Raw genomic sequence first — 57147 nt, 5'->3', positions numbered from 1 at the left:
GACGCCCGCCCCGATCATGCAGAAGCTCGGACTGTCGGCCGCGCAGGAGGGCCGCAGGGTTCCGCTCGCGCGCGAAATCCCGGCGCCCGCCTCTGCTCCCCCTCCTGCCCCCTTGCCGGTTCGCACGCCAAGCGACGCCGAGCTGCGCATGGCCTCGAACATGGCAATGCAGCCAACGGACGCGGCCGATATCCACGACATGTTCTTCCGCGCCGGCGCCCCCGAGCGCGCGCTGATCCTGCACAATCTGGCGCAGACCCCGCTGAAGGCGGCGCCGCGGATTCCGACCGTGCGCGCCAAGCGCGCGATCCAGATCCTCGAGATGGCGGCGATCGCGGGCGACGTCGAGAATTTCACCTCCGAGCTCGGCGACAGCCTGATCCTGCCCTCGCGCGTCGCAGCCCAGATCGTCGACGATGCAAGCGGCGAAGCGCTCGCAGTCGCCGCGCGCGCGCTCGACATGCCGAGCCCGGTGTTCCAGCGTATCCTGCTGTTCTTCAAGCCGGAGATCGGCAACTCCGTGACCGACGTGTACCGGCTGTCGCGTCTTTACGATCGCCTCAGCGATCGCGCGGCGCTGGTGATGCTGGCCGCCTGGCGCGGCTCGACGCTCGCCGTCACCCGCGCAAAGTACCAGCCCTCGCTGCATGACAGCGAGCGCCAGCGCGCACGTGCGGGCGCAAGCCAGACGCGCCCGGGCGTGCAGCCCGGCTCCGCGCCCGCGGTGCGGACAGGGACTGACGGATCGGATCGTTAGGCCTTCGCCAGCTCGAGAAAATGCCGCCCGGCGCGGTCTTCGGTCTCGACGATCCAGATATCGGAGTCGAAGCGGATTTCCTTGGTCAGGCGCTCCTCCACCGCGGGCTCCGGCATCGGTTGCGGTGCAAGCGGCACAAAGAAGCGATCGACCGGCCGACCGTCGTCATAAGAGGTCTGCGGCGCCGGCACATAGAGCATCGCATTGCCGTCAAGCAGCGAGACCTTCACGAACACCGCACCCGCCTCCTCCGCGCCGCGACGCCGCACCGCGCCGTACACGCCCTCGGTCTGGCACCGGCGCAGATAGGCTGAGACCCAGATATTTGATTTCAAACGCATGGAGCGCACGATAGGACAGCGCTGCAATCAGCACCAGCCTTCGCAACAGTCACGACTATTCGACGGGGTGTCCGATCGCGGCACCGAGCTCGCGGAGCAGGCGGTCGGACAGCTGGCCGGTGACCTGCATCTTGTGCTCGCGCTCGAATTTCTGGATCGCGGACTGGGTCTCGGCGCCCATCGCGCCCGTGATCTTCAAATTCCCGTAGCCATATTCGGACAGCGCGCGCTGCACGCCGGCGATGCGCCGCGCGGCCGGGCTCTGCTGCACGGGGATCGGCGCCGGAGGACGCGTGACGGAGGGCGGCGCCGAAATCGTTTGCTTGACCAGATTGGTCATGGGATCGCCCGAGCGCGGCGTCGATGCGGTCGCCTCGACAGGCCTTTCAGGCGGCTTTTCCGCAGGTCTGGGTTCGGCACGAAACTCCGTCGCTCTCGGCTCGAGCGGCGAAGTATCGGCGCCGACGGGACGCGGACGCGGCAAGGGGTTCGACAGCGCCAGGGACGACGGTGCGGGAAGATTGATCACGGTGCCGAACATCGGCGCTGGATGCCGGCCGGTCTGCAGGAACAGCGCATTGGCAACGATCGCGCCGATGGCGGCAACGGCGACGAGACCGGCCAGGGTATCCTTGGGGCTATGCAGCAGCACGCGCAGCACGAGATTGCGCTCGGTCTCGACATCGATGACCGCGGCCTTGGCGCCACGGCGGCGCGGAGCGGCTTCGTCCTTGGCAGACTTTTTAGGCACTTTTCTTCACCAGAGCGGGTTGGTCCTGAACTTGGTCGTGAGGATGGTCCTGAACTTCCTGGCGTAGCACCGGCGTCAGGGTCGCGATCTTGCTCTCGCTCGCCTTGCTGTCGGACATCTTGCCATCAGAAGTCTTCATATCAGACGTCTTGGCTTGCGGCGTGTAGACGAGCGGCAGCTTGACGGTGACGGCAGTGCCCTCGCCGAGCCTGCTTTGTACCGTCAATTCGCCGAGATGCAACGCCACGAGGCTCTTCACGATCGAAAGTCCGAGGCCGGTGCCTTCGTGACGGCGCTGATAGGTCTTGCCGGCCTGGAAGAACGGCGCGCCGATGCGCTTGAGATCGTCAGGCGCGATGCCTATACCGGTGTCGCTGACGCGCAGCGCAAGCTGCGAGCCCGAGACCGCGGCCGTTACGGTGACCTGACCGCCACGCTCGGTGAACTTGACGGCGTTCGCGACGAGGTTGAGCACGATCTGCTTGAAGGCGCGCGGATCGCCGGTCATGACAGGCAGATCCTGCGGCGCATCGGTGACGAGATCGACGCCGTTCTCCCGCGCCTTCAGCGCCAGCAGATTGCAGCAATGCATCAATGATGCACGCGGCGCGAACGGTTCGGACGCCATCTCGAAATTGCCCGACTCCATCTTGGACATGTCCAGGATGCCGTTGACGACCGAGAGCAGATGCTGGCCGGAATCGTTGATGAGCTGGGCGTATTCCCTCCGCTGGGCCGCGCCCAGCATCAAGGTCTGCTCCTGCGTGATCATCTCGGAGAAGCCGATGATGGCGTTCAGCGGCGTGCGCAGCTCATGGCTCATGGTGGCGAGGAAGCGCGTCTTGGCGGCGTCCGCCGCCTCTGCAGCGCTGCGCGCCTGATCGAACGCCTGCTCCCCGAGCTTGCGGTCGGTGACATCGCGCATCACAGCGACGACATCGGCCTCGCGCGTGGCATCACGGCCCATATCCTGATCGAGCGGGCGGCAGCGCATCTCGACCCAGATGAAATCAACCTGGCCGCGCTCAGAGCCGGCACGCTCCCGGCGCAACCGGAACTCGACACTGCGCACGTCGCCGCGCGCGGCATCGGACAGCGCCGTCAGATACGCCGGCCGATCGGCGACATGGACGCGATCGAACAGGCCGTGGCCGAGCAGTTGCGCGACGGGCACGCCGAGCATGGCTTCCACCGCCGGTGAAATGAACTGCACCGCGCCGTTGCGCTGATGCCGCGAGATGACGTCGCTCATGTTCCGCGCCAGGAGGCGGTAACGCTCTTCCTCACGCAACAGCAGCGCAACGCTGGTGCGCGCGAGCGATTCCGCTCCGAAGGCCAGACCTGCGGCATAGAGCGTCGCCGAGGCGACGCCGATCGCTATCAGCACGCCGCGTTCCGCAGCGCTGGTATCGCCAATCGGCAGCCAGCCGAGCTGGCTGACGAGGATCAGGATGCCGGCGCAGGACAGCGCCAGCAGCGAGGCAAAGGCCGCGACGCGGCGCGAGGCCGACAGCGCAGCTTCGAGGGGAACGACAACCAGCCAGATTGCGGCGAATGATTCGATGCCGCCGGTCGTCACCGCAACCGCCATGATCAGGCCCGAGAGCGCCAGCGACGACAGCACATGCGCGCCTTCGTAACGGCCGGTGCGCGACAGGAACCAGGACAACAGGATCGGCGCAATCAGCCAGGCGAAGGCTGCCACCTCGATCGCGCTCGGCGCGCCGCGCATGGCGAGATAGACCGGGAATGCGGCAAAGGCGGCTAGGCTGCCGAGCAGCCGCGGGGCCATGAAGGCACGATGGCGCGCTCGCGTCAGCGCGTCGTAACGCGCGGAGGGATGCAGCAGCGCATCGAGACAATCGCGGATGATACTCAAAACTGTCACGGGTCTCGCGCTTCGGCTCATTCGTCGGGAAGACGCGCCGGAACGCCTCCTTATCGTTGAGCCACCGTGTCAGAGCGACCTTAAACGAACACTAAGGCATCGCGGCGCGCCGCCGGACACCCCGTCATCGCAGGGCTTTTTAGACGATTTGACGACGTCATCGGCGAGGATGGTGAACACAGGGTTTCACCGTGATCCGCATGGTTTCGAAATGGTGGACGGGCGTGGCGGCAGCGCTCACGGCACGGACGTCAATCGAAAATTTACGACACCATCGATAGCAAAGATTCTTGAGTCAATTTTCCGCGAATTAAGCGGAAGGCAATCACTTGCGATTTATCGAGAGTTGCTAGGTCCGACATCCGCGGAGATCGCCGCGGCGGGATCTAACATACAGGTCGCAAGATGCGCTTTCTGCTTCGCATCACATTCTGGCTCGGGCTGGTGCTGGTGCTCCTGCCGCGGGACAAGACGCCCGAATCGGACAAGCTGCCGCAGATCGGCGCTGCCGACGCGGTGCAGGCTGCGACCGCGGCCGTCTCCGACATGACCCAGTTCTGCAAGCGCCAGCCGACGGCGTGCGAGGTCGGCGGACAGGCCGCCACCATCATCGGCCAGCGGGCGCAGGACGGCGCAAAGAAGATCTACCAGATCATTAACGACAAGAAAGAACAGCTCGAGAAGCCCGACAAGAAGGCGCCCGACCACACCGGCTCGATCGCGCTGGCCGGCGAAGGCGATCTTGCTGCGAGCGAGGCGCCGCGCGACACCCTGTCCCAGGACGACCTCGCGCTGGAATGGCGCGGCCCGGCGCCCGCGACAGCGAATTAGCGCCCAAACCCTATCGATTTCGGCGCTTTGCGTCCCTATATTGGCCTGAACGGGAACTTTGGGCCAGCATGACGACGATCGATGAAATCAGGGACAATTTCGAGATTCTGGACGAGTGGGACGACCGCTATCGGTACGTCATCGAGCTCGGCCGCACCCTGGAACCGATGTCCGAAGCCGAGCATTCGGCCGAGAACAAGGTGAATGGCTGTGTCAGCCAGGTCTGGCTTCAGAAGCTGATTGATCGTCGCGATGACGGCGCGCCGATCCTGACATATCGCGGCGACAGTGACGCCCACATCGTGCGCGGGCTGGTCGCGATCGTTCTGTCGCTTTACTCCGGCCGCACGCCACAGGAGATTCTTGCGACCGACGCCATTGCCGTATTCGACGAGTTCGGCTTTCGCGACCATCTGACGCCGCAGCGTTCCAACGGCCTGCGCTCGATGGTCGAGCGGATCAAGACCGACGCGAAAGAGGCGCTCGCGGAAGCGTCGTAGAAACTCTACTTCCGCTTCCGCTGCTGCTGTCCCAGTCCCATCTGCTTCGCAAGCTGCGAGCGGGCCACCGCATAGTTCGGTGCGACCATGGGATAGTCGGCCGGCAGGCCCCATTTCTCGCGATATTGCTCCGGCGTCATGTTGTATTGGGTGCGCAGATGGCGCTTCAGCGACTTGAAGCGCTTGCCGTCTTCCAGACAAACCAGATAATCGGGCGCGATCGACTTCTTCAGCGAGACCGCCGGCTTCGCTGGCTCGAGCGGCGCCGTCTCGGTGCGGCCTGACGAAACGCGCACCAGCGCGCCATGCACCTGGCTGATCAGATTCGGAATCTCAGCCGCAGGCGTTGGATTGTTGCTGAGATAGGCCGACACGATGCCCGCCGTCAGCTCAACGAAATTCTTAGCCCCAGCATCCGACATCGGCCCCGCCTTTCTCCACCTTGCGTCTCACGCGAGAGACGACGCCAAAGTATTCCGTGTCAACAATACGTTCGGCTGAAATGGGACGACTAAGGAATCCGGGCTGATTTACTGACGAAGTGACAAGAACACCACCGCTTTACTTGTCTACCCTAGCGTTTTGCCTGCACCAGATTTGCCTGCGCCCGCTCTCAAGCGCCGCGCTGGTCGAGGTGGGAGCGCAGCTCGTCGATCGAGGCAAAGCGCATCATCCCCTCAGGCATCTGGGCTTCGATCGAGCCATCGGAATAGAGCGAATAAGCCATGCCGTCGACGATGCCGGATTTGAGCACGGTCACAGGCGTCTGCTCGGCCGCAGCCGCAGGCTCGGGTGCGGGCGGCGGAGCAGGCTCAGCGAAGGTCGACGGCGAGCGCGGTGGCGGGCGCCGCGCGGCGGCCGGCGGCTCCGGAGGCCTCATACGGTCCGGCTTCGGCCAGGCGTCGTCAAAGCTCGCAGGCGGCGTCTCCGGGGCGGCAGGCTCCGCCGACGGCTCGGCATGCGGCAGCGGCGGCAAGCCCTCGCCGGTCTTCGCTTCCGCGCGCTCACGCTCCTTGCGGGAGGTCGAGGCGAACAACAGGTTGCGCCGGCGCGGCGGTTCCGGAACCTCAGGCGGGCTCGGAGCTTCCGGCGCTGGCGGCGGCTCGACGCGCGGACGCTCGCGCGCGGCTGCTTCGTTCTGCCAAGGCAGCGGTCCTGCGGCCGGCAATGGCGGCGCCGGCTCCATCTTCTCGGCGCCCGCCGGCTCAGGCGCGGGGGCAGGCGTCCCGGCCATCCCGAGACCCGGCAGCACGGGCCTGACCCGAACGTCGGATGGTGCAATTGATCCAGCCAGCCGGCGAGCGATGCCCTTCAACTCCGCGACCACCACGTAGAGGCCGGCCAGTAACAGTCCGGAGCAGACGCCGATGGTACCGGAGATTATGAGGGTACTGCCGAGACTGAATTCCCTGACGGTGAAGCCGAACAGGATCGCAAGGAGGCCCGCCAAAACGGCGAAAATCCCCGCGATCAACAATGCCAACGCCATCGAACTCACCCCCGGCCGCGCAGCCATACGCGACACTCGTCACGCCACGATACCGTCATCCGGTGTTCCACGCCAACGTCGAATTATAGGCTGCGTTCCTAAAGGAAAGGAAATCAGGGACTTATTCACATTCCCTTCAGCTACGGCTCGCTACTTCTAGGCTGCTCTCAAGTTGGTCGGATTTGCTGCGTTGCATCAGGAATTTAGCCATAATGCCCAATTACTTGGTAATGGAACTGCGCTATAGGGATTCCGGGGAGCAGGCCCGCGCGCACCAGCAGGGCCAAGAGGGGATTCCGGGTCACCAATAGCCATGACATCCATCACGACTTCGGCGATCGACACGCCTCTGCGGCGCTCGGTTGAACGGACTTGCGACGATCTCGCCATGCTGGTGCTGGCTGCGGTCGCCGTCATTGCAGGCTTGACCTTCCGCGACTATGGGCTCGGCTGGGACGACTACACCCACGCCGAATATGCCGACCTGCTGCTGCGCATGTTCGGTTCCGGTTTCAAGGACACCGCGGCACTCTCCTTCGCCAACCTCTATATGTATGGCGGCGGCTTCGACATGGTCGCGGCCCTCCTGCACAAGGTGATTCCGCTCGAGCTGTTCGAGACGCGCCGTCTGGTCGGCGCCGTCGTCGGCGTGATCGGACTTGCCGTGACGTGGCGGCTCGGCCGCCGTATCGGCGGCCCGCTTGCGGGACTTGCCTCACTCTTGCTGCTCGCGCTCTGCCCGATCTTCTACGGCCACATGTTCATGAACCCGAAGGATGCGCCCTTCGCCGTGGCCATGATCATCCTGATGCTGGGCCTTGTGCGCCTCGCCGAGGAATATCCGCAGCCTTCGCCGCGCACGATCTTGATCGTCGGCCTTGGTGCCGGCCTCTCGCTCGGCACCCGCATCCTCGGCGGCCTTGCGCTGGTCTATGCCGTAATCGGCTTCATGCCGCTGTTCCTGGAGGAACTGCGCAGCGAGGGCCTGCGCGAGTCGGTCCGACGCTTCGCTCATGTCGTCTACGTGCTGCTGCCCGGCCTCGTGCTCGGCTATCTCGTGATGGGGCTGATCTGGCCGTGGTCGATCATGGAGCCCGGCAATCCCTTCGAGGCGCTGACCTACTTCTCGCACTTCTTCGAGAAACCCTGGAAGGAGATGTTCGACGGCGCGATCGTATCCGTGCCTGACATGCCCTGGTCCTATCTGCCGACGCTGTTCGCACTTCAGTTGCCCGAGGTGATGCTGGTGCTGACGTTCGGCGCCGTGATCGGCACCTTGGTTATGCTGCCCCGCCGCGAGGTCCCAGCCCGCCGCAAGACCATCCTGCTGATGCTCACGCTCGCCGCGACGCTGCCGCTCGCGATCGCGATGGTGAAGCGACCGGCGCTGTACAATGGCATCCGCCATTTCGTCTTCGTGATCCCGCCGATGGCGGTGCTCGGCGGCCTCGCCTTTGGCTGGGCCATGGAGCGCCTGCGCGCCAATCATCGCACCTGGCAGCCGGTCGTGCTCGCCACCTTCTGCTTTGGCCTTGCGCTCTCGCTCGCCGAGATGATCCGCCTGCATCCCTATCAATACACCCACTTCAACCACATCGCCGGCACCGTGCGCGGCGCCGACGACCGCTTCATGCTGGATTATTGGGGCCTCGCGCTGAAGCAGGCCTCCGACGAATTGCGCGAGCAGCTGGTCGAACGCCAGGAAGTGCCGCCGCGCAATCGGAAATGGAAGGTCGCCGTGTGCGGTCCGCAGCGTCCCGCCCAGGTCGCGCTCGGCCCCGACTTCACCATTGGCTGGGATTCCAATGCCGCCGATTTCGCCATGACGCTCGGTGAGTTCTACTGCAAGGGCCTCACCGCCCCCGTGCTGGTCGAGATCAAGCGCGACGACGTGGTGTTCGCCCGCGTCTACGATATCCGCGGCAGCAGCATTTCCAGCCTGCTCTCGATCCCGGCGCCGTAAAAATTCTTCTCTCTTGTAGGACCGTAGCCCGGATGAGCGCAGCGACATCCGGGGCCTATCAGGCAGCCCCGCATGTCGCTTCGCTCATGCGGGCTACGCTGGACTGCCGCGCTTTGTGTGCCTTGCTGGCAGGTCGCGGCAGGACTACGCTCCCTCCCTGCAACAACGATGTTCGGAGAGATCAGCCATGTCGCCAGCGGAAGCGCGCCTGAAGGAAGTGCCGTCGAACATGACGGAGGCCGAGTGGCAGCAACGGGTCAATCTCGCCGCCTGCTATCGCCTCGTCTCGCTCTACGGCTGGGACGACTTGGTCGACACCCACATCTCAGCGCGCGTGCCCGGCCCCGACCATCATTTCCTCATCAACCCCTACGGGCTGATGTTCGACGAGATCACGGCGTCGAGCCTCGTCAAGGTCGATCTGCACGGCAACCAGCTCTCCGAGAGCGAATACAGCGTCAACCCCGCCGGCTTCACCATCCACTCGGCGATCCACGAGGTTCGCGAGGACGCCATCTGCGTGCTGCATCTTCACACCCTCGACGGCACCGCTGTCTCGAGCAGCGCCGAAGGCCTGCTGCCGCTGAACCAGACCGCCCAGCTCGTCACCCACGACCTCGCCTATCACGACTACGAAGGTATCGCCCTCGACCACGACGAGCGGCCGCGGCTGCAGAAGGACCTAGGCGACCACAACCACATGCTCTTGCGCAACCACGGCACGTTGACGGTCGGGCGCTCGGTCGCCTCGGCCTTCGAGCGCATGTATCACCTCGAGCGAGCCTGCTCGATGCAGGTGCGTACGCGCGCGCTGGGCACGCCGGTCTACCCGGTCGACGATGTCGCGATCGACAAGAACACCGAGCTGCTCGCCAACCGCGACCGCGCCGAGCTGCGCGCCACCAACCTCGTGTGGCCACCGCTGCTACGCAAGCTGGACCGCGAGCTTCCGGGCTACCGCTCTTGAAATTTTCGGGATTTGGTGTAGGGTAACGGTCAACGAACCTCTACGCCTTTTGGAATGAAACGCCGCCCAATTCCGGGCAGCGTTTTTATTTGTAAGGTCTCGTAGGGTGGGCAAAGCGAAGCGTGCCCACCATTGCCGATCGCGATCCGGGACAGATGGTGGGCACGGCGCTTTGCGCCTTTGCCCACCCTACGCACTGCGCCCTACTTCACCTCCGCCAGCGCCGCGAGGATGCGGGCCCAGGAACGGATGCCTTTCTGGAAACTGCGGAGGTCGTACTTCTCGTTCGGCGAGTGGATATTGTCGTCGTCGAGGCCGAAACCGACGAGCAGCGAATCCAGCCCAAGCGTACGCTTGAAGTCCGCGACGATCGGGATCGAGGCGCCCGAGCCCATCAACACGGTCTCCTTGCCCCATTCCTCGGTCAGCGCGGTCTTGGCCGCGGCGAGCGGCTTCATGTTCCAGTCGAGCGCGATTGCAGGCCCGGCAGAGTGGTCGCCGAACTCGACCTTGCAGTCTCCCGGAATGCGCGCCGTCACGTACTCACGGAAAGCCTTGCGGATCTTTTGCGGATCCTGCCCTTCGACCAGTCGGAACGAGACCTTGGCCGAGGCGTGCGACGGGATCACCGTCTTCGAGCCCTCACCGATATAACCGCCCCAGATGCCGTTGACGTCGCAGGTCGGACGCGTGGAAGCTTGCTCGACCAGGAGCCTGCCCTTCTCGCCGGCCGGTATCGATAGCCCAACTGGCTTGAGGAATGTGTCCGGCGTGAAATCGAGCTTCTTCCACTGCGCGAGAATATCCGGCGGCGTGTCCTTCACCCCATCATAGAAGCCCGGAATGGTGATGCGATTGTCGTCGTCGAACAGCGCGCCGAGAATTTTGGTCAGCACCCGGATCGGGTTCATCGCGCTACCGCCGAACACGCCGGAATGCAGGTCGCGATTGGCGGCGGTGATCTTGAGCTCCTCATAGAGCAGGCCGCGCAGCGAGGTCGTGATCGCCGGCGTGTTGCGGTCCCACATGCCGGTGTCGCAGACCAGCACGTAGTCAGCCTTAAACTCGTCCTTGTTGGCTTCGATGAAGGGCACGAAGTTCTTCGAGCCGACTTCTTCCTCGCCTTCGATCAGGAACGTGACGTCGATCGGCAGCGACCCCGTCACCTTCTTCCAGGCGCGGCAGGCCTCGACGAAGGTCATGACCTGGCCCTTGTCGTCCTCGGCGCCGCGCGCCACGATGATCTTGCGACCATCGGCATGGTCGGTCACAACAGGCTCGAATGGCGGACGGTGCCAGAGCTCGAGAGGATCGACCGGCTGCACATCATAGTGGCCGTAGAACAGCACATGCGGACGGCCGCCCGCGACGCTCTTGCCGACGACCGCGGGATGGCCGGCGGTTGGCCTCACTTCAGTGGCAACGCCGAGGCTCGCGATGTCCCTGGCAAGATGCTCGGCCGCCGCCTTGCAATCGGCCGCGAAGGCCGGATCGGCGGAGATCGACTTGATCCGCAACAGCGAGAACAGGCGCTCCAGGCTGTTGTCGAACTCCTTGTCGATGTGGTCGAGCACGGATTGAAGCTGCGCATTTGCCATTGGTCGTATTCCCTGCGTTCGAATCCCGAGACGTCGGCTCAAGATGTCTTCTCAAGAACTATCGGCTTTTAGCGCTGCCGCGGCGTTGAGGCCAGCCGCAACCGGCGGATGCCGGATGTGCCATGCGAGACTAGCTGCGAGCACCGCCGTGGCGACGAGGTTGTTGCCCCAGGCCTGCAAGACATTTGGAAACCACGGCAGCGCCAGCAGCATGAGGATGCCGGCGGCGCCAAGGGCGAGCCAGGTTCCCAGGCGCACGTTCGCCCGCTCGTCGAAGGCGGCACGATGCATCAGCACCGTCATCGGGAAGAACAGCCACATGAAGTAGTATTGCCGCGCCAGAGGCGATGCCACCGTCATCAGGCAGAACAGGATGCCGAGTTCCTCGGCGTCCGAGCGCGCCGTACGCCGCGCTTGCCGTGGCATGACCGCGACGAAGCCGAGTCCGAGCAACGCCGACAGCGCCAGCACGATCCAGTTCGCCGTCCTGTAATCGACGTCGATGACATTCATCGTGCGCGCCGGCTTGCTCGGATCCTCCTGATTGTAGTTGATTGGCCGGACCAGCCGGTGCGTGACAGCAATGAGTGACTGGTTCACCCACGACCAGTTCTGCTCGTCGCGCTGGCCAAATCCTTTTTCCGAACTCGACCCGACCATGCCCTGATACCAGGTCTTGACCTCGGCGGCGTTGCGCTCGAAGCCGCGAATGGGGGCCGGCACGATATAGAGAAGTATGCCGGCGAACGCGACCGTAGCGACGGCGGCTCCCCAGTTTCGCCGCCAGACCAGATAGGGCAGCACCGCAATGGGAAACACCTTGATGGCGGCGGCGAGCGCGAACATGAAGCCTGCGAGCCAGGAGCGCTGATGCTGCAAACTCCAGAAGCCGTAGAGCATCATCGCCAGCAGGACGAGGTTCGGCTGGCCAAGATCGAACATGTCGAACACGAAGGTCACGGTGACGAGAGCGGGCAGCGCCTCCAGCCAAGGGCCAGCCGTGCGGCCCGAACCGGTCATGGCATTGGAGAGCATCCCGGTGTACCACCACGCCGCAATATTCAGGATCGACAGCACGCTGTAGAGCGCGATCTTGCCGAACCAGCTCGGGACTGCCAGCAGGATCGCCGGCAGCGGTGGGTAGATGAACTCGAAGTACTGGTGGATATCGCCGGGATAGAGCGGCCCACCCTTCAAGACCTGCTGCCCGGCCCAGTACCACAGGCCGTAGTCCTTGGTCTTGCCGTGCCCGAAGATCTCGGGACCAAGGACATCGGCAGCCAGGATGAAGCAGCAGAGCAGGAAGAGCAGGTCGAGTGGCGCACGCAACGACAGGGTTCGGAGTGCGCCGGATCGAACGAAAGATTTAGGTGAGGTCACGATGTGGTCCAGTCAGGGGCCATAGCACCTAGCAGACCAACGAACGCTTGGAGAGTCCTGATCACCCGAATTTGTACCCGCCGCGCACAAGCGGCGGGTTTGCGGAGGAGTTGCCTCAAACGAGGCTTTCTGCCTACCTGCGCAGCAAGCCGCCGAGCGCGCCGCGGACCAGCGTGCGGCCGATCGAGCCACCAAGCTGGCCGGCGACGGACTTGCCGATATTGGCCGCCATCCCCCCGATTACCTGATTGGTGACCGATCGGGTCACGTCGCGGGCGATGACCTGGCCCGTCGAGAGGCGGCCGCGCTTGACGTTCGTGCCGAAGATGGTGCCGACCATCGAGCCGATCTGGCCGAGGATGCCACCGCCTCCAATGCCGCCAGCCGCGCCGGGATCGGCAGTCGCCGCCGTGCCGGCAATGCGCTTCTGGATCATCTCGTAGGCGGACTCTGCATCAACGGCGGTGTCGTATTTGCCCTTCACCGGACTTGCATCCATGATCGCCTTGCGCTCTTCCGGCGTGATCGGTCCGATCCGGGCCGATGGCGGCCGGATCATCACCCGCTCGACCATCGCCGGCGTGCCGTTGCCTTCGAGAAAGGACACCAGCGCCTCGCCCTTGCCGAGCTCCATGATCACCTTGGCGGTGTCGAGCTTCGGGTTGGGGCGGAAGGTCTGGGCCGCAGCGGCGACCGCCTTCTGGTCGCGCGGGGTGAAGGCGCGCAGCGCGTGCTGCACCCGGTTGCCCAATTGTCCGAGCACGCGGTCGGGCACGTCGACCGGGTTTTGAGTCACGAAATAAACGCCGACGCCTTTGGAGCGGATCAGGCGCACCACCTGCTCGATCTTGTCCATCAGCGCCTTGGGCGCGTCGTTGAACAACAGATGCGCCTCGTCGAAGAAGAAGACCAGCTTCGGCTTGGGCAGGTCACCGGCCTCGGGCAGCTCCTCGAACAATTCCGACAGCATCCACAGCAGGAATGTCGCGTAAAGCCGTGGGCTCTGCAGCAGTTTGTCGGCGACGAGGATGTTGACCATGCCGCGGCCGTCGCGGTCGGTCTTCATGAAGTCCTTCAGCGTCAGCGCCGGCTCGCCGAAGAATTTGGTGGCGCCCTGGTTCTCGAGCACCAGAAGCTGGCGCTGGATGGTGCCGACCGTGGCCTTGGTGACATTACCAAAACCCTGCGCCGCCTTCTTGATCTCGGCAAGCGGACTGTCCTCGGCATCCGTCCCCTTCTTGCCCGCATCGGGCACGATGGCATCGAGCAGCGCGCGCAGATCCTTCATGTCGATCAGGGTCAGCCCGTTGTCGTCGGCGACGCGAAAGGCGACGTTGAGCACGCCTTCCTGCACGTCGTTCAGGTCCAGCATACGTGCGAGCAGCAGCGGGCCCATTTCTGTGACGGTCGCACGGACCGGGTGGCCCTGCTCGCCGAACACGTCCCAGAACACCGTCGAGAACTGGTCGGGCTCGAACGTCAGTCCCATCTCGGTGGCGCGCTTGACGATGAAATCCGCGGGCACGCCGACCTCGGAGATGCCCGAGAGGTCGCCCTTGATGTCGGCCGCGAAGACCGGAACACCGGCGCGCGCAAATCCTTCCGCCATAACCTGCAGCGAGACCGTCTTGCCGGTTCCGGTTGCACCTGTGACGAGGCCGTGGCGATTGGCGAACGCCAGCGTCAGCCAAGCCTGCTCGTTTCCTTTACCGACGAAGATTTTGTCGTCGGTATCACCGAGCTTGCTGTCCTGTGCGGTCATTATTCCCTGATCTCTCTGCCCTGTTTCGCATATCGAAATTCGAATGCACAGTTCCGTAGTTTAACGCATGTCGCGCGCTGATTGAAACCATTCAACGCGCTCCGGGCATGCGACTCGTCGGAAATATGCAGGTGGACATCCGCCGAAAGTAGGAAGGACGCATTCGCATCGCGGCATTTTTTTGCCGATTTCATCTCCGCTCTTGCATCACTGCAACACTTCTCGCGCGTTCGAGAATGAATCGGAACGTTGATGGCGTTCATCGCTTGTATTTCACACCACACCGGCTCAAGATCATTTTCGAAAGCAATACTCCGGCATGTGAACCGGCTGAGGGGCGGCCATATGGACGAGCTAATCGGGCGGCTGGCGACAAACGCCAGCATAGATAGTGCTGTCGCCGAAAAGACCGTCGGCATTATCTTGGGCTTCCTCCGCAACGAGGGTCCTTCCGACAGCGTCCAGGTCCTGATCGACGAGATTCCAGGTGCAGAAGCGGCAATCGAGGCATCCGGCACCGGCGGAGGACTGTCGCGGCTGATGGGCGGCGGCCTGATGGCGGTCGGCACGCGCCTGATGGGCCTGGGACTTGGCATGTCCGAGATTCAGAACATCGCCCGTGAACTTTTTCGCTTCGGCCGAGACAAAATCGGAGCGGATCAGATGGGCAAGATCATCGCGGGGACCCCGGGCCTCAGCCAGTTCGCCTGACGCCTGCGCATTTCACATCGAGTATCATGACATATCCGATCTCCGAGATTGAGGGCCTGTCGGCCTTTGCCGCCAACAAGTTGAAGGCGCAGGGTATCCGCACCACCGACGCGCTGCTCGAGGCGGCTTCGACCGTGAAGGGCCGCAAGGCGCTCTCCGCGAAGACCGGCATCAGCGAGCAGTTGCTGCTGGAATGGGCCAACGTCTCCGACTACATGCGCATCCCCGGCATGGGCAGGGCCAAGGTCGGTCTGGTCCGCGCCGCCGGCGTCACCACCGTGCGCGAGCTCGCCTACCGTAACCCGGCAAGGCTCGCCCAGAGCATGCGGGACGCCAACGAGAAGAAAAAGCTGCTCCGCATCCTGCCCTCGGAGAAGTCGGTCGGCGACATCATCGCCAAGGCGAAGAAGCTGCCGCCAAAGATTTCGTATTAGGACTGCTGCTCTCCGCATACGGGGTGGGCGCTACTCTCTCGGCATTGTTTTGCCCGATGAGCAACAATGCATCCCAACTCTGCCGTCATACCCCGCGAAAGCGGGGTATCCAGTACGCCGCGGCTCCTCCGTATCGCGGCACTGTCTCTGGATACTGGATTGCCCGCTTTCGCGGGCAATGACAGCGAGGGTGTGCGACGCCCTGTCCAAACGCTGGCAACCCACGCCTTCCCGTCTTGACTCCCCCTCCCCGACCGCTAAAGCGGGCCGCATGAATGCCTCGCCCTCCCCATCCGTCCCGGCGGCCGGTTCAGTCGAGCCTGACGTGCTGCGGACGCTGCTGGAGCGGCCGATCCCGGCGGTGATGGGCGTGCTCAACGTCACCCCGGATTCATTCTCCGACGGCGGCGAATTCATCGCGCCCGAGCAGGCACTCGCGCGGGCACGGGCGATGATCGAGGTGGGGGTCGACATCATCGATATCGGTGCCGAGTCCACCCGGCCCTACAAGGGCGCCCGGCCGGTCACCGCGGCAGACGAACTGGCCCGGCTCAAGCCGGTGCTATCGGACATCGTGGCGCTCGGCGTGCCGGTCTCGATCGACAGCATGAAGGCCGAGGTGGTGGCCTTTGCGCTCGATCAGGGCGCTGCGATCGCCAACGACGTCTGGGGCCTGCAACGCGACGCCGGCATGGCGCCGCTGGTGGCCGCGAGGAGCGTCCCTGTCATCGTCATGCATAACCGCGACAGGGTCGATCCCGCCATCGACATCATTGCGGACATGAAGGCGTTCTTCCAGCGCTCGCTGGATATCGCGGCACAAGCCGGCATCGCCCGCGACAAGATCGTGCTCGATCCCGGCATCGGCTTCGGCAAGACGGCAGAACAGAGCATGATTGCGCTGGCACGACTTCGCGAGCTCGACATGTTCGGCCTGCCGATCCTCGTTGGTGCCTCGCGAAAACGCTTCATCGCCTCGGTGTCGCCGTCGGAGCCGACCGAGCGGCTCGCCGGCTCGATCGCCGCACATCTGCTCGCCGCACAACGCGGCGCGAAAATCATCCGCACCCACGACGTCGCCGAGACCTTGCAGGCCCTGCGAGTGGCGCACGCAATCGAGAGCAAGCCATGACCGATACGATCTTCGTAACCGGCCTGTCGATCCATGCCCGCCACGGCGTGATGGAGCACGAGACCGAGGTCGGCCAACGCTTTGTCATCGACCTCGAGCTCTATACCGACCTGTCGGAGCCTTCCCGCAGCGACCGGCTCGCCGACACCGTGTCCTACGCCGACGTCGTGGCGACCACCACCGCGGCCTTCAAGAACACCAATTACAAGCTACTGGAGCGCGCGGCCGGCGCGGTGGCCGACGCCATCCTGTCGCACTTTCCGCGCATCCGTGCGGTCAAGATCACCGTGCACAAGCCGCATGCGCCGATCGCCGCGATCTTCGACGACGTCGGCGTCATGCTGACGCGCTCGCGGCACCCCTGACATGTCGAGCGTCCTGATTGCGCTCGGCGGCAATGTCGGCGATGTCCGCGCGACCTTCCAGAAGGCAATCGCCCATATCTGCGGCATGGCGCAGGCCGCTTTGATCGCGCGCTCGTCGGACTATGCGACGCCGCCCTGGGGCGACGAGGACCAGGCTCCCTTCATCAACGCCTGCATCGAGATCGAGACCAGCCTTGATCCGCATGCGCTCCTGTTCGTGATGCAGAAGGTCGAGCAGAAATTCGGCCGCACCCGCGATAAAGAGCGGCGCTGGGGCCCGCGCACGCTCGATCTCGACATGATCGCCTATGACGATGTGTCGATGCAGAAGCCTGACCTGACCCTGCCGCATCCGCGCCTATTCGAGCGCGCCTTTGTGCTGGTGCCGCTGGCCGAGGTCGCGCCCGACCGCGTGATCGCAGGCATTCGTGTCCATGACGGTCTCGCCAGCGTCTCGACACAAGGCATTGAGCGGCTTCCGGATACCGGTTAACCAAAAACAACCGTTTGCAGGGACGGCCGGCCGTGGCAATTTCGCCTGCGAACAACAAGATTTTCGGGAGCCCTTCGCCGCATGACCTCCGCGACTGACGACCTGCCGCTGGCGGCGGATTTTCCCAAGGCGACCGTCGACGACTGGCGCAAGCTGGTCGATGGCGTGCTGAAGGGCGCGCCGTTCGAGAAGCTGGTCGCCAAGACCTATGACGGACTCAAGATCGATCCGCTCTATCCGCGCGCCAAAGGTGTTGCGCCCGTGGTGGGCCGGCCGGCGGCGGCGCCCTGGCGGATCATGCAGCGGATCGACCATCCCGATGCAAGTGCGGCGAATGCGCAGGCACTGACCGATCTCGAAAATGGTGCGACGGGTCTGGCGCTGGTGTTCGCCGGCGGCAATGCCGCTCACGGTTTCGGGCTGGAACCGACCGCAGACGCAGTCGCAAGGATCTTGAAGGACGTCCATCTCGATGCCGGCATCGGCCTCGAGCTCGAGATCGGTCCGCAATCGCGGATGGCGGCGATCCACGTCGCGGAATATGTGAAGAGCAAGGGCATCGATCCCGGGGCCTGCGACATCCGCTTCGGGCTCGATCCGCTCGCGGCCTGCGCGGTGTGGGGCCACAGCCCCTATACCTGGGATGAGATCGTTCCGGCCATCACCGGCGGCGTCAAGGGCCTCTCCGCGCTCGGCTTCAAGGGGCCGTTTACATCGGCGGACGGACGCGTGATCCACGATGCCGGTGGCTCGGAGGCGCAGGAGCTCGCCTTCGCGCTCGCCTGCGGCGTCGCTTATTTCCGCGCGATCGAGGGCGCGGGCGTTCCTCTGGAGCAGGCGCAGGGCATGGTCTATGCGCGGCTTGCCGCAGATGCAGACCAGTTCCTCACCATGGCAAAATTCCGCGCATTGCGGCTGCTGTGGGCGCGTATCGAGACGGCGTGCGGGCTCACGCCAAAACCGCTGTACATCGCCGCCGATACCGCCTGGCGCATGCTGACGCAGCGCGATCCCTATGTGAACATGCTGCGCGCGACCATGGCGACGTTTGCGGCCGGACTCGCCGGCGCCAACGCGGTCACCGTGCTGCCGCATACGCTGGCGCTCGGCCTGCCCGATCCATTCGCGCGGCGCGTGGCGCGCAATACTCAGCTCGTGCTGCTGGAAGAGAGCAACCTCGCCAAGGTCAGCGATCCCGCGGCAGGCGCAGGCGGCATCGAGACGCTGACCGGCCAGCTCTGCGACGCGGCCTGGGCGCTCTTCCAGGAGAGCGAGAGAGCCGGCGGCGCCTTCGCTGCGCTTCAGCAGGGCCTGTTCCAGAGCAAGGTCGCGGCTGCGCGAAAAGCCCGCGACGCCAACATCGCAAAACGCCGCGACGTGCTGACCGGCGCCAGCGAGTTTCCGAACCTGCACGAGAACGAAACTGCGGTGCTGAAGGCGACGCCGATCGCGCTGGCGCCTTATGGCGAGCAAAAATACAAGTTCGACGCGCTGCCGCCGATCCGGCTGGCGGAACCGTTCGAGGCGCTGCGGGACGAATCCGATGCGGCCTTGAAGGCACACGGCGCGCGGCCGAAAGTCTTCTTGGCCAATCTCGGCACGCCCGCTGATTTCACGGCGCGCGCGACCTTTGCCAAAAGCCTGTTCGAGACCGGTGGCATCCAGGCCGTCGACAGCCAGGGCTTCGCCGATCCGGCCCAGTTAGCTGCAGCCTTCAAGGCCTCCGGTGCCGGGCTCGCCTGCCTTTGTTCCAGCGACAAGGTCTATGCGGAACACGCCGAAGCCGCGGCGCAGGCCCTGCAAACCGCCGGCGCCCGACTTATCTATCTGGCAGGCCGCCCGACCGATGCCGAGGCGGCGCTGCGTGCAGCCGGCGTCACCGGCTTCGTCTTTGCCGGCGGCGATGCGCTTGCCACGCTGCAAGACACCTATCGACGGATGGAGCAGCCATGACAGACGCAGGCAAACCCGTTCTCACCGGCGGCTGCCAATGCGGGGCAGTGCGCTTTGGAGTCACGACGGCGCCGAACAGGGTTTCGATCTGCCACTGCCGGATGTGCCAGAAGGCCAGCGGCGCGCCGTTCGCCTCTTTTGCCGACATCAACAAGACGGACTTCGCCTGGACCAAGGGGAGTCCGTCGTTCTTCCGCTCCTCCTCCATCGCCGAGCGCGGCTTTTGCGCCGCCTGCGGCACGCCGCTGAGCTTTGGCCGCATCGACGGCGACCGGATCGAGATCATGACCGGCGCCTTCGACCGTCCTGACCACGTGGTGCCGACTCGGCAGTTCGGCACCGAGTCCCGTCTCGGCTGGGTGGTCGGGATCGCCAATCTGCCGAGCCAGACCACGCAGCAGAATTACGGGCCGGAAAAGATGGCGACCATCGTCAGCCATCAGCATCCGGACCATGATTGAGGCGCCGCCATGTTTCAGCTGCTCGGACAAACGTTGCTCGGTCTGGCAGAATGGAAGATTGGGAAGCTGTTCGCGCGGCTGCTCTGGGTTGGGACCGGCCAAATTACTCAGAGCCGCTTGGACGATCCCGTCTACAAGAAAAATGTGCAAAAGCTGATTGAGCGCAATCGCAGGTTTGAGGATCCCAAGGAATGACCCGCATTCCCAATTTCGCCGACGTCGCCTTCGAGCGCGCTGCCGCCGGCGCCCCGACCGGCAGCGCCGAGCCGTGGCTGACGCCCGAGGGCATTCTGGTGAAGCCCGCTTATAGCGAGGCCGATCTGGCCGGGCTCGACTTCCTCGATACCTATCCGGGCATCGCGCCTTATCTGCGCGGCCCCTACCCGACCATGTATGTCAACCAGCCTTGGACCGTCAGGCAATATGCCGGCTTCTCCACCGCGGAGGATTCCAACGCGTTCTATCGCCGCAATCTCGCAGCCGGACAGAAGGGCCTCTCGATCGCGTTCGATCTCGCCACCCATCGCGGCTATGACAGCGACCATCCGCGCGTCGGCGGCGACGTCGGCATGGCCGGCGTTGCCATCGATTCCATCTACGACATGCGCACGCTGTTTGCGGGCATTCCGCTCGACCAGATGAGCGTGTCCATGACCATGAACGGCGCGGTGCTGCCGATCCTCGCGCTCTACGTTGCGGCCGCCGAGGAACAGGGCGTGCCGCCGGAGAAGCTCTCAGGGACCATTCAGAACGACATTCTGAAAGAGTTCATGGTGCGCAACACCTACATCTATCCGCCCGCGCCTTCGATGCGGATCATCTCGGACATTTTTGCGTATACCTCGCAAAAAATGCCGAAATACAATTCGATCTCGATCTCCGGCTATCACATGCAGGAGGCCGGCGCGACGCAGGACCTCGAGCTCGCCTATACGCTGGCCGACGGCGTCGAATATCTTCGTGCCGGCCTTGCGGCGGGCCTCGACGTCGACCGCTTCGCGCCGCGGCTGTCGTTCTTCTGGGCGACCGGGATGAACTTCTTCATGGAAGTGGCCAAGATGCGCGCCGCGCGGCTGCTCTGGGCAAAGCTATTGAAGCCGTTCAACCCCAGGGATCCGCGCTCGCTGTCACTGCGCACGCATTGCCAGACATCCGGCTGGTCGCTGACCGCGCAGGACGTCTTCAACAACGTGATGCGCACGACTGTGGAAGCGATGGCGGCGACGCAAGGCCACACCCAGTCGCTGCACACCAATGCGCTCGACGAGGCGCTCGCTTTGCCGACCGACTTTTCGGCGCGCATTGCCCGCAACACCCAGCTCTTCCTGCAGCACGAGAGCGGCACCACCCGCATCATCGATCCCTGGGGCGGCTCGTATTATGTCGAGCGTCTCACCCGCGACCTCGCCGCCAAGGCCTGGGGCCACATCCAGGAGGTCGAGGAGCTCGGGGGTATGGCCAAGGCGATCGAGGCCGGCGTACCGAAGCTGCGCATCGAGGAAGCCTCGGCCAAGACCCAGGCCCGCATCGACGCCGGCAAGCAGGCGGTGATCGGCGTCAACAAATACAAGCCGACGGACGAAGCTCCGATCGATATCCTCAAGGTCGACAATACCAATGTCCGCCGGCTCCAGATCGACAAGCTGACGCGGCTGAAGTCCGAACGCAACCAAAAGGACGTCGAGGCCGCGCTCGCCGCGCTGACGCGCTCGGCGGGCGAAGGCAACGGCAATCTGTTGGCGCTGGCCATCGACGCTGCGCGCGCGAAGGCAACCGTCGGCGAGATCTCGGACGCGATGGAGAAGGTGTTCGGCCGGCACCGCGCCGAGATCAAATCCATCACCGGCGTCTACAAGCGGGAGGCGTCCAGCATGGGTAACCGGGTCGAGAAGGTTCAGGCGCTGATCGACGCCTTCGAGGAGGCGGAAGGCCGCCGTCCGCGCATCCTGGTCGCAAAAATCGGTCAGGACGGTCACGACCGCGGCCAGAAGGTGATCGCGTCGGCCTTCGCCGATATCGGCTTCGACGTCGACATTGGGCCGCTGTTCGCGACCGCCGACGAAGCCGCGCGCCAAGCGGTCGAGAACGACGTCCACATCCTCGGCGTCTCCTCGCTTGCCGCCGCCCACCTCACCGCAGTGCCGGAGCTCAAGGCCGCGCTGAAGAAGCAGGGCCGCGACGACATCATGATCATCGTCGGCGGCGTGGTGCCGCCACAGGATTACGATGCGCTCTACGCGGCCGGCGCGGAAGCCATCTTCCCGCCGGGCACGGTGATCGCGGACGCGGCCGAGGAGCTGATCCGCAAGCTGAACGCCCGGCTCGGGCATAGCGAGGCGGCAGAGTAATTCGGCCGCCGCTCGGCAATCCGCCCATTCTTCACCGAGACCGCCGACAACGACGCCGCCATGACCGCAATGGTGAAGGGGGTGACTGCATCGCTCATGGTCGCAAAGATGAAGCGCGATGCGAGCGCGACTGCGACGACTGGTTCGCGGAATTGAAGCGGAGCCTGCTCAGATGGGCGCGGTGACGTTTGCGTCCTCAACCGAGGCGGGCAAGACTCCCGGCCTCGCCTTCCACTATTCCACGCATGAGGGCCGCGTTGCCCGCAGAGCGCTGGTAGCGCTACCTTGCAGCCGCGCTGCAAAGCCGACTAGAATGTCGCCATAGACAAGAGCGCCCGACGTCGTGGGCGCCGCTGGGAGGCATTGATGTCCAAGATTACGCGCCGCAGCTTTGCGGCTTCATCTGCCGCAGTCGCGGCATCCGCCGCATTCGGTCTCACACCCGTACGCGCGCAAGCCTATCCAGCGCGGCCCGTCACCGTGATCGTTCCCTGGGGCGCGGGCGGCGGCACTGACGCGACCGCGCGCATTGTCGCAGCGCTTCTGGAGAAGGATCTCGGCCAGCCCTTCAACGTGGTCAATCGCACCGGCGGCTCCGGCGTCGTCGGCCATACCGCGATCGCGACCGCGCAACCTGATGGCTACACCATCGGCATGCTCACCGTCGAAATCTCGATGATGCACTGGCAAGGGCTGACCGAGCTGGCGCCGAAGAGCTACACCCCGCTGGCGCTGATGAACGAAGACCCCCCGGGCATCCAGGTCTCCTCCTCCTCGCCCTACAAGACGGTGAAGGAGCTCGCGGAAGCCATCAAGGCGGCCCCTCCCGGCAAGTTCAAGGCCTCCGGCACCGGCCAGGGCGGCATCTGGCATCTGGCGCTGGTCGGCTGGATGCAGGCGATGGGCCTGCCTGCCAACCAGGTCGCCTGGGTGCCGTCCAACGGCGCCGCACCCGCGATGCAGGACCTCGCCGCCGGCGGCCTCGACCTCACCACCTGCTCGGTGCCGGAAGCCCGCGCCATCATCGAGGCCGGCAAGGCCAGGAGCCTTGCTATCATGGCGCCGGCGCGCAATCCCATCTTCAAGGACGTGCCGACGCTGAAGGAGGCGATGGGCATCGACTACGCGACCGGCGCCTGGCGCGGCATCGCCGGGCCGAAGAACCTGCCGCCGGAGATCGCAACGAAGCTCACCGCGGCGCTGCAGAAGGTCTACGACTCCGCCGAGTTCAAGGACTTCATGAGCAATCGCGGCTTCGGCACCGTGTGGGGCGATGCCGGCCAGTTCGCAAGCTTCATGGACAAGGGCGACGCCCAGATGGGCGAAGCGATGAAGGCGGCGGGTCTGAGCAAGGCGTGATCTTGTCACCTCTCCCCGCTTGCGGGGAGAGGTCGAATTTGAGCGCAGCCCAAATTCGGGTGAGGGGGAGTCTCTCCAAGTCCAGCTTTCACCGCCAACGCGGACGCAGCCCCGGACTCCACCCTCTCTCCGTAAGAACGGGGTGAGGGATAAGAAATCTCATAGGATCCTCCCATGCGCCTTCCCGACTCCGTCACGGGATCGTTTCTCGTCGTGCTCGGCACCGCAGCCGCCTATGGCGGCTGGCTGCTGCCGCCGGTACCCGGGCAGCCGGTCGGCCCCAACGTATTTCCGCTCGTGATCGGCATTGGGCTTGCGCTGTGCGGGCTCGCGATCGTGTTCGGGATCGGTCACACCTTCGAAGAGGCGGAAGAGCTGATCCCGCTCGAGGATGGCCAGGCAGCGGCTGCCCCGCCGCCTCAGGGAAAGTTGTACGGCCTGCGCGCGCTGCTGCCGCCGGCGCTGTTGCTGTTCTACGTGGTCGCGGCCGACCGGCTCGGCTTCATCATCACCGCGGCGATCATGGTCTACGTCACCTCGACCGCGTTGGGGGCAAAGTGGAAGCTGGCGCTGCCGCTCGCAGCGCTGGCGCCGTTCGCCATCCACCTCATCTTCGGCAAGCTGCTGCGCGTGCCGCTTCCCGCCGGCCTGTTGCCGACACCCTGGTGACCCCATGCTGAAAACCCTGATTGAAGCGTTCGCACTGATCTCCACCTGGGAGGTCATCATCGCGATGTTCGCAGCCTCGGTGTACGGGCTCGTGATCGGCTCGCTGCCGGGCCTGTCGGCGACGATGGCAACCGCCCTGCTCGTCCCCGTCACCTTCTATCTCTCGCCGATCGCGGCGATTGCGACCATCGTGGCGGCCTCCTCGATGGCGATCTTCTCCGGCGACATCCCCGGTGCGCTGCTGCGCATCCCCGGCACGCCCGCCTCCGCCGCCTATGCCGACGAGGCTTACGCCATGACCCGGAAGGGACAGGCCGAGTTGGCGCTCGGGGCCGGCGTGTGGTTCTCGGCCGTGGGCGGCATCGCCGGCGTGCTGTCGCTGATGATTCTGGCGCCGCCGCTAGCCGAGATCGCGCTCTCGTTCTCGACCTTCGAGTATTTCTGGCTGGCGCTGCTCGGCCTGATGTGCGCGACGCTGGTGGCGCGCTCCTCGCCGGTGAAGGCGATCGCCGGCATGTTCCTCGGTCTGCTGGTCTCCTGCGTCGGCATCGAAAATCCCGGCGGCGTGCCGCGCTTCACCTTCGGCCTCACCGATCTGTTCGGCGGCATCGAGCCGATCCCCGCGCTGGTCGGCGTGTTCGCGGTCGCCCAGGTGATGCGCGCGATGCTGACGCCCGAGCCGCCGCCGCTGCCGCGGCGCAAATTCGGAAGCATCATGGCCGGTCAGTGGAAGCTGACCAAGAAATACCATTGGCAGATGACGCGCGGGAACATCGTCGGCATCATCATCGGCGTGCTGCCCGGAGCCGGCGCCGACATGGCCGCCTGGGTGTCCTATGCGATGTCGAAGCGCTTCTCCAAGGAACCGGAGAAATTCGGTACCGGCCATGTCGAGGGCCTGGTCGAGGCCGGCGCCAGCAACAATGCCAGCATCGCCTCGGGCTGGGTGCCATCATTACTGTTCGGCATTCCCGGCGACACCATCGCTGCGATCGCGATCGGTGTGCTCTACATGAAGGGGCTCAACCCCGGACCGACGCTGTTCACCGAGAAAGCGTCGAGCATGTACGCGATCTATCTGATGTTCATCATCGCGAACATTTTGATGATCCCGCTCGGAATCGCCATGATCCGGGTTGCCGCCTACATCCTGCTGGCACCGCGCTCCGCCATCATGCCCATCATCATGCTGTGCTGCGCAGTCGGCTCGTTCGCTATCGGCAACAACATGTTCGGCGTCGTCACCGTCGCCGCCTTCGGCGTGATCGGCTATGTCATGGAAGCCAACGGTTATCCCGTCGCCGCGATGGTGCTCGGCATCGTCATGGGCACCATGGTCGAGCAGGCCTTTGTCACTTCGCTGATCAAGTCGGACGGCAGCATTTTGCCGTTTTTCGAGCGCCCCGTGGCCGCGATCCTCGCCGCCATGGCGATCGGGGCGCTGCTGTGGCCGGTGATGGTCTGGGCGTGGCGAAAGCTGAAACCGGTGCGGACCGGAGTGGCGGCGACATCCCGGTGATATCGGGCGGGCGGCCCTCGCCTGCCCCACGCGGGCGTTGTAAAGCAGGGCATGGTTGAGAAAAAGCCTTCACTGGACATCAAATCCCTCGCCCATGACCTTCGCGCCGGCAGCCGCGCGGCGCTGGCGCGGGCCATCACGCTGGTCGAGAGCCGGCGCAGCGACCATCAGGCGCTGGCGCGCGAGCTGGTGCAGATGCTCTTGCCTGACACCGGCAGAGCGCTCCGCGTCGGCATCACCGGCTCGCCCGGCGTCGGCAAATCCACCACCATCGACGCGCTCGGCATCCATCTGATCGAACAGGGTCACAAGATCGCGGTGCTCGCAGTCGATCCGTCCTCAGCCCGCAGCGGCGGCTCGATCCTCGGCGACAAGACGCGGATGGCCCGGCTCTCGGCTTCCGACGATGCCTTCATCCGACCCTCGCCGTCCTCGGGCACGCTCGGCGGCGTCGCGGCCAAGACACGCGAGGCGATGCTGCTGTGCGAGGCGGCCGGCTTCGACGTCGTGCTGGTCGAGACCGTCGGCATCGGCCAGTCCGAGACCGCGGTCTGCGACATGACCGATTTCTTCCTGGCCTTGATGCTGCCAGGCGGCGGCGACGAATTGCAGGGCATCAAGAAGGGCCTGGTCGAACTCGCCGACATGATCGCGATCAACAAGGCCGACGGCGACAATCTCAAGCGCGCCAACATCACCGCCGCCGATTATCGCGGCGCGCTGCATATCCTGACGCCACGCTCCGAGCACTGGCATCCGCCGGTCGAGACCTATTCGGCGCTGACTGGCGACGGCATTGCGAAGATCTGGCAGAAAGTCCTCGATCACCGCAAGGCGATGAATGCCTCCGGCGACTTCGCCGCACGGCGGCGCGAGCAGCAGGTGAAATGGATGTGGTCGATGCTGGAGCAACGCATGCTGGCGCGGTTGCGCAGCGAGGCGTCGGTGCGAACCAAGGTCCGGAAGATCGAGACCGAGGTGGCCGACGGCCATCTCACGCCGGCGCTCGCCGCCGAAAAGATCCTGGAGTTGCTGCAATGAGCGACAAGCTCCGCGTTCTCCTCACCGCCTTCGGCCCGTTCCCCGGCGCGCCCTACAATCCGACCCAGCCGCTGGTCGCCCGGCTGGTGCAATTGCGCCGTCCCGCACTCGACGATGCCGCGATCTCCAGCCACATCTTCCCAGTCACCTATGCCGCGGTGGACCGGCAATTGCCGGAGGTGCTCGCGAAAGAGAAGCCCGACGCGCTGCTGATGTTCGGCCTCGCCGCACGCACGCCCTATCTGCGCATCGAGAGCCGCGCGCGCAACGCCGTCACCATGCTCTGGCCCGATGCCGCCAACACCCGCTCGAGCAAGCGCGGCATCGCCGGTAATGCGGACGCGCTGATTTTCGGCCCACACACCGCAAGGCTGCTGCGCGCCGCCCGCCTCACCGGCATCGACGCGCGGCCCTCGCGCGACGCCGGCGCCTATCTCTGCAATTACCTGAGCTGGCGCGCGATCGAAAACGTCAGGGGCGGCGGGCCAAAGCTCGCCGCATTTATCCATATTCCCCTGCTCGCGCGCAGTGGCGCCGTGCGCCGCAAGGGCGCGCCGCGGATCACGCTGGAGGAACTGGTGGACGCCGGGGAAGCGATGCTGATGGAGATGGTACAGTTGGCACGGAAGGCTCGGAACACGACTGTGTAAACATTTAACCCTACCGCGAACAATCCTCACGGCCCCAGCCGCGCGGTCCCGTTTTTGCGCTACCTAACCGCTGCGGACCCCCGCGTCCGCCGGAGGACGCGTCATGGACCTCAATCGCCGCCATCTCATTGGAGCATCGACCGCAGGCCTCGCCGGCGCGCTCGCGATACCAGCCGACGCCGCGCGTGCGGCGCCGCTGACGTCGCTGCTCGGCCGCGATGCCACGCAATATGGCGTGCGGCCCGGCAGCAGCGAGGATCAGACCCGCGCGCTCCAGCGGGCGATCGACGAGGCTGCGCGGGCGCAGATGCCGCTAGCGCTGCCACCCGGCATCTACCGCAGTGGGTTGCTACGCTTGCCAAATGGCGCGCAACTGATCGGCGTGCGCGGCGCGACAAAATTCGTCTTCACCGGCGGGGCCTCGGCGATCCAGAGCGACGGCTCCGATGCAATCGGCCTTTCCGGCATCACCTTTGACGGCGGCGGCATTCCGCTGCCGACGCGGCGCGGGCTGATCCAGATCCTCGGCGGACGCGACGTCCGCATCACCGATTGCGCGATCACCGGCTCCGGCGGCAGCGGCATCTGGCTCGAGCAGGTCTCCGGCGACATCTCGGGCAACATCTTTACCAACATCGCGGTGACGGCAGTGGTGTCGTTCGACGCCAGGGGTCTCAGCGTCTCCCACAACACCATCACCGGCACCAACGACAACGGCATCGAGATCCTGCGCACGGCCATCGGCGATGACGGCACGCTGGTCACCGATAACCGCATCGAGGACATCAAGGCCGGCCCCGGCGGCTCCGGCCAGTACGGCAACGCCATCAACACGTTCCGCGCCGGCAACGTCATCGTGCGCGGCAATCGCATCAAGAACTGCGATTACTCCGCCGTGCGCGGCAACTCGGCCTCGAACATCCACATCACCGGCAACAGCGTCAGCGATGTGCGCGAGGTCGCGCTCTATTCGGAATTCGCTTTCGAGGCCGCGGTGATCGCCAACAACATTGTGGACGGCGCCGCGGTCGGCGTCTCCGTCTGCAATTTCAACGAAGGCGGCCGCATCGCCGTGGTCCAGGGCAACATCATCCGCAATCTGATCCCGAAGCGGCCGATCGGCACCGCGCCGGATGACGATGCCGGCATCGGCATCTACATCGAGGCGGATTCATCTGTCACCGGCAACGTGATCGAGAACGCGCCGTCCTACGGCATCGTCGCCGGCTGGGGCAAATATCTCCGCGACGTCGCGATCACGGGCAACGTGATCCGCAAGGCACTGGCCGGCGTCGGGGTGTCCGTCGTGCCCGGCGCCGGCACCGCGCTCGTCAACAACAACATGATCTCGGAAACCCCGCGCGGCGCCGTGGTCGGGCTCGATCATGCGCGCGCCGTGACGTCCGATCTGTCGGTGGACGGCGCCCAGCGGTTTGCGCAATTGGTGGTCGGCGGGAATGCGGTGCGGCGATAGCTGCCGCTGCTCGCCTCCTCCCGAACGCTAGAACGCGTTCCGCAGCAGTGGATACTTCGCTTCGAGCCCGTCGAGGCTGAAGGTGAACTCAACCAGGCGCTCGGGGGCTGCGACAATTTCGGCTGCCGGCGGAGAGAACTGCGGCAGAAGCGCCGCCATCGCAGCCAGCGCCTTGGGCGCTGCCGTCGCGGCCGGCACCTTGGGCCCCGTCATCGCGACGGGCGCGGTGGGCGGCGCCATGGCAGCCGGCACTTGGAGCGGTGCCATCGGGGCAGGCGCGGCGACCCGCGCGGCCGGGGCTTCGGAGATGTCGGCGAGAACGCCCGGCTTGGGATCGAGCCTGACCGGCACTGCGGTCTCCGGGACGATGTGCACGGCCTTCGGTTGCACTGTCTGCGCCTGCTGCTCGCGCGGAAACATGCGGGGCATGGTCGCCGGCGACCAGCCGAATGCGGGCGACACGCTCGCGGCCGCCGTGGCGACGTCAGCGCCGGTGGCAAGGGCGCGCCAGGTCTGGACGGCGAGCTTCGCTTCCTGGATGTTTTCGAGAAATGCGATCTCGGAGTGATAGCGGCGCCAGCGCCCGGTCTCGAACATCTCGGAGAGATGCACCAGCCGCTGCTCGGCGAGAGCGCACCAGCGTGCCGCAATGTCGCGGCCAATAGCCACGTCGCGAATAGCCTCTTGGCGATGTGTCATAAATCAGCCCGTCAGGAGAAAATACGGACGCGACGCAACGCACACGAATCAATTTAGACGCGACGTGAATATTTTGTGGAAAAGTTTTGACTTGTCCAGCAACGACGATGTTTTCGTCGCCAAACTCCGTAGTCGTGCGGAGATTCAAGCGGTTTTGGAGTCAAGCTTCGCACAAGCATAGCGCGCTTGCGGCGTGCCGGCGGAGCAGTGGCGATGAGTGAGCCACGATCTCTCAACCGGAAGCTGATCTCGCGCAGGCTTCGAGGGATTGGACGCCCAAAAAGAAAAGACCCGTCCGGGGGGACAACCGGACGGGTCGAGCCATATGGGCGCTTGGGGTGGATGGGCGCTCGCGCCTGATATGACTTATGGGGAGGGATAACCGCTCCCACATAATTTGGTCGTGGCAGCGGGCCGAACGTTCAATGCGGCGTTTGATTTTTCAACCTTCGCGCCGCGCGCAAAGTTGTCGGAGCCGCTATCGCGTCGCCGGCCTATCCGCCTGAGAAACCGTGGCTTTATCCTCGGTGCTCGACAACGAGGGTTGCTCTAATGCGCGGATGCCAGGCTCGTCGCGACGCTTCTCGATATCTTCACGTTTTGTTGTACCGGATGCGGCCGCGACCGGCGTCGCGCCGGCGGCGGGAACGGCCATGACCGCGGCAAACGCGTCGGCCTCGCCATCGCCGAACAGATCATCACGCCCGGGTGAACCGAGGTCACGCGCCGTCTTCGCCAGCGTCGTGCGCAGCGCTTCCGGCTTCAAGGCGGAGTTGCGCTCGAGCAGCAGCGCCGCGACGCCGGAGACATAGGCGGCCGAGAACGAGGTGCCCGACGTCATCTGGTATTTGCCGTCAGGCGCCGGCAGGAAGATATCGACGCCGGGGGCCGCGACCGCGATGTAGTTGCCACGGTTGGAGGCGGTGAACAGCCGGTCCTGCTGGTCGGTTGCGCTGACCGCGATCACGTTGGGATTGGCGGCCGGATAGAGCGGCGGCGACTTCGCGCCGGCATTGCCGGCGGCTGCGATCAGCACCAGGCCACGCGCGGCGGTCGCCGCGATGGCCCGCTCGATCACCGCGTCTTTGGGACCGGCAAAGCTCATGTTGACGATCTGCGCGCCGTGCTCGGCGGCATAGTTCAGAGAGCGCAGGATGATGTAGGACGAGCTCTCGGCCCCGCCGGTGGTGCCGCCGAAGGCGCGGATGGCGATGATGCGCGCCTCGGGCGCGCTGCCCATCAGCTTGGCATGCGCCACGATGGCGCCTGCAATGCCGGTGCCATGAATGTGCGGGCCTTCGGCGCTACCGAGCGCATCGAAATTGTCGGCAATGGAATTGGCAAGTTCCGGATGTCGGGCGTCGATGCCGGAGTCGATCACAGCAACCGTCACATTCGCGCCATGCGCGAGAGTATGTGCCTGCGGCAGGCGGAGCTTGGCCAGCGCATATTGCGCGGGATCTCCCTCGGTCGGCACCGACGATTTCTGGTCCTGGAGCAGGTAGCGGAAGTTCGGCTGGACCGAGCGCACGCTGCCGTCGGCCGCGAATTCACGCCGCACCGTCGCGGAGGGCCGGCCGTCGGTGATGCGGAACAGTCCGAACGTTGCCCCGATCAGCGGAAAATTCTCGGAAGTCACGCGAGTCAGGCCATGGCGACGCGCAAGCTCGTCGGCCTCGGTCGACGACAGCCCGCCATCGATCTCGGCGACGAATTCGTCGGCGAAGGTACGCAAATCCGCGGCGACGGGCGCGTTGTTGCCGCGCCGCTTTCCGGCGGTCTTCTTGCCCGATTTGCCCGAGCCATCGCCGCCTGCGTTCTGCTGCGCCAGGCATTCGCCGGCGGCGTCGCGATCGGGCGCGGTACAGGCGGGATAGAGGTTCGGGGAGTAGCGCGCATAAGGCAACACCGGCGTCGGTCCCATCCGCGCCGAAATCCTCGTCGTCACGATCGGACCGGGACTACGGCCAACAGCCACCGCAACACCGGGACCGACGCGTGCGGCGATGCCAGGAGAAATGGTTGGCATTCGGGAGGGGACGCTGATCGTCGGCGTGCGCATGATCGCCTGCGCCTGCGCAACCTCGACGCCGAGACAGGCGGCGAGCAAAAGCGCGGCTGCGACCGACGAAGCGCAGACCCCGGCTCTTACTCCACTTTCGGACTTGCGCGTCATCAGCTTGGAAGCGCCTTACGGCGCCGCGACGGCGAGGTTGACGAACTTCTCGCGCTGCATCTTGCCAAGCAGCGAGTTGAGTTCGTCACGGCTCATCGCCTTGTCGAACTGGAGGCGGAACATGCCGCCCTTGGCATCACCGATGATCGAAGCCTGGTAGCCGTCGAGCAATGCGGTGATGTCGGCGACGCGCGCCTCGGGCGTGAAGCGTACCAGCGCGCGCGCTGGCGGGACGGTCGTGCCGAGGTCGCGTGTGATCGGAGCGCTGGTCGAGAGCGAAGCAGTCTGGAAGGTCGCAGTCTGGGTCTGCGTCAACACCGCGCCGATGATTCCGGCTTGCAGCACGAGGGCCATGGCGCCAAGGCTCGCCGACCAGGCGAGAGTGCGCGGCGACAGGCTCGCAAAGAAGGTGGCGATGCGCGCCGACAGCGGCAGCGAACCGGCCGCCCGCGCGGGCTCGGCGTCGATCGCCGCGAACAGCTTCTGCATCGCGCGCGCCGACGGAGCACCCAGGCTCTCGTTCAGATGAATGGTCTCTTCATACTCGCCGCGGATCGCGGCATATTGCTTCGCGAGCTCGGGATCGCGCGCTAGCGCCTCGTCGACGCGGCGCGCATCGCGCGGGTTCAGCGTGCCGGCGGCGTGCCACGGCAGCAGCAGTTCAATTTCACCGGGCTCTTGCTCCAGCATCTTCTTGCTCAAAGCCATCATGGCCAGCCTCGCTCAATGCCGGCTGCCTTCAGCAGTTCGGCCAATTTCTTGCGCGCATAGAACAAGCGCGTCTTCACAGTGTTCTCCGGGATGCCAACGATTTCGGCCACCTCTTCCACGGATTTCTCGTGGTAGTAGACGAGATCGACGATTTCCCGATGATCCGGCGAGAGGCCCGTCAGACACTCCCGCAACGCTTCACTGGTATCCTTCTTCTGCACCGCCGTTTCCGGATTGTCGGACGTGTCCTCGATCGCGTTCGCGGCGTCGTCGTCCAACTCAAAATCCTTCCTGCGCCGAAGCGCAGACAGGGCCTTGAATCGGGTAATGGCCAGCAGCCAGGTGGAAACGGCGGATCGGCCCTCGAACTTGCCGGCTTGACGCCAGACGTCGAGAAATACCTCACTGATGAGGTCTTCCGCCGCCTGCTCGTCCCGCACGAGCCGAAGGCCGAACCGATACACCCTGACATGGTGCCGCCCGTACAGCACCTGCATGGCGAGCCGGTCGCCTTGAGCGATCCTGGCGATCAGGATCTCGTCCGAAGCCGCTTGTGTCACGCTCAAAGGCCGTCTCGCAAGATTGGTCGGGTCGATGCGGCAGACGGTTCGACGGGAGGGGTAAAATTGTTCACCCTACCGCAGTCATACGGGAGGCTGTGTGATCTACCCCACATACGCGAAATTTCCTTTTGCCACCCGCGGCTGGGCGCCGCGCTCAAGAACGGTAACATAGTAATGAAGCACTTTCCTGAGCAATGCCGTCCAGCATAGAGGGGCCGACGTGCATGGAACCTTAGCAGCCTAGCACGACATATGTCTTCCGAAGCCCTGCTTTGGCTCGACCGCGTCGCACACGACGCCTCATGGCCGGCGAATTCCTCGGCCGCTCGACGTCCCCGCTCCTGCGCTGCACAGCGTGGATTCGGTTTCGAAGGATACCAAACCTAAAGGCTTGCCACGTAGATTTTTGGGCTGACATCCACCATTGGGCGGGACCATGAGCACGGCTGCGACGTCCTTTCCCGAGAGGAATGCCGCTGAGGCCGCGGATCTCGCCCTGACGACCGCTGCAGCGGCACCCGAGGTCCTGGCGCGCCGGATCCGGCAGCGGCGCCAGATGTATGTCGGCCAGGTGGCGAGCTACTTGCTCGGCGCCTCCGTCCTGCTGCTCTACGCCTATGACGGCGTCATCTCCATGGGCGTTCCGTCACTGTTCTGGCTCGGCGGCCTTCTGACCATCGGAACCTTCACCGTGCTATCGGAAGCGGGCTTGGGCGACCGGTTCGAGGATCATTACCTCACCGTCTTCCAGATCTCGGCGCATATGTCGCTGCAGCTGCTGTTCCTGCTCGCGGTGCCGACAGTCGGAGTTGCGTTCCTTGCCGTGCTGTTTCTGATCTTCGCCTTCGGCACGCTTCGTATGACACCGAGCCAGGCGATGCTCACCTGGGGCCTCGCCACTTGCGGGCTCGCCTTGGTCTTCCTCGCCTCGGACTTGCCAATCGGACTGCCGGTTACGACCCAGCTGCAACGGGCCGCCTCGATGCTGTGCTTCGTGCTGGTGATTGGCCAGTGCGCCTTCCTCGGCCTGTTCGGCGCCACGCTGCGCAAGATCCTGTACCGGCGCAGCATCGAGCTGAAGGCCGCCTATCAGCGCATCGAGGAGCTGGCGGAGCTCGACGAGCTCACCGGCTCCTACAACCGCCGCTGCATCATGCGGCTTCTCGACGCCGAGATCGAAAAATCGCGGCAGACATCGACCCCTTGCGCGATCGCACTGATCGATCTCGACTGGTTCAAGCGCATCAACGACGCCCATGGCCATCCCGTCGGCGACGAGGTGCTGCGCACCTTCGCAATCACCATTTTCGCCAACATCCGCCCGGCCGACTGCTTCGGCCGCTACGGCGGCGAGGAATTCTTGCTGCTGCTGCCGGGGACGGACGTCGATGCGGCATCGCGCACGCTCGATCGGCTGCGCGGCATCGTCGCCGATCTGGACTGGAGCGCATTCTCCCCGGGCATGCGCGTGACCATTTCCGCGGGCGTCGTGACGCTGCGCGACAACGATACCGCCGACACGTTTCTCGTGCGCGCCGACAGCGCGCTCTATTCCGCCAAGGCACAAGGGCGCAACCGCATTGCAACCAGCTGATCAATCCATTTTCTCCCGGCGCGACCGAAGCCGCTGCCGGGCCGAACGCTCCAGGACAGGGCAATGAGATCCAAATCCGCCAAATCATCCGAGAATCTGCTCGAGGAATTGCAAACCGCGCTCTCGCACGGCACCGTCGCGCACCGGGTCGAGACGCTGCGCCGCGTCACCGATCTCTTCGTGGGCAACGCCTCGGACTATTCCGACGACCACGTTTGTGTGTTCGATGACGTGTTCCAATGCCTGATCGAGCAGATCGAGACGTCCGCCAAGGCGCTGCTCGCCGACCGCCTCGCACCGATCGCGGCTGCGCCGCCGAAGATCATCCGCACGCTCGCGCTCGACGAGGTGATTGAGGTTTCCGGCCCGGTGCTGTCGAAATCCGAACGGTTGGCAGAGGAGATCCTGATCGAGATCGCACGCACCAGGGGTCAAGCCCATCTCAAGGCGATCTCGCTGCGGCGGGTGCTGTCGGAAGCGCTGACGGACGTGCTGGTGACCCGCGGCGACGAGGACGTGGTGCAATCGACCGTCAGCAATCCGGGTGCCCAACTGTCGGAGGGAAGTCTCGCCGACCTCGTGACCCGCGCCGAGCGTGACGACGACCTCGCCAGTTGCATCGGCCTGCGGCCCGACTTGCCCCGCCATCATTATTTGAAGCTGGTCGCAAAGGCCTCCTTGGCCGTGCGCAGGAAGCTGGAGGCCGCGCACCCGGAGTTCGCGGACGACGTGTCCAGCGTGGTCCAGGAAGCGGCCCAGCGAATCCGCGCCGCCAGCATGACCAGGCAGACCGAGAGGGCGCGCGCGCTGGTGAAGTCGCTGCACGAGGACGGCCGCCTCACCGAGCTCCAGGTCGCCACCTTCGCGGAGCAAGGCAAGTTCGATGAGACCAATGCGGGGCTCGCGGCGCTTGCGGGCGTCGCAGTCGAGACCGCCGAGACCATGATGATCGAAAGCCGGGTCGAGGGCGTGATGATCCTCGCCAAGGTCGCGGCCATGCAATGGTCGAGCGTCCGCGCCATCATTGCCCTGCGCGAGAAGCTCTCAGGCGGCTCGCAGACCGACATGCTGACGCTGCGCGACGCTTACGAGGCGCTGCGCAGCTCGACGGCGCAGCAAGTGCTGCGCTTCCACCGCATGCAGCAGGGCGCGACGCCGGCGGCGTGAAGCCGGCAAGCTAGTAGCGTAGGACCTTCGCCCCCGCCAGCGCGCCAATTGCCGCCACCAACGCGGTCGCGAGCGTGTACCAGGTCGCGACGAACAGCGGCGAGTCGTCGGTACAGTGTGAAGCGTACAGCGTCGCGGCAAGGCCCGCCGACACCAGGCCAGCGAGCGCCCCGGCGAGTGCGGGATGGGACGGCGCACCGTGGCGAAGGCCGAACAGGGCCCCAGCAAGCAGCGGCAGCGACATCGCAGGGATTGCGAACAGGCATACCCTGGAATTCTTGCCCATCAGTCGCATCGTCATCGGCATGGCCGGCGCCATCATCGCCTCGCTGCCGATCGCCACCGCGAGCAGCCCGACCGGCAGCAGCAGTAGCCAGCCCCAGCCACGCAGCAAGGCCTCGGGACGCGACAGATGCAGGCTGACGATGATCGCCGGGATCGCGAGCGACAGCGTGACCGCGAACTTCATGTCGAAGAACGGGTTGTGCATCGCGCTCATCACGTCGTGACGCACACCGAGAAAGGTGGCGAAGATCAGGATCGACAGCGGCGCAGCGACCAGCAGCGCCATGGTCAGCACCGCGCCGACGCGCGGCGGACGATGGGCGTTGTCGGCCGCGAGCGAGCGAATGAGTTGATCGGTGTCCATGACTACTGGTCCCGCAGTTTGGCAGTCAGCGCGGCAAGTCCGCGATGTAGCGCGACCCGCACCGCGCCCTCGCTCATCGAATATTTCACCGCCGTGTCCTTGATCGACGTGCTGTCGACCGCGATCGACTGCAACACGTCGCGCTGGCGCTGCGGCAGCGTATTGAGCTGGCTGGCGACTTCGCCGGCCGAGACCGTCTCCTGCGGCGCCTCGCCCGGCAGGGTCTCGGCGAAATCGTCGATGTTGACGAAGATCCGCCTGCCCCGTCGCCGCAGCATGTCGATCAGCTTGTTGCGGCCGATCGCAAACAGCCACGGGGCGAAGGGGGCTTCGCTGTCCCAAGTGTGCCGCTTCAGATGCACCGCCAACAAAATCTCCTGCACGATATCCTCGGCCTGGTCGGGAGGCTGCCCGGCCCGAGCCAGGCCGCGCCTCGCGGCAGCGCGCAGCACAGGCGTGACCGCCTTCAACAGGCGATGATACGCCGCGTCATCGCCTGCCATGGCCGACCGCATCAGGCCGGTCCACTCGTCCTCACGTCCGCGCACGCGCGCCCCTCACCATGCAATTCGGCCGCTCTTTCAGTTTGTTACGCTGGCATCAGCCAGATCACGAATTCGTGATCTGGCTTGGCCACGCGACCGATGCGGCCGTCAGGATCTGCGACGGCTCATAACACCGATCGGTCCAGTCCGCACCCCGCGGCCGGCTGCGAAGGCAGCGGTTTTGCCGCGCTTTTGCCGGGTGTGGCCCGAAGATTCCCATTTTCTGCCCCGCTGTGGTCACGCCCCAGGGTCTCTGTTCAGTCCCGGGACGGGCGGAATTTGGGGAGATCGTCAACATGATGAAAGCCAGCGGGCGCGCGGCCCTGATTGTCCTGGCCGGGCTTTTCTTGCTGTTCGGGGGCGTTGCACAGGCGGCGCCGAATTCAGCCGCAAGCAGCAAGTCGGACAGCGCGGGCAAACAGGCCGACACGGTCAAGCCGACCAAGCAGCGGCATCACACGTCGCGTCACCGCGACAACACCAAGACGGCAGAAAAATCCGACGACAAGGCCGACAAGAAGGACGCCGCGGCAACGGCCGATGAGACGAAGGCCGACAATCGTGACGCGCCGACCTCGAGCCAGATGCCGCCGGAAGTCGCCAACGCCAATGCGCAACTCGCCGCCGCCGATACGCCGACCGCGGCTGCCGCTTCCGCAATGACGGGCCGGGCCAACGACAACGTCCAGGCCGCGGCCGATAATACCGCCGCCCCGAACGCCGAGGGCCAGGTCGTCGCACCCGATCAGCTCAACGACATCGACCGCGCCTTGCAACAGGACAACACGCCGGCGCAGAGGGCGGTGATCGCCGCAACCGACGCGCAGCCGCGTCCGGCGCCGGTGATGGCAAGCAGCCAGCAGAGCTCGGCCTGGGACCAGAGCTCCCTGATCGGAAAAATCTTCATCGGCGTCGGCACGCTGCTGACGCTGGCCTCAGCCGCGCGCATGTTCATGGCGTGACTTTGGCTTGATTTTGGCCTGATCGCCGGCCCGCGGGACCTGGTCCGGAACGCGCATCTGGCCGCGTGTTCCGGCCGTCCTTGCGCCGATGGCTTTGCGGCCTCTTGAAGCCCACCGCGCCAGCGGGCACATTGCCCGCTCAACCAAAAGCGTGGGTGGAGCATGAGCACGTTCGAACACATCATCGTCGAAAGCAAAGGCGCGGTCGGCATCATCAAGCTGAACCGGCCGAAGCTGCTCAACGCACTCTCCTTCGGCGTCTTCCGCGAGATCGCCGCGGCCGTCGACGATCTCGAAGCCGATAACGCCATCGGCTGCATCGTCGTGACCGGCAGCGAGAAGGCGTTTGCTGCCGGCGCCGACATCAAGGAGATGCAGCCGAAAAGCTTCATCGACATGTTCTCGGAGGATTTTGCCGCGATCGGCGGCGATCGGGTCGCGCGCTGCCGCAAGCCGACGATCGCCGCGGTCGCAGGCTATGCGCTCGGCGGCGGCTGCGAGCTCGCGATGATGTGCGACTTCATCATCGCCGCCGACACCGCCAAATTTGGTCAACCCGAAATCACGCTCGGCACCATCCCCGGCATCGGCGGCACCCAGCGCCTGACCCGTGCGATCGGCAAGTCCAAGGCGATGGACCTTTGCCTCACCGGCCGCATGATGGATGCGGCCGAAGCCGAGCGCAGCGGCCTGGTCAGCCGCATCGTTCCCGCCGACAAGCTGATGGACGAGGTGATGGCCGCGGCCGAGAAGATCGCCGCGATGTCGCGACCCGCGGTCGCGATGGCCAAGGAAGCGGTCAACCGCGCCTTCGAGACCGCGCTCGCCGAGGGCATGAGCGTCGAGCGCAACCTGTTCCACTCGACCTTCGCACTGGAGGACCGCTCCGAGGGCATGGCGGCGTTCATCGAGAAGCGGAAGCCGGTGAACAAGAACAGGTAAAGGCAGGCGAGCGGTCAGGCTGGTGTAAGGCTCTGCCGCTTTCCCGCAGAATCCCTGTGACGTGCCTGCAACAAGCACGGAATACATGGGGGTTTCCCCCGCGGCAGTTTGCCTGCGGGACCTCGGCTGGTTAAACAGCTAAGAGAGCCGCCGTCGGCGGGGGCGGACAGCCGGGATTTGCGGGATTACATGATTGGGCATGCCGCCAGAGCTGGTCGCGTGATGACGCGGCATCGATCGGGCGTGGCTCCTGTGCTCGCGACATGGACCACGCTGGCGCTGTGTTGCGCCCTGCCCTCCGCCGCACGGGCGGAAGCGCTGCCGGAGGCGCTCGCCAAGGCCTACCAGACCAATCCGCAACTCAATGCCGAGCGTGCGCGGCAGCGCGCCACCGACGAGAACGTGCCGCAGGCGCTCGCCGGCTACCGGCCACAGATCGTGGCAAGCCTCAGCGCCGGGTTGCAATCGGTGCGCAACCTGCTGCCCGACAACACCATCCAGACCGCCAATCTGAAGCCATGGATCATCGGTGTCACCGTGTCGCAGACCCTGTTCAACGGTTTCCGCACCGCCAACAACGTGCGCGCCGCCGAACTCCAGGTACAGTCGGGCCGCGAGGCGCTGCGCAACGTCGGCCAGGGCGTGCTGCTCGACGCGGTCACCGCCTACACCAACGTGCTCGCCAACCAGTCACTGGTCGAGGCGCAGCGCTCCAACGTCGCCTTCCTGCGCGAAACGCTCTCGGTCACCCAGCGGCGCCTCAACGCTGGCGACGTCACGCCGACCGACAGCGCCCAGGCCGAGGCGCGGCTCAACCGCGGGCTTTCCGATCTGAACGCCGCGGAAGTCGCGCTGGCGGTGAGCCAGGCGATCTACGCGCAAGTGATCGGCAATGCGCCATCGCAGCTTCGGGCCGCCGAAGTCGTCGACCGCTATCTGCCGAAGAGCCGCGAGGACGCGCTGACGATGGCGATCCGTCAGCACCCAGCGGTGATGGCCGCCGGCTTCGATGTCGATGTCGCCTCCACCAACATCCGCGTCGCCGAAGGCGCGCTGCTGCCGAGCGCCAGCGTCCAGGGCAGCGCCAGCAAGAGCCGCAACAACGACCCGACGCTCGGCACCTTCGCCGAAGATCAGGCCTCGATCGTCGCCAATGTCACCGTGCCGATCTACGACGGCGGCCAGGCCGCCGCACAGACCCGGCAGGCCAAGGAAATCACGGCGCAGAGCCGGCTCGTGCTCGATCAGGTGCGCAACCAGGCGCGCACGGCGGCGGTCAGCGCCTGGGTTGCCAATGAAGGCGCCAAGATCGCGGTCTCGGCCTCGGAGTCCGAAGTGAAGGCGGCGACCGTCGCGCTCCAGGGCGTGCAGCGCGAGGCCGCCGGCGGACAGCGCACGACGGTGGATGTGCTGAACTCGCAGGCCGATCTGATCCAGGCCAAGGCCCGCCTGATCGGCGCCAATCGCGACCGCGTGATCGCTTCCTACACGCTGCTCAGCGCCGTCGGCCATCTCGACGTCAAGACCTTGAGCCTGAACACGCCGGACTATCTCCCCGAGGTGCACTACCAGCAGGTCCGCGACGCCTGGCACGGCCTGCGCACGCCATCGGGGCAGTAGTTTCAATCGTCTGGCTTGGTGCCGATGAAAAGCCGCCGCATCCATCTGATGGGAGCCTCCGGCTCCGGCGTGACGACGATCGGCCGCGCGCTCGCGAGCCGGCTTGCGCTGCCGCATCACGACAGCGATGATTATTTCTGGCTGCCGACGGCGCCGCCCTACCAGACCACGCGCCCCGCTGCCGAGCGTCTGCGCCTGATGCGCGAGATGTTTCTGCCGCGGCTCGATTGGGTGCTGAGCGGAACGGTCACCGGCTGGGGCGACGAGTTCATCCCATTCTTCGATTTCGTCGTCTTTGTGACGACGCCGCGCGAGCTTCGCTTGCAGCGCCTGCGTGACCGCGAGGCTACGCATTTCGGAGCGGATGCCGTCGCACAGGGCGGCTGGCGTCATGAGGAGGCGGAGTCGTTCGTCGACTGGGCCTCGCACTACGAAGCCGGCGATCGCGAGGGTCGCAGTCTCGCAAGAGATGAGGCGTGGCTCGCGAAGCTGCCCTGCCCGGTCGTGCGCGTCGACGGCTCACGCCCGCTTGCGGACCTCGTCGAGCAGCTATGCAGCGAAGCGCAGCGGCTGCCGGGCTGATGTGATACTGTCACGATGCCACTGCCAAATAATAATACAGGGAGAGAAACCATGCTCAGCCGACGCAGCGTCCTGCTTGCCTCCCTTGCCGCCGGAGTTGCCATGTCGAACAAAGCCCACGCACGTGCCGCGCAGCCCGCCACTCCGGTCAATTTCGACCTCCCGGCCCATGCCTGCGACTGTCACACCCACATCCATGGCGATGTCGAAAAATTTCCGTTCTTCGCGGGCCGCGTCTACACGCCGGAACCGGCTTCGCCGGAGGAGATGGCCGCGCTGCACAAGGCGCTGCATATCGAGCGCGTGGTGATCGTGACGCCGAGCGTCTACGGCACCGACAACTCGTCGACGCTGTTCGGCATGAAAGCGCGTGGCGCGGCCGCGCGCGGGGTGGCCGTGATCGACGACAAAACGACCGAGGCCCAGCTTGACACGATGCAGGCAGACGGCTTTCGCGGTGTCCGCCTCAATCTCGCGACCCGCGGCGTCAACGACCCCAATGTCGGCCGGCCGCGCTTCACCGCCGCAGTCGAGCGCATGAAGGCGCGCGGTTGGCACGTGCAGCTCTACACGACGCTTCCCATGATCTCGGCGATCAAGGACCTCGTCGAGACGGCGCCACTACCCGTTGTATTCGACCATTTCGGCGGCCTTGAGGCCTCGCTTGGGCTGGAGCAGCCGGGATTTTCCGACCTGGTCGCGCTGGTGAAATCCGGCAAGGCCTATGTCAAGATTTCCGGCGCCTATCGCTCCTCGAAGCTCGCGCCCGATTATCAGGACATGGTGCCCTATGCCCGCGCACTGATCGCGGCGAATGCGGACCGCATCGTCTGGGGCACGGACTGGCCGCATCCGGATTCGAGCCGTGTCGAGGGACGCAAAGCCACCGACATCGCGCCGCTCTACCAGATCGACGACGGCCGCCTGCTCAACCAGCTTCCGGTGTGGGCGCCGGATGCGGATGTGCGCAAGAAGATCCTGGTCGACAACCCGGCGCAACTCTACGGGTTCTGAGTCGCGCCAAGCGCAATTCGGTTCAACGACCGCGACACGGTTCCACAATGAGGCGTGGAACTGTTGTCGCGAAGGCACAAACTCGTTGGACTCACACGAACGTGTTTGTGCTCTCGTCCGTTTCTCACCCTTCTGGTTGAGGCGGCGCTCAGCGCCATCGCGCTTGGGTTCACCAATCCGCTGACCGTCATCCTGTTTCTGGCTGCGCTGCACGCCTTTTCAATGCAGACCGCGGCAGCCCCGCTGATCGCCGGTGTCTTCGTCGGTTCCGCGATCTGGTGGACCGTGCTCAGCACGATCATGGCAATGGCGCGGTCACGGCTGACGCCGCGCATGCTGTCGATGAGCAGTCGGTTGGCCAGCTTGATGCTGTTGGGCCCTCGGCACCATGATGCTGGTGCGGATCGCGCAGCGGATGCTGTGATTGGCGGCGTCAGCGCGCGCGGCGGGAGAAGAAGGAGATCAACACCGGCAGCGTCACCAGGATCACGATAGGGGCGAGCATCATGCCTGTCACCACGACCACCGCAAGCGGCTTCTGCACCTGCGAGCCGATGCCTTCCGACAGCGCGGCCGGCAACAGGCCGATGCCGGCGACGACGCAGGTCATCAGCACCGGCCGAAGCTGCAATTCGCCGGTGCGTATCACCGCGCTCATGCGGTCCATGCCCTCTTCGATGAGTTGGTTGAACTGCGACAGGATGATGATGCCGTCCATCACGGCGATGCCGAACAGCGCGATGAAGCCGATCGCCGCCGAGACACTGAAGGCGGTACCTGTGATCAAGAGACCGAGCACGCCGCCGAAGATGGCCATCGGAATCACGCTCATGGCGAGCAGCGTGTCGGTCATCGAGCCGAAATTGAACCAGAGCAGGACGCCGATCAGCGCCAGCGAGATCGGCACCACGATCGACAATCGCCGGATCGCGTCCTGGAGATTGCCGAATTCGCCGACCCAGTCCATGTGCGCGCCGGGCGGCAGTTGCACCTGAGCGGCGATCTTCTGCTGCGCCTCGCGGATGGCGCTGCCGAGGTCGCGTTCCCGTACCGAGAACTTGATCGGCAGATAGCGCTCCTGCTGCTCGCGATAAATGTAGGCCGCACCCGAGACGAGGCTGATGGTGGCGACCTCGCTCAGGGGGATCTGCGTGACGGTGCCGTTCGGTCCGGGCGCACCGATCCGCAAATTCTGGATCGCCTCGGCGCTCCTGCGGAATTCCGGCGCAAGACGAACGATGATCGGGAAGTGGCGGTCGCTTCCTGCCTCGTAGATGTCACCGGCGGTGTCGCCGCCGATCGCGACCTTGATGGTGGCGTTGATGTCGCCCGGCGCGAGGCCATAGCGCGCGGCCTTGGCACGGTTGATATCGATCTGGATGGTCGGCTGCCCCAGTGAGGTGAACACGGCAAGGTCGGTGACGCCCTGCACGGTTGATAGCACCGACTTGATCTTGTTGGCGGTGTCGGTCAGCGCCTGGAGATCGCTGCCGAACAGCTTGATCGAGTTCTCGCCCTTCACGCCGGAAACGGCTTCGGAGACATTGTCCTGGAGATATTGCGAGAAGTTGAACTCGACGCCGGGGAAGCGATCGTCAAGCTGCTTGAGCAGTTGCGCGGTCAGCTCTTCCTTGTCGCGGGTGCCGGGCCATTGGCTGGCGGGCTTGAGGGGCGCGAAGAACTCGGCGTTGAAGAAGCCGGCGGCGTCGGTGCCGTCATCGGGGCGGCCGTGCTGCGACACCACGGATTCCACTTCAGGCCGCGCGCGGATCACCTTGCGCATTTCGTTGACGTAGGAGTTGCCTTCCTGAAGCGAGATGGTCGGCGGCAGCGTGGCGCGGATCCAGAGATTGCCCTCCTCCAGCTTCGGCAGGAATTCGAGGCCAAGCAAGCGGCTGAGCGCAACCGTCATCAGTACGAGGCCGAACGCGCCACCGAGCATGATGCCGCGGTTGGCGACCGCCCAATGCAGCACCGGCATGTAGATCCGATGCAGGATCAGCATCACCCTGGTCTCGGTCTCATGAACATGCGCCGGCAGAATGATCGCCGACAGCGCAGGAGTGACGGTGAACGTCGCAAGCAGACCGCCGGCCAGCGCGTAGGCATAGGTCCGGGCCATCGGTCCGAAGATGTTGCCCTCGACGCCGGAGAGCGTGAACAGCGGCAGGAAGGCCGCGATGATGATGGCCGCGGCGAAGAAGATCGAACGAGAGACATCGGCCGCCGCGCTGAGGATGGCGTGGCTTTTCATGCCGAACAGCGTCTCGGACGACATCTGCTCGGATTCCGACATCGGCGTCGTCTGCGTCAGGCGCCGGAAGATCGCCTCCACCATGATGACGGTGGCATCGACGATCAGGCCGAAATCGATCGCGCCGACCGACAACAGGTTCGCCGATTCCCCCCGTAGCACCAGGATGATCACCGCGAAGAACAGCGCGAACGGAATGGTGGCGCCGACGATCAGCGCACTGCGGAGATCGCCGAGGAATATCCACTGCAGCAACACGATCAGCAGAATGCCGATCACCATGTTGTGGAGCACAGTGTGGGTCGTGAGGTCGATCAGGTCGCCGCGGTCATAGATGCGCTCGATGCGCACGCCGGGCGGCAGGATGCTGGAGTCGTTGATGGTTTGAACGAGTTGGTGGACGCGCTTGATGGTTGGCGAGCTCTGCTCGCCGCGGCGCATCAGGACGATGCCTTGCACGATGTCGTCGGACTCATCGAGGCCGGCGATGCCGAGACGGGGCTTCTGGCCGACGGTGACGGTGGCGACGTCCTTGACCAGCACCGGATTGCCGTTGGTCTGCGAGACCATGGTGTTGGCGAGGTCGTCGATCGAGCGGATCAGGCCGACGCCGCGCACCACGGCCGATTGCTGACCGATATTGACGGTGTTGCCGCCGACATTGACGTTGGAATTGCCGACCGCCTGGAGCAATTGCGGCAGCGTCAGGCCGTTGGCGACCAGCTTGTTGAAGTCGACCTGGAGCTCGTAGGTCTTGCTCTTGCCGCCCCATCCGGTGACGTCGATCACGCCGGGCACGGCACGGAAGCGCCGCTGGAGGATCCAGTCCTGGATGGTCTTGAGGTCGAGCACGCTGTAGTTCGGCGGGCCGACGAGACGGTAGCGGAAGATTTCGCCAATTGGACTGAGCGGCGAGATCTGCGGCTGCACATTGCCGGGCAGCGGCGCGAGCTGCGCCAGGCGGTTCAACACCTGCTGCAATGCCTCGTCATAGGTGTAAGCGAACGAGAACTGCAGTTTGACGTCGGAGAGGCCGTAGAGCGAGATGGTGCGAATGGTCGTCACGTTCTTCAGACCCGCGACCTGGGTCTCGATCGGAATGGTGATGTAGCGCTCGATCTCCTCCGCCGACAGGCCCGGGCTCTGCGTCACGATGTCGACCATCGGCGGAGTCGGATCGGGGTAAGCCTCGATGTTGAGCTGGTTGAACGCGATCAGGCCGCCGATGAGGACGGCGACGAACATCCCGACCATCAGGAAGCGCCGGTTGACGGCAAGGGCGACGAGGCGATCCATTCAGGTCTTCAGCTTGTCTTTTCCCGGCCCGTCGATCAGCTGCCGGACGCGGCGCGGTCGATGAACAGGCTGCCTTTGGTGACCACCTGCTCGCCGGGCTTGAGATTGCTGGTGACCTCGACGAGGTTGCCATTGATGAGACCGATCTTGATCTCGCGCAGCTCCACCGACTTGTCCTCGCGTGCGACCCAGAGGCGGACCTTGTCGGCTTCGTAGATCAAGGCCTGCTTCGGTACCGCCGGCGCGGCGCGGTCGCCGGACGAATAGATCGTGACGTTGGCGAACATCTCCGGCTTCAGCAGGCCATCCTTGTTGTCGATGGTGGCGCGGACCAGCAGGCGGCGGGTGTTCGGATCGATCGCGGCGGCGACGTAGTTGACCTTGGCGGTCAAGGGGCGGCCTGGCAGCGCCATCACGTTGACGCTGATGTCCTGCCCGACGCACACGGCAGCCGCATCGCTCTCGCGCACGAAGGCGGTGAGCCAGACGGTGGAGAGATCGCCGACCACGAAGACCGGATCGCTGGCGCCCGAATTGACGTACTGGCCGGGGCCAATTTTACGCTGCACGACCGTGCCTGCGATTGGCGAATAGATCGTGACTTCCGGATTGATGACGCCTTTGTCCTGGAACGCCTTGATGGTCTCGTCGGTGAAGCCGAGGATCCGCAGCTTGTTGCGCGCGGCTTCCAGCGCTGTCGCCGAGGAGCGCATGTCGTTCTGCGCTTGAACCTGGGTCGCTTCCGCCTGCTGATAGTCCTTCAGTGGGATGGCATGGCCCTCGTAGAGGTCCTTGGCGCGCTTGAACTGGATATCGGCAAGATCGATCGCCGACTTGGCCTTGTTCTGCGAGCTCATCGCCGCAATGAAATCGTTCTGGGCCTGCACGGTGTCGGCGGCCTCGATCGTGAACAGCGGTTGGCCTTGCTTCAGCACCTCGCCTGGCTTGGCGAGCAGCTTGGTCACCCGGCCTGCATAGGGTGAAAACACCGGCGTCGAACGGTCCTCGTCGACTGCGACCTTGCCCTCGGTGACATACTCGGCGCGGAAGGTCTTGGCCTTGACCGGCTCGATCGTCAGCGTCGCCCATTCCGACGGCGTCGGCGTGAAGTTCTGCGCATTTCTGCGCGATTGGCTGGAGATCTCGGAGTGGCTCTTCTCCTTGGCTCCCGCATAGAGGAAGCCGTAGGCCCCGGCACCGGCAAGAGCTAGTAAAACTACGGATGTAATTACCCGTTGTTTTGTAAGCACCTGCAATCGCTTGGTATTTTCAACTACCATGGGGCCCGGTCATGTCTGCGATGATACCGGCGGATGCCTGCGTCATCGGTCGCGCTAATAGTGCCGAATTGTAATTTCAAACAACCTAAAAAACACCGGGCGCCTTTCGGTTTGCGTTAAAAATTTGCGACACGTCAGCTTCACGTCAGCTTATCGCAGGCCACTCTGCCGGATGACTGCCGAGCGGCATCGCCGGACGGCTCCATTGCGCCCGCGTCTTCGACAGCAGTGCCGAATGGCGCACCGCCTTCAACGTGCCGAAGCCATGGCATGCCCTCGATGAATGCAGCATGTACGGCCTCACCCGTAATATCCGGGGTATTCAGGCCCTTTTCGAGCCGTCCGAGATTCCACAGCCAGCGCCCGGTCTGCGCCAGCGACACGCGCACGTGCCAGCTGCCGCCTTCGCGGGCCTGGCGGGCCTTGGCCATCATCGCGCCGAACGCCATCAGATAGCCGGTGGCGTGGTCGAGCATCTGCGCCGGCAATTCCTTCGGTCCATCGATGCCGGCAGCCTGTCCTTCGGCATGGTTGAACCCGGTCGTGGTCTGCACCAGCGAATCGAAGCCGCGCCGTTCAGCCCAGGGACCGGCATGGCCATAGGCTGACAGCGTTACGTAGACGATGCCGGGGTTGATTGTCGCTGCGTCCTCCGGCGTGAAGCCGAGAGCGGCAAGCGCGCGCGGGCGATAGCCTTGCGAGAAGATATCGGCGTCTCTCAAGAGCTCGCGCAACTGCGCACGCCCGGCCTCGCTTTTCAGCTCGATGAAGGTGGTGAGCTTGCCGCGCCCGGTGTCGATGGTCAGCCACGGAATGGCCGGCAGTTCGGGGCCTGACACGAGCAGCACATCCGCGCCGTGCGCGGCGAGCGTGCGGCCGGCGACGGGCCCCGCGATGACGCGAGAGAGATCGAGCACGCGCAGGCCTGCGAGCGGGCGATCGCCTTTTGGCAATCGTTGCGGCCATGGCTTCGGCGGGGCCTCGCCGATCTTCTCGATCGAGACCAGCGGCAATTCGGCGAGCGCGCGGGCCTGCGGCAGCGCCGACCATTCGTCGTACGAACGCATCAGGGCAACGACGCCGCCCGCGGCGTAGGTCGCAGTCTCGAAATCCTCGCTCTTCCATTGCATCAATGCGGCCTGCACCTTCTCGCGCTCGGGTTCGCAGCCGAGCACCTTGCAGACGGCGTCGCGATGATGCGGGAAATTGGTGTGGCAGCGGACGAAGCGGTTGTCGCCGGTTCTGTAGACGCCGGCGATGGCGTCCCAAGCGGGCGGCGGCGGCTTGTCGTCGACGCGCAAGTAGCGCTCGGAGCGGCATTCGGCGACGGCATGGCGCAGGTCGACGCTGACGTCCTGCGCTTCGCCGCTGCGCAATCTCCAGATTTCGGCGGCGGCAAGGCCGGCGGCGGCGATCGTTGTCTGGCCGGCAATTGCGACGCGAAATGAGGACGGGATCTGCGGCTCCTCGCCCGTCAGCCGGACGCGCGCGAGCGCGGCGGCGTCACCGCCAGCGGAGGTCCAGATGTTGCTGAGAATCTCGGTGGGGCTTTGCATGACCCTTCTCTCCCTTTAGTTTGCGACCATCGCATTAGCACACAAGGACATGCAATGGCCGCCATCGATCCTCTCACCGCAGGCGCCGTGTTCATCGCAACGGCGGCCACCGACGCGGTCTATGTCATGTTCACCTCGGCCGTGATCGCGCGCAAGCGCGTGCCCGCGGCGAACTGGAGCGCGGTCTGGTACATGCTCTCCTCCTATGCGGTGATCAGCTACACCGAAAACGCTTTCTATGTGGCTTTCGCGGCGATCGGCTCCTGGGCCGGCGCCTACGTCTCACTGACATTCCTGCACCGCCCGCCCGGCGGCCCGCCGGTGGGGGCGGCACCGGAGTGAGGGCCGCTGTTTCCACACGGTTATTGCGAGCGAAGCGAAGCAATCCAGAGTCTTTCCGCGGTGGCAGTCTGGATTGCTTCGTCGCAAGAGCTCCTCGCAATGACGATGTGGAGGCTTTTGGGCATCTCTCGAAACAGCTACACTCGCTGCGACCAACAAAAAAGGAAAACCAACCAATGGATCTCGGTCTCAAAGGGAAGAACGCCATCGTACTTGGCGGGACGCGCGGCATCGGGCGGGCGATTGCGGCGACGCTGGCCGGCGAAGGCAGCAATGTCGCGGTGTGTGCACGCAACGCGGACCAGGTTGCCGCCACGGTTACGGAGTTGAAGGCCAGCGGGATCCGCGCGACCGGCGGTCCGGTGGATGTCACGGACGGCGCGGCACTGAAATCCTGGATCGAGAATGCTGCAAAGGAGCTTGGCGGCATCGACATGCTGTTCTCTAACGCGGGCGCAATGGCACAAGGCCATGATGCCGCGTCGTGGGAGCAGAATTTTCGACTCGACCTGCTCGGCGCCGTGCACGCGTTCGACGCCGCGCGGCCGTTCCTCGAGGCTAGTGGCGACAAGGGCGGCGACGCCGCCTTCGTGATCATCTCATCGATCTCCGCGGCGCAAGCGGACACGGCGAGTTCCTACGGCCCGATCAAGGCTGCGTTGATCCACATGGCCAAGGGGCTGGCACGGCAGTACGCGAAGAAGAAGATCCGCGTCAACGTGGTCTCGCCAGGCACGGTCTATTTCAAGGGCGGCGTCTGGAATACGATCGAGCAGAACATGCCCGAGCGCTACAATGATGCGATGAAGCGCAACCCCACCGGCCGCATGGCCACGCCACAGGAGATCGCGAGCGCAGCGGTATTTCTGGCAAGCCCGGTGTCGGGGTTCACCACGGGCTCCAATCTGGTGGTGGACGGGGCGATCTCGAACCGGGTGAATTTTTAAGAACAAACTCGTCATTGCGAGCGTAGCGAAGCAAATCCAGTATTTCTCCGCGGTGACAGTCTGGATTGCTTCGCTGCGCTCGCAATGACGGGACGAGCGAGACGCGGCCCCCACCCTCAATGAAAATCCCGCGACGGCGGCAGGATGCGGACGTTGCGGGGGTGGCGAAGTTTTTGCGCGGGCGCATCCGTGTGGGCGCGGGGATCGTCGTTGAGCGGCTCGATCGGGGCGACGCCTGCCGGCACCGGATGCTTGCGGCCGAGGGCGTCGTTGGCGAGGCCGACCAGATCGTGCGAGCGGTCGATCATCCGCTGGGCGATCAGATGCGTCACCTTTTCGGGACTGCTCTGGATGTAGCCCTCGACGAGGATGAGGCGTGCGCCCATCACCTCCTTCCGGTACTGCTCCATGATCTTCGGCCACACCACGACATTGGCGATGCCGGTTTCGTCCTCCAGTGTCATGAACACGACGCCGCTGGCGCTGCCCGGCCGCTGCCGTACCAGCACGACGCCGGCACAGCGGACACGGCGCCGCTCGTTGTCGTGATTGATGTCCTTGCAGGCGACGATGCGCTCGCGCGTAAACATCTCCCGCAAAAATTCAATCGGATGGCCTTTGAGCGAAAGGCGAATGGTCTGGTAGTCCGCGACCACCTGTTCGGCGCGCGGCATCACCGGCAACGGCCTGGCGTGCTCGTCCGGCTGCTCGCGTGCGGTGGCCACCTCGAACAGCGGCAGCGGCACATCGTCGGGCAGGCGCCGCACCTGCCACAGCGCCTCGCGGCGGTCGAGCCCGAGCGAGCGGAACGCGTCGGCATCGGCGAGCAGGATCAACGCGCGCTTGGGCAGGTCGGTGTCGCGGGCGAAGTCTTCCAGCGATGTGAAGGGCCGGCGGTTGCGGGCGGCGACGATGCGGTCGGCCCAGTCGGGCGCTCTCTCCACATGGTCATTCCGGGACGCGCCTCTTTTCAGCCTTTCCTCATCCTCGTCCAGCCAGTGGAAACCGTCGATCTGGCGGAAGCCGAGACGTACCGCGCAATATCCGCCGTTTCCCTGCTCCAGCGTGCTCTGCGCAAAACTGTAGGACACATCGATCTCGCGCACCTCGACCCCGTTCTTGCGGGCGTCGCTGACGATCTGCGCCGGGGCGTAAAAGCCCATCGGCTGCGAGTTCAGGAGGCCGCAGCAGAATGCATCAGGGTGATAATGCTTCAGCCATGAGGAGATATAGACAAGCTGCGCGAAGCTTGCGGCATGGCTCTCCGGAAAACCGTAACTGCCAAACCCCTTGATCTGTTCGAAACAGTTTCTGGCAAAATCAGGCGCATAACCGCGCGCGATCATGTTGCCGATCATCTTGTCTTCGAACTTGTCGATGGTACCGACATTGCGGAACGTTGCCATCGCACGGCGCAGGCCGTTGGCCTCCTCGGCCGTGAACTTCGCGGCTTCGATCGCGATCCGCATCGCCTGCTCCTGGAACAAGGGCACGCCGAGCGTCTTGTGCAGCACCCTGTAAAGCTCGTCCTTGTCGCCATGATCCGGCGACGGAGACGGATAGCTCACCTTTTCCAGGCCGTTCCGCCGCCGCAGATAAGGATGCACCATGTCGCCCTGGATCGGACCAGGCCGCACGATCGCGACCTCGATCACGAGATCGTAGAAGGTCCGCGGCCTCAGCCGCGGCAACATGTTCATCTGCGCGCGGCTCTCGACTTGGAACACGCCGAGCGATTCCCCGTCGCACAGCATGTCGTAAACCCTGGAATCATCCTGCGGGACGCTCGCCAGCATCCAGCGTTCGCCCTTGTGCTGCTCGATCAAATCAAAGCATTTGCGGATGCAGGTCAGCATGCCCAGCGCGAGCACGTCGACCTTCATCATGTTGAGCGCGTCGACGTCGTCCTTGTCCCATTCGATGAAGGTGCGATCGTCCATCGCGGCATTGCCGATCGGCACATAGGTGTCGAGCCGGTCCTGCGTGAGCACATAGCCGCCGACATGCTGGGACAGATGACGGGGGAATTCGATCAGCTCGGTCGCGAGCTCGACTGCGAGGTTGATCATTGAATTCTGCGGATCGAGGCCGGCCTGCCTGACCTGCATGTCGTTGAGGCCCTTGCCCCAGCTTCCCCAGACGGTGTCGGCGAGTGCGGCAGTGACGTCCTCGGTCAGGCCCAGCGCCTTGCCGACGTCGCGGATGGCGCTGCGCGGGCGATAATGAATGACGGTGGCGATGATCGCGGCGCGATGGCGGCCGTAACGCCGATAGACATATTGCATCACCTCCTCGCGCCGCGAATGCTCGAAATCGACGTCGATGTCGGGCGGCTCCAGCCGCTCCTTGGAGATGAAGCGCTCGAACAGCAGATCGACCTTGGTCGGGTCGACCGAGGTGATGCCGAGCACGTAGCAGACCGCCGAATTCGCCGCCGATCCCCGCCCCTGGCACAAAATGTTCTGGCTGCGGGCGTAATGCACGATGTCGTGCACGGTGAGGAAGTAATGCGCGTATTTCAGATCGGCGATCAGTGCGAGTTCTTTCTTCAGGGTGGCGCGCAGCTTGTCGTCGATCTTGCCGCCAAAATATTTGTCGACACCCGCCCAGGTCAGATCCTCCAGATGCCCCTGCGCGGTCTTTCCCGGCGGCACCGGCTCATCCGGATACTGGTATTTGAGCTGACCGAGCGAGAAGGTGATCTTGTCCGCAAAGCGCATGGTCTCCGCGACAGCTTCGGGGAAATCGCGGAACAGCCGCGCCATCTCCCTGGGCGTCTTCAGAAATCGCTCGGCATTGGCTTCCAGCTTCCGGCCGACCGCCTCGATCGTGGTTTTCTCCCGGATGCAGGTCAGCACGTCCTGGAGGGGACGGCGCGCGGAGTGGTGATAGAGCACCTCGTTGGTCGCAAGCAGCGGCACTTTTGCTTTTGCGGCGAGATCATCGAGCTGCGCGAGGCGACGGCGATCGTCGCCGCGATAGACCAGACTCGCCGCCAGCCACACGCCCTCGGCGCGACTTGCCTTCAGCTTGGCGAGGATGTCCTGCGCTTGCGCCGCATCGAAGCGATGCGGCAGCGTCAGGATCAGGAGCTGGCCTTCGGAAAACGCAAGGAGATCGGCGAAGGTGAGATGGCATTTGCCCTTCGCGATCCGCGTGATGTCGTCGCCGCGCTTGCCCCGGGTGAGAAGCTGGCACAGCCGGCCATAGGCGGCGCGGTCACACGGATAGACCAGGATATCCGGCGTGCCATCGATGAAGACGATGCGCGTGCCGATCAAAAGCTTCGGCTTGTACAGCACCTTGTCATTGTCGAGCTCCTTGTAGGCGCGCACTACGCCAGCGAGCGTGTTGTGGTCGGCGATGCCGATCACGGGAATGCTGAGGATGCTGGCCTGGTGCACATAGGCACGCGGGTCCGAACCGCCGCGCAGGAAGGAGAAATTCGTGGTGATGCCGATCTCGGCATAAGAAGGTATGTTCATGCGAAGAGACCGTGCACATACCAACCGGGAGGAACGGGCTTGCCGTCGCCGTCGAAGCACTCCCCCTCGTAAAGACCGTCGCGAAAGATCCAGAAGCGCAAGCCTTCGGCATCTTCGATACGGAAATAATCCCGCGTCAGTTGCTTGCCGTCCTGCCGCCACCATTCCATGGCGATGCGCTCGGGGCCCTCCACCCGCACCACCGCATGCTGCGCGCGGCGCCAGGTGAATTGATGCGGCGGCCCGTCGGGCACGGTCGCGAACGGCACATTGATCGGCTCAGGCTTGTCGAACAACCGCAACGGACGCAGCGGCGGCTCACCCTCGGTGCGCGCGGGCCATTCGGCCTGCATGGCCACGGCGAGATGATGCTGGGCAGGCGCCGCCAGCACCGCACATTCAGGGATATGGGTATCCTCAGGCAGGTGCACGACGACGCGCTTTCCGCCGATGCGCGCGGCGATGCGGTCGATCAGCGCGGCAAGCTCGTCATTGTCGTGGACATGGGCGTCGAGATCGCGCTGCTCCTGCACCACGATCTCGGTGCGGCTTGCCGACAGCCGCACCATGTCGAAGCCGAAGCCGGGATCGAGGGGATCGGCGAGTGCATCGAGACGCTCGCGGAACAGCCGGTCGACGACCGCGCTCCGCGTCACGGGACGTCCGGTTTCGACCATGATGGCGCGCACCGCGCCGTCGGTACGGAAGAATGTGGCTTCTAACCGTCGCGCGCCCTTGCCCTGCTTCTCCATCGACGCGATCAACGTATCCGCCAGGCGCGACAGCGTCATCGCGATCATGGTGTCGGTCGCGATCGGCTCGGCAAAGCGTTTCTCCACGATGTAATCAGGCGGCGGCTTTCGTGGATTGATCGGCGCATCGCCCTGCCCCAGCGCATGCGCGAGCAGCGTGGAGAACCGCGCACCGAACCGCGCCGTGATTTCGCTCGGCGTGCGCGAGGCGACATCGCCGATGGTCTTCAGGCCGGCGCGTCGCAGACCGGTGGTAATGGCCTCACCCGCGCCAAGTGCGGACACCGGAAACCGACTGATTGCCGCCGCCTCCTCGCCATCGGCAACGATGGTCCCTGAAGATTGCCGCGTCAGCGTGCGCGCGCAGACCGAGGTGCCGGCGATCGCCGCGCTGACGGCAAAGCCCTGGCGGTCGAGGGCGCGGACAAGGGTTTGCAACAGCGCAGCCTCGCCGCCGAACAGATGCGCGCAGCCGGTGATGTCGAGGAACAGCCCGTGCGGCGGATCGAGCGCCACCAGCGGCGTGAAGCGGTCGCACCAGTCGGCGATGTCGCCGATCGTCTTCGCATCGGCCATGGCATCGGCGTCGAACACCTTGAGATTTGGACACATCGCCCGGGCATTGGCCAAAGGCTGGCCGATATGCAGACCGAGGCGCTCGGCCGCCTCGTCCAGCGCATGGATCACCAGCGCGTTGCTATCCTTGGCAACGACGATGCTAGGCGCATTATTTTTATGCAGTCCGACGTTGCCGAAGAACCGCTGGATCCGATCGATGGGCAGGCGCGGTAGCCACAGGCTGAGGATACGCCGACGATTCAGAGAACTGGCACTCATCACATTTCCATTCCATGATCCACCGGCCACACGGACCGTGACGATTGCGCAGGAGCTCGGCATCGAAGCGCGGCGCCCCCCAGGCGCTCCACATCGCGCCCGGCGGCGAATGCGCCGCGCGCAGCATCCATCTGGTCTCGGCGGTCGAGGGTAAAGGTTGCGCGGCCATCCGCAGCAACAGGCCGGTGACACCGGAAGATTGCGCAGCCAGCGTCAGCTTGCGGCTCGCCACGAGATCGAACTGCCTCGTCTCACCCCAGAGCTCGAGCACGACGGCGCCCAGCGCGTCGCAGGCGAGCGCATCGGCCGACGTGCGCAACGCACTCTCCACGTCGGCGGCGCGCACCATCACCATACGGCGCGGATCGAGACCGATCTCGGTGAGCCCGCTCATCGACAGCGCACCGGTTTCAATTTCTGAAAAATCCTGCCGCACCCACAGCAGCGGTTTGCGTGCCGTCATGCGCCCCGCAAGTCCGGTGACAAAGCCGGTCGCGGCCGCGCCCTGACGTCCTTCGCAAAATACCTCGTGGATTGCCGCGCGTGCGAGCCCGCCCTTTAGCGCGCTGTCGGCCTCGCGATGGCCGAGCGCGACACGGTCGCGATGATGCACGACCTCCGCCGTCTCGATGCGCTCGATCTGGCCGCGCAAGGCTGCAAGCGCGCTTGTTCGTGCGCCGCTCATATACGCCGCTCCTCAGGAGTGATTGCCGGTGGCTCTCAAAAAGAGAACCAGCGGCTAGCTCATTTGTTCATGATATGTTCTAATATAAAGCTAACGACGCCCCAGGAGTCAATCGAATTGGCGGGCCTTGGGATTCATGAGCTGAATCAAAGGGATCCAATATGGACGTGCAACGCAAGCTGGAAATCCTGGCCGACGCCGCCAAGTACGACGCGTCCTGCGCCTCCAGCGGCACCGAGAGGCGGGATTCCAGCGACGGCAAGGGCATGGGATCGACCGCGCCCGGCATGGGCATTTGCCATTCCTACGCGCCGGACGGTCGCTGTATCTCGCTGCTCAAGGTGCTGCTGACCAACGCCTGCAATTACGACTGCCTCTATTGCGTCAACCGGGCCTCTTCCAACGTGCCACGCGCCCGCTTCACCATCGACGAAGTCGTCAAGCTGACGCTCGACTTCTACCGGCGCAATTACATCGAAGGACTGTTTCTCTCCTCCGGCATCATCCGCAACCCCGACTACACCATGGAGCAGGTGGTAAGCGTCGCGCGCAAACTGCGCGAGGAGCATCACTTCCGTGGCTACATCCATCTCAAAACAATCCCCGAGGCCGACGATGCATTGATCTCCGAGGCCGGCAAATATGCCGACCGTCTCTCCATCAACATCGAGATGCCGCAGGAGACGAGCCTGCAGCAATTCGCGCCCGAGAAGGACGTGCGCGCGATCCGCCGCACAATGGGCCGACTGCGGCTGAAGCTGGACGAGGCCGAGGAAAGCCGTAGCGCGAAGACGAAAGCCAAGCCGCAGCGCTTCGCACCGGCCGGCCAAAGCACGCAGATGATCGTCGGCGCCGACGCGGCCTCCGACCACACTATCCTCCACACCAGCGCCAATCTCTACAGTTCATACAGGCTGAGGCGCGTCTATTATTCCGCGTTCAGCCCGATCCCCGATGCCAGCCGCGCGCTGCCTCTGCGCGCGCCGCCCTTGCTGCGCGAGCACCGACTCTACCAGGCCGACTGGCTGATGCGGTTCTACGGCTTCGACGTCGGCGAGATCGTCGACGACAGTGCGATGCTGCCGCTCGACATCGATCCAAAACTCGCCTGGGCGCTGCGCCACCGCGACCGCTTCCCGCTCGACGTCAACCGGGCCAGCCGCGAGGAATTGTTGCGCGTGCCGGGCTTCGGCACCAAGGCGGTCGAGCGCATCATCGCGGCGCGCCGCACGACCACCATCCGCGTCGCCGATCTCGCGCGGCTGCATGTGCCCCGGAACAAAGCGCTGCCGTTCATCGTGCTGAGCGATCACCGGCCCGCGCCGCACCGCCTCGACGAGGCACGGCTGATCGAACGGTTCAAGCCGAAGGCCACACAACTGGGATTTGGCTTCTGATGCAGTACATCACCCTCGAGAACGAAACCGATTTCGACGGCTGGCGCAAAGCCGCGCGTAGCCTCGTGCTTCACCAAATGAAACCGGTCGATGTCACCTGGACCGTGCAGGGCGGCGAAGCGGAGCTGTTCGCGCCACCCTCGCCGTCTCCGCTGCCGGCCGGTGGCGATAGCACCTTCAACGTGCCAGCAAAATTCGTCGAGCTCGCCAAGGCCGCGATCCTGCATCGCGATCCCGAGCGTTTCGCGATCCTCTA

General features: G+C 64.8%; 50 protein-coding genes and 1 pseudogene (2 of these 51 running past the window's edge). 31 read left to right on the top strand and 20 right to left on the bottom strand.

All coding sequences use genetic code 11. The features are described from left to right. Window positions 1-757, top strand: the 3' portion of a protein-coding gene (locus tag AC0L23_RS05805; RefSeq protein WP_085362371.1) for a DUF2336 domain-containing protein. It extends 230 nt beyond the left edge of the window; 757 of the gene's 987 nt are visible here — the last part of the coding sequence; its start codon lies beyond the left edge, outside the window; the stop codon is at window positions 755-757. Here AC0L23_RS05805 and AC0L23_RS05800 read toward each other — a convergent pair. The 3 genes from AC0L23_RS05800 to AC0L23_RS05790 are packed head-to-tail and all read right to left on the bottom strand — an operon-like array spanning window position 754 to window position 3758. Further along, entirely contained in the window at window positions 754-1098 is a 345-nt protein-coding gene (locus AC0L23_RS05800; protein ID WP_018458488.1) for a DUF1491 family protein, read from the bottom strand. The two genes, AC0L23_RS05805 and AC0L23_RS05800, sit on opposite strands and share 4 nt — an antisense overlap. 55 nt (window positions 1099-1153) lie before the next feature. Then, window positions 1154-1849 (bottom strand): peptidoglycan-binding domain-containing protein, encoded by a 696-nt coding sequence (locus AC0L23_RS05795; protein WP_018458487.1) that lies wholly within the window; start codon window positions 1847-1849, stop codon window positions 1154-1156. Beyond that, window positions 1842-3758, bottom strand: coding sequence for a PAS domain-containing sensor histidine kinase (locus AC0L23_RS05790; protein WP_094183767.1), 1917 nt, complete (start codon window positions 3756-3758; stop codon window positions 1842-1844). Before AC0L23_RS05790 ends, AC0L23_RS05795 begins: the two co-directional genes overlap by 8 nt. A 384-nt stretch (window positions 3759-4142) precedes the next feature. Between AC0L23_RS05790 and AC0L23_RS05785 the strand changes: the two genes are divergently transcribed. Together AC0L23_RS05785 and AC0L23_RS05780 are read left to right on the top strand one after the other, a co-directional pair. Continuing rightward, complete coding sequence (locus AC0L23_RS05785; protein WP_085362369.1) at window positions 4143-4568, top strand: DUF5330 domain-containing protein; 426 nt, start codon at window positions 4143-4145, stop codon at window positions 4566-4568. A gap of 68 nt (window positions 4569-4636) precedes the next feature. Beyond that, on the top strand, window positions 4637-5068 hold the full coding sequence (locus AC0L23_RS05780; RefSeq protein ID WP_018456863.1) for a SufE family protein: 432 nt from the start codon (window positions 4637-4639) through the stop codon (window positions 5066-5068). 5 nt (window positions 5069-5073) lie between these two features. Here AC0L23_RS05780 and AC0L23_RS05775 read toward each other — a convergent pair whose 3' ends face one another. After that, window positions 5074-5490: a Ros/MucR family transcriptional regulator gene (locus AC0L23_RS05775; RefSeq protein ID WP_018456864.1), complete on the bottom strand. Its 417-nt coding sequence runs from the start codon at window positions 5488-5490 to the stop codon at window positions 5074-5076. Between the two features lie 191 nt (window positions 5491-5681). Next, the gene (locus AC0L23_RS05770; protein WP_085385861.1) at window positions 5682-6557 is read right to left on the bottom strand and encodes a hypothetical protein; all 876 of its coding nucleotides are present in this window, start codon (window positions 6555-6557) and stop codon (window positions 5682-5684) included. 313 nt (window positions 6558-6870) lie between these two features. Between AC0L23_RS05770 and AC0L23_RS05765 the strand changes: the two genes are divergently transcribed. Then, a complete protein-coding gene (locus AC0L23_RS05765) occupies window positions 6871-8520 on the top strand; it encodes an ArnT family glycosyltransferase (RefSeq protein ID WP_085352270.1) in 1650 nt (549 codons plus the stop codon). Between the two features lie 187 nt (window positions 8521-8707). Continuing rightward, a complete protein-coding gene (locus AC0L23_RS05760; RefSeq protein ID WP_018456867.1) occupies window positions 8708-9487 on the top strand; it encodes a class II aldolase/adducin family protein in 780 nt (259 codons plus the stop codon). 203 nt (window positions 9488-9690) lie between these two features. On the opposite strand, the gene AC0L23_RS05755 is transcribed toward AC0L23_RS05760, so the two are convergent. The 3 genes from AC0L23_RS05755 to AC0L23_RS05745 all read right to left on the bottom strand — a co-directional run bounded on the left by AC0L23_RS05755 (window position 9691) and on the right by AC0L23_RS05745 (window position 14227). Further along, window positions 9691-11085 carry a M20/M25/M40 family metallo-hydrolase gene (locus AC0L23_RS05755; protein WP_085352269.1) on the bottom strand — a complete coding sequence of 465 codons (1395 nt, stop codon included), beginning with the start codon at window positions 11083-11085 and terminating at the stop codon, window positions 9691-9693. 51 nt (window positions 11086-11136) lie between these two features. Next, the gene (locus tag AC0L23_RS05750) at window positions 11137-12465 is read right to left on the bottom strand and encodes a glycosyltransferase family 87 protein (protein WP_085385862.1); all 1329 of its coding nucleotides are present in this window, start codon (window positions 12463-12465) and stop codon (window positions 11137-11139) included. Between the two features lie 133 nt (window positions 12466-12598). Then, a complete protein-coding gene (locus AC0L23_RS05745; protein ID WP_085362366.1) occupies window positions 12599-14227 on the bottom strand; it encodes a helicase HerA-like domain-containing protein in 1629 nt (542 codons plus the stop codon). 345 nt (window positions 14228-14572) lie between these two features. On the opposite strand from AC0L23_RS05745, the gene AC0L23_RS05740 reads away from it, so the two are divergent. The 15 genes from AC0L23_RS05740 (at window position 14573) to AC0L23_RS05670 (ending at window position 28836) form a co-directional block, all read left to right on the top strand. Then, the gene (locus AC0L23_RS05740) at window positions 14573-14938 is read left to right on the top strand and encodes a hypothetical protein (RefSeq protein WP_085362365.1); all 366 of its coding nucleotides are present in this window, start codon (window positions 14573-14575) and stop codon (window positions 14936-14938) included. A 26-nt stretch (window positions 14939-14964) separates the two neighbouring features. Continuing rightward, window positions 14965-15372 carry a DUF4332 domain-containing protein gene (locus AC0L23_RS05735; RefSeq protein WP_007608193.1) on the top strand — a complete coding sequence of 136 codons (408 nt, stop codon included), beginning with the start codon at window positions 14965-14967 and terminating at the stop codon, window positions 15370-15372. A gap of 271 nt (window positions 15373-15643) precedes the next feature. After that, window positions 15644-16504 carry a dihydropteroate synthase gene (folP, locus tag AC0L23_RS05730; RefSeq protein ID WP_085352266.1) on the top strand — a complete coding sequence of 287 codons (861 nt, stop codon included), beginning with the start codon at window positions 15644-15646 and terminating at the stop codon, window positions 16502-16504. Then, window positions 16501-16869 (top strand): dihydroneopterin aldolase, encoded by a 369-nt coding sequence (gene folB / locus AC0L23_RS05725; RefSeq protein WP_018456874.1) that lies wholly within the window; start codon window positions 16501-16503, stop codon window positions 16867-16869. Before folP ends, folB begins: the two co-directional genes overlap by 4 nt. A 1-nt stretch (window position 16870) precedes the next feature. Continuing rightward, a complete protein-coding gene (folK, locus tag AC0L23_RS05720; RefSeq protein ID WP_085352265.1) occupies window positions 16871-17362 on the top strand; it encodes a 2-amino-4-hydroxy-6-hydroxymethyldihydropteridine diphosphokinase in 492 nt (163 codons plus the stop codon). Between the two features lie 81 nt (window positions 17363-17443). Further along, complete coding sequence (locus AC0L23_RS05715; RefSeq protein WP_085362364.1) at window positions 17444-19315, top strand: methylmalonyl-CoA mutase subunit beta; 1872 nt, start codon at window positions 17444-17446, stop codon at window positions 19313-19315. Beyond that, window positions 19312-19776 (top strand): GFA family protein, encoded by a 465-nt coding sequence (locus AC0L23_RS05710; protein WP_085352263.1) that lies wholly within the window; start codon window positions 19312-19314, stop codon window positions 19774-19776. Before AC0L23_RS05715 ends, AC0L23_RS05710 begins: the two co-directional genes overlap by 4 nt. Window positions 19777-19785: 9 nt before the next feature. Continuing rightward, window positions 19786-19971 (top strand): hypothetical protein, encoded by a 186-nt coding sequence (locus tag AC0L23_RS05705; protein WP_018456878.1) that lies wholly within the window; start codon window positions 19786-19788, stop codon window positions 19969-19971. Next, complete coding sequence (gene scpA, locus AC0L23_RS05700) at window positions 19968-22124, top strand: methylmalonyl-CoA mutase (RefSeq protein WP_085362363.1); 2157 nt, start codon at window positions 19968-19970, stop codon at window positions 22122-22124. Before AC0L23_RS05705 ends, scpA begins: the two co-directional genes overlap by 4 nt. Before the next feature lie 366 nt (window positions 22125-22490). Further along, window positions 22491-23483: a tripartite tricarboxylate transporter substrate binding protein gene (locus tag AC0L23_RS05695; protein WP_018456881.1), complete on the top strand. Its 993-nt coding sequence runs from the start codon at window positions 22491-22493 to the stop codon at window positions 23481-23483. Window positions 23484-23657: 174 nt separating this feature from the next. Beyond that, window positions 23658-24152, top strand: a complete 495-nt coding sequence (locus tag AC0L23_RS05690) for a tripartite tricarboxylate transporter TctB family protein (protein ID WP_007608177.1) — start codon at window positions 23658-23660, stop codon at window positions 24150-24152. Between the two features lie 4 nt (window positions 24153-24156). Beyond that, a complete protein-coding gene (locus tag AC0L23_RS05685; protein WP_018456882.1) occupies window positions 24157-25671 on the top strand; it encodes a tripartite tricarboxylate transporter permease in 1515 nt (504 codons plus the stop codon). Between the two features lie 51 nt (window positions 25672-25722). After that, window positions 25723-26712 carry a methylmalonyl Co-A mutase-associated GTPase MeaB gene (meaB, locus tag AC0L23_RS05680; protein WP_018456883.1) on the top strand — a complete coding sequence of 330 codons (990 nt, stop codon included), beginning with the start codon at window positions 25723-25725 and terminating at the stop codon, window positions 26710-26712. After that, window positions 26709-27362: a pyroglutamyl-peptidase I gene (locus AC0L23_RS05675; RefSeq protein WP_018456884.1), complete on the top strand. Its 654-nt coding sequence runs from the start codon at window positions 26709-26711 to the stop codon at window positions 27360-27362. Before meaB ends, AC0L23_RS05675 begins: the two co-directional genes overlap by 4 nt. 103 nt (window positions 27363-27465) lie before the next feature. Further along, window positions 27466-28836, top strand: coding sequence for a TIGR03808 family TAT-translocated repetitive protein (locus tag AC0L23_RS05670; protein WP_085352260.1), 1371 nt, complete (start codon window positions 27466-27468; stop codon window positions 28834-28836). 27 nt (window positions 28837-28863) lie between these two features. Here the strand turns inward: AC0L23_RS05670 and AC0L23_RS05665 are convergent, their stop codons facing one another. From AC0L23_RS05665 to AC0L23_RS05650, 4 genes are all read right to left on the bottom strand, one after another. Further along, entirely contained in the window at window positions 28864-29505 is a 642-nt protein-coding gene (locus AC0L23_RS05665) for a TIGR03809 family protein (protein WP_018456886.1), read from the bottom strand. A gap of 508 nt (window positions 29506-30013) precedes the next feature. Next, window positions 30014-31711, bottom strand: a complete 1698-nt coding sequence (locus AC0L23_RS05660; protein WP_085352259.1) for a S8 family serine peptidase — start codon at window positions 31709-31711, stop codon at window positions 30014-30016. 15 nt (window positions 31712-31726) lie between these two features. Beyond that, a complete protein-coding gene (locus AC0L23_RS05655; protein WP_026233260.1) occupies window positions 31727-32422 on the bottom strand; it encodes a hypothetical protein in 696 nt (231 codons plus the stop codon). Continuing rightward, window positions 32419-32988, bottom strand: coding sequence for a sigma-70 family RNA polymerase sigma factor (locus AC0L23_RS05650; RefSeq protein ID WP_007593582.1), 570 nt, complete (start codon window positions 32986-32988; stop codon window positions 32419-32421). Before AC0L23_RS05650 ends, AC0L23_RS05655 begins: the two co-directional genes overlap by 4 nt. 433 nt (window positions 32989-33421) lie before the next feature. Between AC0L23_RS05650 and AC0L23_RS05645 the strand changes: the two genes are divergently transcribed. Beyond that, window positions 33422-34579: a GGDEF domain-containing protein gene (locus AC0L23_RS05645; RefSeq protein WP_085362362.1), complete on the top strand. Its 1158-nt coding sequence runs from the start codon at window positions 33422-33424 to the stop codon at window positions 34577-34579. 63 nt (window positions 34580-34642) lie between these two features. After that, window positions 34643-35746, top strand: a complete 1104-nt coding sequence (locus AC0L23_RS05640; protein ID WP_085362361.1) for a DUF2336 domain-containing protein — start codon at window positions 34643-34645, stop codon at window positions 35744-35746. A gap of 10 nt (window positions 35747-35756) precedes the next feature. Here AC0L23_RS05640 and AC0L23_RS05635 read toward each other — a convergent pair whose 3' ends face one another. Together AC0L23_RS05635 and AC0L23_RS05630 are read right to left on the bottom strand one after the other, a co-directional pair. After that, entirely contained in the window at window positions 35757-36395 is a 639-nt protein-coding gene (locus AC0L23_RS05635; RefSeq protein WP_085352256.1) for an NrsF family protein, read from the bottom strand. Window positions 36396-36397: 2 nt separating this feature from the next. Next, on the bottom strand, window positions 36398-36943 hold the full coding sequence (locus AC0L23_RS05630) for a sigma-70 family RNA polymerase sigma factor (RefSeq protein ID WP_085352255.1): 546 nt from the start codon (window positions 36941-36943) through the stop codon (window positions 36398-36400). A gap of 293 nt (window positions 36944-37236) precedes the next feature. On the opposite strand from AC0L23_RS05630, the gene AC0L23_RS05625 reads away from it, so the two are divergent. The 5 genes from AC0L23_RS05625 (at window position 37237) to AC0L23_RS05605 (ending at window position 42060) form a co-directional block, all read left to right on the top strand. Next, entirely contained in the window at window positions 37237-37902 is a 666-nt protein-coding gene (locus AC0L23_RS05625; protein WP_085362360.1) for a hypothetical protein, read from the top strand. A 162-nt stretch (window positions 37903-38064) separates the two neighbouring features. After that, window positions 38065-38844 carry an enoyl-CoA hydratase gene (locus AC0L23_RS05620; protein ID WP_085362359.1) on the top strand — a complete coding sequence of 260 codons (780 nt, stop codon included), beginning with the start codon at window positions 38065-38067 and terminating at the stop codon, window positions 38842-38844. A gap of 222 nt (window positions 38845-39066) precedes the next feature. Beyond that, complete coding sequence (locus AC0L23_RS05615) at window positions 39067-40464, top strand: TolC family outer membrane protein (RefSeq protein ID WP_085385863.1); 1398 nt, start codon at window positions 39067-39069, stop codon at window positions 40462-40464. A 24-nt stretch (window positions 40465-40488) separates the two neighbouring features. Next, a complete protein-coding gene (locus tag AC0L23_RS05610) occupies window positions 40489-41046 on the top strand; it encodes a P-loop NTPase family protein (protein WP_085362357.1) in 558 nt (185 codons plus the stop codon). 51 nt (window positions 41047-41097) lie between these two features. Next, entirely contained in the window at window positions 41098-42060 is a 963-nt protein-coding gene (locus AC0L23_RS05605; protein ID WP_085362356.1) for an amidohydrolase family protein, read from the top strand. Between the two features lie 433 nt (window positions 42061-42493). Here AC0L23_RS05605 and AC0L23_RS05600 read toward each other — a convergent pair whose 3' ends face one another. The 3 genes and pseudogenes from AC0L23_RS05600 to AC0L23_RS05590 all read right to left on the bottom strand — a co-directional run bounded on the left by AC0L23_RS05600 (window position 42494) and on the right by AC0L23_RS05590 (window position 48446). After that, on the bottom strand, window positions 42494-45610 hold the full coding sequence (locus AC0L23_RS05600) for an efflux RND transporter permease subunit (protein WP_085352250.1): 3117 nt from the start codon (window positions 45608-45610) through the stop codon (window positions 42494-42496). A gap of 35 nt (window positions 45611-45645) precedes the next feature. Further along, window positions 45646-46890: an efflux RND transporter periplasmic adaptor subunit gene (locus tag AC0L23_RS05595; protein ID WP_085352249.1), complete on the bottom strand. Its 1245-nt coding sequence runs from the start codon at window positions 46888-46890 to the stop codon at window positions 45646-45648. 145 nt (window positions 46891-47035) lie between these two features. Continuing rightward, window positions 47036-48446: pseudogene (locus AC0L23_RS05590) on the bottom strand (CoA transferase). A gap of 54 nt (window positions 48447-48500) precedes the next feature. On the opposite strand from AC0L23_RS05590, the gene AC0L23_RS05585 reads away from it, so the two are divergent. Together AC0L23_RS05585 and AC0L23_RS05580 are read left to right on the top strand one after the other, a co-directional pair. Continuing rightward, the gene (locus AC0L23_RS05585; protein WP_007593600.1) at window positions 48501-48788 is read left to right on the top strand and encodes a hypothetical protein; all 288 of its coding nucleotides are present in this window, start codon (window positions 48501-48503) and stop codon (window positions 48786-48788) included. 176 nt (window positions 48789-48964) lie between these two features. Next, a complete protein-coding gene (locus AC0L23_RS05580; RefSeq protein WP_085385865.1) occupies window positions 48965-49735 on the top strand; it encodes an SDR family NAD(P)-dependent oxidoreductase in 771 nt (256 codons plus the stop codon). A gap of 116 nt (window positions 49736-49851) precedes the next feature. On the opposite strand, the gene AC0L23_RS05575 is transcribed toward AC0L23_RS05580, so the two are convergent. The 3 genes from AC0L23_RS05575 to AC0L23_RS05565 are packed head-to-tail and all read right to left on the bottom strand — an operon-like array spanning window position 49852 to window position 55494. After that, entirely contained in the window at window positions 49852-53220 is a 3369-nt protein-coding gene (locus AC0L23_RS05575) for an error-prone DNA polymerase (protein ID WP_085362354.1), read from the bottom strand. Further along, a complete protein-coding gene (locus tag AC0L23_RS05570) occupies window positions 53217-54809 on the bottom strand; it encodes a Y-family DNA polymerase (protein ID WP_085385866.1) in 1593 nt (530 codons plus the stop codon). Before AC0L23_RS05570 ends, AC0L23_RS05575 begins: the two co-directional genes overlap by 4 nt. Further along, the gene (locus AC0L23_RS05565) at window positions 54706-55494 is read right to left on the bottom strand and encodes an ImuA family protein (RefSeq protein WP_085362353.1); all 789 of its coding nucleotides are present in this window, start codon (window positions 55492-55494) and stop codon (window positions 54706-54708) included. The genes AC0L23_RS05570 and AC0L23_RS05565 overlap by 104 nt, the downstream gene beginning before the upstream one ends. A gap of 161 nt (window positions 55495-55655) precedes the next feature. On the opposite strand from AC0L23_RS05565, the gene AC0L23_RS05560 reads away from it, so the two are divergent. Then, the gene (locus tag AC0L23_RS05560; protein ID WP_085352244.1) at window positions 55656-56891 is read left to right on the top strand and encodes a putative DNA modification/repair radical SAM protein; all 1236 of its coding nucleotides are present in this window, start codon (window positions 55656-55658) and stop codon (window positions 56889-56891) included. After that, window positions 56891-57147, top strand: partial view of a UdgX family uracil-DNA binding protein gene (locus AC0L23_RS05555; protein WP_085362352.1) — the start only. The gene runs 1186 nt beyond the window's last position; only the first 257 of its 1443 coding nucleotides appear in the window; its start codon is at window positions 56891-56893; its stop codon lies off the right edge, out of view. The genes AC0L23_RS05560 and AC0L23_RS05555 overlap by 1 nt, the downstream gene beginning before the upstream one ends.

It is taken from the genome of Bradyrhizobium sp. MI1.4 (assembly GCF_055811315.1).
Note: the sequence above shows the minus strand (reverse complement) of the source record. Positions and strands in the feature narration are given on the sequence as shown.

Bases quoted from the DNA above. Each gene is read 5' to 3' on its own strand.
- scpA (WP_085362363.1), top strand. From the start codon at position 19,968: ATGACCCGCATTCCCAATTTCGCCGACGTCGCCTTCGAGCGCGCTGCC.
- folB (WP_018456874.1), top strand. From the start codon at position 16,501: ATGACCGATACGATCTTCGTAACCGGCCTGTCGATCCATGCCCGCCAC.
- AC0L23_RS05585 (WP_007593600.1), top strand. From the start codon at position 48,501: ATGGCCGCCATCGATCCTCTCACCGCAGGCGCCGTGTTCATCGCAACG.
- AC0L23_RS05790 (WP_094183767.1), bottom strand. From the start codon at position 3,758: ATGAGCCGAAGCGCGAGACCCGTGACAGTTTTGAGTATCATCCGCGAT.
- AC0L23_RS05745 (WP_085362366.1), bottom strand. From the start codon at position 14,227: ATGACCGCACAGGACAGCAAGCTCGGTGATACCGACGACAAAATCTTC.
- AC0L23_RS05695 (WP_018456881.1), top strand. From the start codon at position 22,491: ATGTCCAAGATTACGCGCCGCAGCTTTGCGGCTTCATCTGCCGCAGTC.
- AC0L23_RS05740 (WP_085362365.1), top strand. From the start codon at position 14,573: ATGGACGAGCTAATCGGGCGGCTGGCGACAAACGCCAGCATAGATAGT.
- AC0L23_RS05595 (WP_085352249.1), bottom strand. From the start codon at position 46,890: ATGGTAGTTGAAAATACCAAGCGATTGCAGGTGCTTACAAAACAACGG.
- AC0L23_RS05640 (WP_085362361.1), top strand. From the start codon at position 34,643: ATGAGATCCAAATCCGCCAAATCATCCGAGAATCTGCTCGAGGAATTG.
- AC0L23_RS05670 (WP_085352260.1), top strand. From the start codon at position 27,466: ATGGACCTCAATCGCCGCCATCTCATTGGAGCATCGACCGCAGGCCTC.
- AC0L23_RS05685 (WP_018456882.1), top strand. From the start codon at position 24,157: ATGCTGAAAACCCTGATTGAAGCGTTCGCACTGATCTCCACCTGGGAG.
- AC0L23_RS05605 (WP_085362356.1), top strand. From the start codon at position 41,098: ATGCTCAGCCGACGCAGCGTCCTGCTTGCCTCCCTTGCCGCCGGAGTT.
- AC0L23_RS05800 (WP_018458488.1), bottom strand. From the start codon at position 1,098: ATGCGTTTGAAATCAAATATCTGGGTCTCAGCCTATCTGCGCCGGTGC.
- AC0L23_RS05610 (WP_085362357.1), top strand. From the start codon at position 40,489: ATGAAAAGCCGCCGCATCCATCTGATGGGAGCCTCCGGCTCCGGCGTG.
- AC0L23_RS05620 (WP_085362359.1), top strand. From the start codon at position 38,065: ATGAGCACGTTCGAACACATCATCGTCGAAAGCAAAGGCGCGGTCGGC.
- AC0L23_RS05645 (WP_085362362.1), top strand. From the start codon at position 33,422: ATGAGCACGGCTGCGACGTCCTTTCCCGAGAGGAATGCCGCTGAGGCC.
- AC0L23_RS05600 (WP_085352250.1), bottom strand. From the start codon at position 45,610: ATGGATCGCCTCGTCGCCCTTGCCGTCAACCGGCGCTTCCTGATGGTC.
- AC0L23_RS05775 (WP_018456864.1), bottom strand. From the start codon at position 5,490: ATGTCGGATGCTGGGGCTAAGAATTTCGTTGAGCTGACGGCGGGCATC.
- AC0L23_RS05675 (WP_018456884.1), top strand. From the start codon at position 26,709: ATGAGCGACAAGCTCCGCGTTCTCCTCACCGCCTTCGGCCCGTTCCCC.
- AC0L23_RS05760 (WP_018456867.1), top strand. From the start codon at position 8,708: ATGTCGCCAGCGGAAGCGCGCCTGAAGGAAGTGCCGTCGAACATGACG.
- AC0L23_RS05785 (WP_085362369.1), top strand. From the start codon at position 4,143: ATGCGCTTTCTGCTTCGCATCACATTCTGGCTCGGGCTGGTGCTGGTG.
- AC0L23_RS05625 (WP_085362360.1), top strand. From the start codon at position 37,237: ATGATGAAAGCCAGCGGGCGCGCGGCCCTGATTGTCCTGGCCGGGCTT.
- folK (WP_085352265.1), top strand. From the start codon at position 16,871: ATGTCGAGCGTCCTGATTGCGCTCGGCGGCAATGTCGGCGATGTCCGC.
- AC0L23_RS05780 (WP_018456863.1), top strand. From the start codon at position 4,637: ATGACGACGATCGATGAAATCAGGGACAATTTCGAGATTCTGGACGAG.
- AC0L23_RS05560 (WP_085352244.1), top strand. From the start codon at position 55,656: ATGGACGTGCAACGCAAGCTGGAAATCCTGGCCGACGCCGCCAAGTAC.
- AC0L23_RS05575 (WP_085362354.1), bottom strand. From the start codon at position 53,220: ATGAACATACCTTCTTATGCCGAGATCGGCATCACCACGAATTTCTCC.
- AC0L23_RS05705 (WP_018456878.1), top strand. From the start codon at position 19,786: ATGTTTCAGCTGCTCGGACAAACGTTGCTCGGTCTGGCAGAATGGAAG.
- AC0L23_RS05715 (WP_085362364.1), top strand. From the start codon at position 17,444: ATGACCTCCGCGACTGACGACCTGCCGCTGGCGGCGGATTTTCCCAAG.
- folP (WP_085352266.1), top strand. From the start codon at position 15,644: ATGAATGCCTCGCCCTCCCCATCCGTCCCGGCGGCCGGTTCAGTCGAG.
- AC0L23_RS05735 (WP_007608193.1), top strand. From the start codon at position 14,965: ATGACATATCCGATCTCCGAGATTGAGGGCCTGTCGGCCTTTGCCGCC.
- AC0L23_RS05570 (WP_085385866.1), bottom strand. From the start codon at position 54,809: ATGAGTGCCAGTTCTCTGAATCGTCGGCGTATCCTCAGCCTGTGGCTA.
- AC0L23_RS05765 (WP_085352270.1), top strand. From the start codon at position 6,871: ATGACATCCATCACGACTTCGGCGATCGACACGCCTCTGCGGCGCTCG.
- AC0L23_RS05770 (WP_085385861.1), bottom strand. From the start codon at position 6,557: ATGGCGTTGGCATTGTTGATCGCGGGGATTTTCGCCGTTTTGGCGGGC.
- meaB (WP_018456883.1), top strand. From the start codon at position 25,723: ATGGTTGAGAAAAAGCCTTCACTGGACATCAAATCCCTCGCCCATGAC.
- AC0L23_RS05615 (WP_085385863.1), top strand. From the start codon at position 39,067: ATGACGCGGCATCGATCGGGCGTGGCTCCTGTGCTCGCGACATGGACC.
- AC0L23_RS05710 (WP_085352263.1), top strand. From the start codon at position 19,312: ATGACAGACGCAGGCAAACCCGTTCTCACCGGCGGCTGCCAATGCGGG.
- AC0L23_RS05690 (WP_007608177.1), top strand. From the start codon at position 23,658: ATGCGCCTTCCCGACTCCGTCACGGGATCGTTTCTCGTCGTGCTCGGC.
- AC0L23_RS05755 (WP_085352269.1), bottom strand. From the start codon at position 11,085: ATGGCAAATGCGCAGCTTCAATCCGTGCTCGACCACATCGACAAGGAG.
- AC0L23_RS05655 (WP_026233260.1), bottom strand. From the start codon at position 32,422: ATGATGGCTTTGAGCAAGAAGATGCTGGAGCAAGAGCCCGGTGAAATT.
- AC0L23_RS05635 (WP_085352256.1), bottom strand. From the start codon at position 36,395: ATGGACACCGATCAACTCATTCGCTCGCTCGCGGCCGACAACGCCCAT.
- AC0L23_RS05660 (WP_085352259.1), bottom strand. From the start codon at position 31,711: ATGACGCGCAAGTCCGAAAGTGGAGTAAGAGCCGGGGTCTGCGCTTCG.
- AC0L23_RS05580 (WP_085385865.1), top strand. From the start codon at position 48,965: ATGGATCTCGGTCTCAAAGGGAAGAACGCCATCGTACTTGGCGGGACG.
- AC0L23_RS05565 (WP_085362353.1), bottom strand. From the start codon at position 55,494: ATGAGCGGCGCACGAACAAGCGCGCTTGCAGCCTTGCGCGGCCAGATC.